This is a genomic window from Streptomyces sp. NTD91, assembly GCF_059510455.1.
The window spans coordinates 113770-170269 of sequence record NZ_JCAJZW010000012.1 but is presented as its reverse complement, the minus strand read 5'-3'; the positions used below and the strand labels follow the sequence as shown (position 1 = coordinate 170269).

The following is a 56500-nucleotide window of genomic DNA, read 5'->3' as shown; positions in this document are numbered from 1 at the left end:
GCGTCTTCTACCGCCCCGGCATAGTGTCGGAGCAGATCATCTACGGGGCGGTGCGGACCAACACCCCCGGGGTCACCATCATCTGCCGGGAGAGCAACGTCCGCGAGGGCGAGGAGGTGGAGCATCCGCTCGCCTCGATGGGTGACGAGCTGGACAGCATCATCGTGTTCGAGGACGTGCTCATCCCCTGGGACCGGGTCTTCCACATCGGCAACCCCCAGCACGCGTCGCTGTACCCGCAGCGCGTCTTCGACTGGCTGCACTACCACTCGCTGGTGCGTGCCATGGTCAAGGCCGAGCTGATGCTCGGTCTGGCCCTGCTGATCACCGAGCACATCGGCACCTACCAACTGCCGCCCGTCCAGGCGCGGGTCGCCCGGTTCGCCGGCTTCCTCCAGACGCTCAAGGCGCATGTGATCGCCTCGGAGGACGAAGGCTTCTTCACTCCCGGCGGCATCTACAAGCCGAACGTCCTGATGTTCGACTTCGGGCGGGCGTACTACATCGAGCACATCACCGAGCTGACCCACGAGCTCATCGACCTGTCCGGTCGTGCCGCGCTCATCTATCCCACCGAGGGGCAGTGGGAGCGGCCCGAACTGCGGCCGTGGCTGACGGCGCTGCAGACCGGACCGGTCGGCAGGCCGCACGACCGGCTGAAGATCAGCCGGGTGATCCGCGACATGTTCCTGTCCGACTGGGGCGACCGCATCAGCGTCTTCGAGAACTTCAACGGCACGCCCCTGCTGGCCATCCGCAGCCTCACCATGAAGCGCGCCGAGATGTCCCCGACCGGGAGCATGGCGGACCTCGCGCGCAAGGTCTGCGGCATCGAGAGCGTGAGCAACGACGGGGAGCAGGAGACCGCGTACCTGGCCCAGGCGGACTACGCCCGACGCCAGGACGCCTCTCGCCAGAACGCCTCGTAGCAGGATGCCGGGGCCCGGGTCAGAGCATGCCGTACTCCCGGGCCCTGGCGACCGCTGCGCTCCGGTCGTGCGCACCGAGTTTGCGGAAGACCGCCCGTACCTGTGTCTTGACGGTGTTGTGGGACACATAGAACTCGGCGGCGATCTCACGCAGTGTCAGGGGACCGCACAGGGCGCGGAGCACCCGGCGCTCGCCGAGCGACAGCTCCTGGGGGCCGGACACGACGAGCGGCACGACGGTGTCCTCCCCGACTCCCCCGAGCAGATCCGTGAGCACTCCTGGTGACTCGCACCGGGCCGCTGCCCGCTCGGCCGCCTCACGGGCTTCCCGCGCGGCGTCCGCGTTGCCTCGCGCAGTGGCAAGTCGTGCCCGTGTGCCGTGATACAAGGCGTGCATCTGGGGTTCGCTGCCTGTCCTGGACGAGTCCGCCAGCGCCGCTTCCGCATCGGCCAGGGTCCGTTCGGCCTCGTCGGCCCGTCCCTCATCGAGGAGCAGGCCGGCCCTGCCGATGTAGGCGGGCGCAGCGACGAAGTGCCGCTCCAGCCCGGCCGTTCCGGCCGCGTCCAGGGCTTCGTCGCTCAGCATGCGCGCCGGCTCACGGCGTCCGGCCAACAGGGCGCACAGCGCCCGCAGCCCCAGCGCGCGGACGAGCGTCAGGCCGTGCCCGGCGGCATGCGCGTCACGGGTCGCCTCGCCGAGCAGCGCCTCGGCCTCCGCGTACCGGGAGGTCCACAGCGAAGCGGTACCCCGGGCCGTACAGGCCAGGGCACGCCAGGAAGTCAACGGGACGGTGCCGGCGAAGACGGTTTCGGCGAGACGGTCGCCGGTCAGGACCTCCCCCTGCAGCCAGCAGGCCACGGCCCGGGCGACGGCCGCCGCATCGGACACCGAGCTGCCTTCGCCGACCTGCTCCGCTCCCGGCCCCCTGAGCCGGACGACGTCCAGCCAGCGCCGGGCCGTTTCCGGAGCACCCCCCGACAGGGCTGCCATCGCCGCCACGACGCACAGTCTTGCGTCGGCGGCGACCGTGCGGAGCGGCAAGAGCTCCAGCCATTGTCTGACCTCCCGACCACGGCCTGCCGAGATCGCCTGTTCCCAGTCGTGGAGTATCGACGCGACGGCGGCGGCCTCGTCACCGCCGCCCACCCAGTGCCGTACGGCCGCGGTCGTCTCGCCCTGCCGTGAGTACCACCGAGCCGCCGTCCTGTGCAACGACACGGCGGTCTCCCGCCCTTCGGATCCGAGAAGGTCGCAGAGCAGCGCGGACAGTGCGCGGTGACGCCGGTACGCCGAGGGATCGGCGGCTACGGGTACGAGCAGTTGGACGGTCTGTGCGAGCTCGCGCAGCAGTACGCCCGCCCGGTCCCCGGCGAGGGCTCGGCACGGCCCGGCACTCAACTCGTCGAGCACACTGGTACGGAGCAGGAACTCGCGCTGCTCGGTGGTGAGCCGGTGGAGCACCTCGGTGGCCAGGTACTCGGTGACCGCTCGCCTGCCACGGGCCAGGTCGGCCGCCGTGTCGGCGCCGTCCGACGAGCGCGCGAGCGTACGGCCCATGATGCACAGCGCCGCCGCCCACCCCTCGGTGGCCTCGTACACCGCGCTCAACGTGTCCGGATCCGGAGCGGACCCGAGCAGATCGGTGAGCACGGCCTGTGCCTCCTCGGGGGTGAACGCCAGGTCGTGCCGGTCGAGTTCCGCGACGACGCCCCGGGCCCGCAGGGTCGGTACGGGCCCACCCGGTACGTGACGGGTCGACAGAACGACGCGAAGGCCCTGCGGAAGCCTTGTCAGGAAATCCGAAAGGCAGCGGACCGCATCGACGTCCGTGATCGATTCCACTCCGTCGAGGATCAGCGCGAGCGGTCCCTGTCCGTCCAGTCCGCTCACGAGGCTCGGCAGGATCTCCTCGAGCCACGCGTCGAGTGTCCACTCGCCGCTGTGGGGGCGGACGGGCAGTTCCGGCCGTACGTGCTGCAACGCCCGCAGGATGCCGGCCCAGAGCCGGCTCGGGGCGTTGTCGTACGCGTCCAGGCTGAGCCAGGCGCACGCGCCACGAGTTGCGAGGCTTCGCGACCACTCGGTCAGGAGCACCGTCTTTCCGGCACCGGCGGGCGCGGAGACCACCACCACGGGCTCGGTCGACGCGTCCAGCCGGCGCAGCAGTCGGGGGCGGGTCAGCTGGTGCGGGGGCTGGTCCCCAGGACGCAGCTTGAAGGTCGGCACGGAACTGGTCATGGCACCTTCGGTGGAGTCGTCGGGACTAGTGGAGCCCCCGGCGTCCCGCGGCTCGCCTGCAGGAGCCGGACGCCGGGGGCCGTAGTAGACCGGGGCAGGGATACGGCAGCCTTCGTCGGACCGCTGAAACACGCCCTGGTGCCGCGGCAGGCAACGTTTGCCCGTCGAGGAGCGGCGTCCGGTGCGTGCTCTCGGCGTGCCGGGTGCGAGCCCTCGTACTGGCTGTACGTGGGTTTGTGCCCGGTGCGGCGAGTGGGGGCACCTCCCACGCCCTTGAGGCAGTGGGGGAGCGTGCCGGGCGTCGCGACGGGACGAACGTTGCCCGTTGCGGCACTAGCAGGGGGGCCTGAGCGTGCCGAAGTCTCCGCCGAAGTGGAGCAGCGGCCGACCTTCCATCCGGTGTTCGAAGTGGCGGACGTCGCCCACGAATATGGTGTGATCGCCGCCGGGCAGCGCCGCTGCGACGTCACACACGACCGCCGCGATGGCGTCCTTCAGTACCGGCACCCCATGGTCGTCGATGGTCTCCACACCCGCGAACTTGTCCGGCTTGGAAACGGCGAAGTTCCGCGCGAGGTGCTCGCTGTCCTCGCCGAGGACGTTGACGGCGAAGCGACCGTGCTCAGCGATCGCGGTCCGGGTGTAGAGCTGGTTGCCGATGCACACGATCAGTTGGAGCGGCTCGAGGGACAGCGCGGAGACGGCGCTCGCCGTCATGCCGATGGGCGTGCTGCCCGAGCATGTGGTGATCACGCTGACACCCGTGGCGAGCCGGCTCATCGTGGCTCGGAACCCGAAGACGACATCAAGGGTTTCACTCATTTGAGGACCTCCGTGAATTCGGGGCTGAGCCCCGCGGTGTGAGGAAGTGTTCGACGTCGGCCGTCCTCGTGGATGACCGGCTCCCGTCGTGGTGGCGCCGTGGGGATCAGTCCGTGACGCGGGGTTCGAGGACGAAGGTGTGGCGCAGCAGGGTGTACGGCACGTCGGTCGTGCCCCGGCAGGGCCCGGCGTCGGCCGGGTAGGTGTCGTAGCTGTCGACCAGCGACTCCTTGACGCCGAACACCGGATCGGTGTCCAGGTGCGGGTCGTCGGAGGGGAAGAGCATGGTGGTCACGCGTTGGAATCCCGGCGCTTCGATCAGCAGGTGCACATGGGCGGGGCGCATGAGCGACCTGCCGGTCGCGCTCATGAGTTCGCCGACCGGGCCGTCACCGGGTATCGGGTAGCTGGACGGGCGGATGGAACGGAAAGCGAAGTGCCCGGTCTCGTCGGTGCGGAACAGCCCGCGCATCGCCGGCTCGTCCAGTCCGGGCACCTCCATGTCGTAGTGGCCGTCCGCGTCGCTGTGCCAGACGTCCACCGCCGCGTCGCCCACCGGCGCTCCCTGATGGTCCACGACCCGTCCCTCGAAGAAGAGCGGGATACCGGGCAGACCGCCGGAGATGTCGGCGGCGTCTGCCTGCTGCAGCCTGTCCTTTCTGAAGTACGGGCCCAGCACGCTGTTCTGTGTGGCCTGGCTGGGGCGTCGGTTGGTCAGGGCGTCGACCAGCATGGTGACTCCGAGCACGTCGGACAGCAGGATGAACTCCTGACGCGTAGAAGTGCACGTCTGCCCGGTGCGCGTCAGGAAGTCCACGCCCCGGGCCCATTCGTCCTGCGTCAGTTCGACGTCGCGGACGAAGGCGTGCAGGTGCCGCACCAGTGATTCCAGGATCTCGGCGACGCGGGAGTCCTTGGTGTCCCGCATCGTCGAGATCACGGCCTCGGTGATGGTGTCGCTGGTCAGATCACGCATGACGCGCTCCCGTAGTGGTGGAGTGGTGGACCGCGGACCCGGTCCGGGGATGTCCGTCGCCGGATGATGTGCACGGCGGCTGTCCGGCCCAGGCGCGGGCCAGGAGGGCGCGTACCGCCGTCCGTTCGACTGGTCGCGGGTTCCAGTAGCCGTCCCGCACGATGAGTTCGGCCGCCTGCTCGATGCCCGATTCCGGCATACCGAGGTCCCGCAGCGCCCTGGGGGCACCGAGCCGTCCCGCGAAGTCGAAGAGTCCCTTCGCGGCGTCGGCCGCCGACAGCGCCCTTGCGATGCGTGCCATGGCCTCGGGCGCCGCCGGTGCGTTGTAGGCGACGACGTGCGGCAGCACGACCGTGTGGGTTTCGGCGTGCGGAAGCCCGAACGTGCCGCCCAGGACGTGGCACACCTTGTGGTGCAGGGCCATGCCCACCGTGCCGAGGCACGTGCCCGCCAGCCACGCCCCGTACAGGGCGTCGGCCCGCGCCTCGCGGTCGTCCGGACGTTGTGCGACGACCGGGAGGGAGCGGATGAGGGATTCGAGCGCTTCACCGGCCATCAGGAAGGCGAGCGGGTCCCGGTCCTGTGCGTAGAGGGCCTCCACCGCGTGCGCCATCGCGTTGACGCCGCTGACCACCGATGCCGCCGCGGGAAACGTGAACGTCAGGTCGACGTCGTACACCACGGTCTTCGGCAGCACTTCCGGCAGCCGGCGGGTCGTCTTCCGGCGCCCTTCGGTCTCTCCGAGGATCGGCGTCATCTCCGAGCCGGCGTAGGTGGTGGGCAACGCCAGCTGTGGCAGCCCGGTCCGCAGAGCGATCGCCTTGCCGAGGCCGATCGTCGAGCCACCGCCGATGGCGAGCACCGAGTCCGCTCCCACGGCTCTGGCATACGCGACGGCCTTCTCCGTGACCTCGACGGGGGTGTGCGGAGCCGCTTCCGTGAAGGTTCCCACCGCCGCCGTACCCAGTATGTCGTGTACCTCCACTGCCTGGCCCGCTTGACCAGGTGTGCACAGGATGAGCACCCGACGGCATCCGAGGGCATCAGCGTCTTCAGGAATACGGCTGCGCGTACCGCTACCGAAGACCACCTTGGTGATCTGTCCACGATGCACGAATGTCTTCATGAGAATTCCCCAGTCCCGCCGTCTGCTTGGAACCAAGACTCTCGATGCCTGAATGACGGGGGTCAACGTAATCCGCGAGGGATAACGGGCGCCGGCGTTGAAATACCTTGTTCGTGCGACAGGCTCCGCGCCCGGGGCCTCCGGCTCCCGACGGACATCACTCGTCTGCGCGATGCGGTGGGTGTCCATGGGCTGGATCCTGGATCCGGACCTCTGCCAGGCGGATATGCCGGTCGAGGTCACCGGAACGGCGTCCGGGGGGCCGCATTCACGAGGGGCGAGGGTTCAGGTCGGGGGTGCCGAACCCAGGAATACGGCCGCTGTCCGTGCGTCTCCCGGACTAGGGCGTGCTTCGAAAGTCCCGCCTGGTCTCCGGGGGACGACGCTACTTTCGAAACACGCCCTAGGTGCGGACCGGTCCGGCGCGCACCTGATCGACGGCTGAGATCCGGACGTCGTCACCACCCCAGGAGGCACCATGACCGGAACCGGACCCGACTGCGAGGCCGACCCCGACATCCCGCTGAGTCCGGCGGCGACGGGGACGACCGATGAGGACACGAAGGCCGCGGCGGACCACGACATGCAGGCCCGCTTCGAACCGGCACTGGTACACCGTGACCGGCTTTTCGCGGCCGCCGTGCGGATGACCGGCAGTCCGACCGACGCCGAGGACCTGCTCCAGGAGACGTACGCCCGGGCCTACGCCTCGTTCCACCAGTTCCGCGAGGGCACGAATCTCAGCGCCTGGCTGTACCGCATCCTCACCACCACGTTCCTCAACTACCGCCGCGGTCAACGCAGGCGGCCGCAACGCGACGACACGACGGCGATCGCGGACTGGCAGATCGCCCGCGCGGCCTCGCACACCTCGTCGGGACTGCGCTCCGCCGAGGCCGAGGCGCTCGACCACCTGCCCGACCCGGACGTCAAGGCGGCACTGCAAGCCGTCCCGGAATACTTCCGAACGGCGGTGTACCTCTTCGACGTCGAGGGCTTCACCACCCGTGAGATCGCCGACATCATGCAGACTCCCGTCGGCACCGTGCTGTCCCGACTGCACCGAGGTCACCGACGGCTGCGCTCGCTGCTGGAGGGCTATGCCCAGGAGCACCGTCTCGTCCCGGCGGGCCACGTTCGAGGCAGTGGGTCCGCACCACGGGCCGGTGAGCGAGGTCACCCGGGACGGCGGCGGAAGGCGGGATGCACGCAGGGGCCAGCGGTGTTCCAAGAGCGCATGGAACACCCGTTGACAGCCCTCCGGCCCGGTGTCCGGGACAGCCCCGGGCCGGAGGGCTCGGCTCCCGTACCGAGTGAGTGAGGAAGAGATGCCGAGACCCAGCACCGGTGCCGTCGATGCCGAGGCATGTGCACTCCTCGTCATGCCGGACGGCTCGGCGGTGCCCGTGTCCACGCGACTGGGCTATCGTCCCGACGATCCCCACGCGGTCCGTGCGATCTTCCGCCTCGGCGGTGACCGGGCGGTCGAGTGGTTCTTCGCCCGTGAGCTCCTGAGAGAGGGGCTGCTCCAGCCAGTCGGTATCGGCGACGTCCGCCTGCGCCCTGCTTGGCACCAGGGACAGCACATGGTGCAGGTCGTCCTCACGCCGCCCGCAGGACGGGCGGACCTCATGTTCCCCTGGCCGGTGGTGACGGAGTTCCTGCAACGCACCGATGCGGTGGTGTCACCCGGCACCGAGCACGTGCATGTCGACCTGGACGCCCAACTGATGCATCTTCTCGCGGAGCACTGACCCACACCCACGATCGATCGATCATCGATCACAGTGATCTCGGGACAGGAGACCACGATGTTGACCGTGCTGTCGCCGATCTTCGCTCTGCTCGCAGCGGCAACCAACGCACTGGGAACCGTGATGCAGCGCCGGGCCGCCACCGTCGTCCCGCAGTCCGGCGGTCTGCGCATCGGCCTGATGTGGGACCTGCTGCGCACTCCGGTCTGGCTGCTCGGCATAGGTGGGGTCGCCCTGTCGGCGATCTTCCAGGGCGCCGCGCTGGCCACCGGCGCCCTGGCGGTCGTACAGCCGCTCTTCATGCTGGAGTTGCCGTTCGTGCTGCTGCTCGCGAGCATCGTCTTCGGGCGCCCGTTGCCCCGGGCCGGCTGGGTGCCCGTCGGCAGTATCGGGGGCGGCCTGGGCCTGGCGTTGTTCGCGGCCGCGCCGACCGGTGGCACTCTCGGGATCCCCGCGGCCCGGTGGACAGCGGTACTGACCTGCTGCCTGCTCGCCGTGGTGGTGCTGTGCAGCGTCGCGGTCAGGCTGCCCAACGGCGCGGCGCGCGCCGCGTGCATGGGCCTGGCCGCCGCCGTCTCCTACTCCCTCACTGCCGCGCTCATGAAGTCCTCGACCGCCGCCCTCAGCCGCCGGGGTACGGGTGCCTTCTTCACCACATGGCAGACCTATGCGTTCGCAGCCCTCGGCGTGTGCGCCCTGTTCCTGCTGGAGAACGCCATGCAGTCCGGACCGCTGGTCGCCTCCCAGCCTGCCCTGACCCTCGGGGACACCCTGGTGAGCCTGGCCCTCGGCGTCACCCTCTACGGGGAAAGGCTGCGTGGTGGCTGGTGGCTGACCCTCCAGGTGCTCGGGCTCGCGCTGGTGGCGTACGGGGTCGCCCGCCTGTCACGTCAGCATCTCGTTCCCGCAGGAATGTGAAATACCCGATTCGTGCGAGAACGGCCGACGGCACAACCCTTGAATCGCAGCCAATATCGCCGATCTGCGGGATGGCCAAGCGCGCCGTGGCATCGGACCGTGGAACCAGGTCTCAGCGGACGGCCCCGGCAGGCTGAATGCACATCGGGCGGACATGTCGGCGGCGTAAAACACTCCGCGATGGACACAGAATTCACGCGAGCATCTGGAGATCCGAAAAATATGGGGAAATTGGTCAATACGGCCCTGGAGGCCGTGGCGGATGTGCCGGATGGAGCGTCGTTGGCCGTGGGCGGGTTCGGACTGAGTGGTGTGCCGAACGTGCTGATCCAGGCCCTGTTCGAGCGAGGCGTCGGCGGGCTGTCGGTCGTCTCGAACAACTGCGGGGCAATGGATTCGGGCCTGGCGGTACTGCTCTCGGCGGGCCGGATCGGACGGGTGACAGGATCGTATGTCGGGGCGAACAAGGAGTTCGCGCGGCAGTACCTGTCCGGTGAGCTGGAGGTGGAGCTGATCCCGCAGGGCACGCTCGCCGAACGGCTGCGCGCCGGCGGCGCGGGCATCCCCGCCTTTTACACCCCGGCGGGGGTGGGCACGCAGGTCGCCGAGGGCGGGCTGCCCTGGCGCTACGACGGCTCCGGCGGGGTCGCACTGGCCTCGCCGGCCAAGGAGGTGCGGGTCTTCGACGGCACCGAGTACGTGCTCGAACGCGGCATCCGCACCGACTTCGCGCTGGTGCGGGCGGCGCAGGGCGACCGGCACGGAAACCTGGTGTTCAACAAGTCCGCCCGCAACTTCAACCCCCTCGCGGCCATGGCCGGCAGGCTCACGATCGCGGAGGTGGAGGAGCTGGTCGAGCCCGGCGAGATCGATCCGGACGCGGTGCACCTGCCCGGCATCTTCGTCCAGCGGGTGTTGGCCCTCACCCCGCAGCAGGCGGCGGACAAGAAGATCGAGCGGCGGACGGTGACCAGCTGATGGCCTGGACTCGTGAGGAGATGGCCGCCCGCTCCGCCCGTGAGCTGCGCGACGGCCAGTACGTCAATCTCGGCATCGGCCTGCCCACGCTGATCCCCACCTACCTGCCGCCAGGGGTGGAGGTGATCCTCGAGTCGGAGAACGGCATCCTGGGCACCGGCCCCTACCCGGGTGCGGACGAGGTCGACCCGGACCTGATCAACGCCGGCAAGGAGACCGTCACGGTCCTGCCCGGCGCCTCCTTCTTCGACTCCGCACTGTCCTTCGCGATGATCCGCGGCGGGCACATCGACGTCGCGGTGCTGGGTGCCATGCAGGTCTCCGAGCAGGGGGACCTGGCGAACTGGGCGATCCCCGGAAAGATGATCACGGGGATCGGCGGTGCGATGGACCTGGTCCACGGCGCCCGCACGGTCATCGTCGTCATGACGCACACCGCCAAGGACGGCTCGCCGAAGATCCTCACCGAGTGCGCGCTGCCATTGACCGGGAGGCGCTGCGTGAACCGGATCATCACCGACCTCGGTGTCCTCGACGTCACCGACGAGGGGCTTGTGCTGGTCGAGTGCGCACCGGCCGTCGACGTCGAGGAGATCATCGCCAGGACCGACGCCAAGCTGACCGTCACGCAGGGCCTGCTATGAACCCCGTTTACATCGTCGACGCCGTGCGCACGCCGATCGGACGCTACAACGGCGGCCTGGCCTCCGTACGCCCCGACGACCTGGCCGCCCAGGTCATCGGCGAACTCCTCTCCCGCATACCCCAGTTGGACCCAGCGCGCATCGAGGACGTGTACCTCGGCAACGCGAACGGCGCCGGCGAGGAGAACCGCAACGTGGCCCGCATGGCCGCCCTGCTCGCCGGCCTGCCCACCAGCGTGCCCGGGGCGACGGTCAACCGGCTGTGCGCCTCCGGACTCGAAGCCGTCATCCAGGCCGCCCGCGCCATCGCAGTCGGCGACGCCTCCGTCGCCATCGCCGGCGGCGTGGAGTCCATGACCCGCGCCCCCTACGTCCTGCCCAAGAACGACAGACCGTTTCCGGCCGCCCACGCCGAGCTGTACTCCACCACGCTGGGCTGGCGCATGGTGAACCCGGCGATGAACCCGCAGTGGACCATCCCTCTCGGGGAGTCAGCCGAGCTGATCGCCGAGAAGCACAAGATCGGCCGTGAGCAGCAGGACGAGTTCGCCCTGCACAGCCACCAGAAGGCCGCAGCCGCCCAGGAACAGGGCCTGTTCGACGCCGAGTTGGTGCCCGTTCCGGTCCCGCAGCGCAACGGCGACCTCCAGCTGTTCGTGGCCGACGAGTGCGTACGCCCGAACGCCTCCCTCGCGGCGATGGCAAGGCTCAAGCCGTCCTTCCGTACCAAGCAGGGCACGGTCACCGCCGGCAACGCCTCCCCCCTCAACGACGGCGCCGCCGCCCTGCTGCTGGCCGACGAGGAGGGTGTGAAGGCCATCGGCCGCGAGCCGCTGGCACGCGTCTGCGCGACCGGAGTCTCCGCGATCGACCCCGACTACTTCGGCCTCGCCCCCGTCGAGGCCGTCGACCGGGCCCTGGCCAAGGCCGCCCGGACCTTCGCCGATCTCGACGTGCTGGAGCTGAACGAGGCCTTCGCCGCCCAGGTCCTCGGCTGCCTCGCCGAATGGCCAGAGTTCGACCCGGCGATCCTCAACCCGCAGGGCGGCGCCATCGCGCTCGGCCACCCCCTCGGCGCCTCCGGCGCCCGCCTCGCCGGCACCGTCGCCCACCAGCTCGCCCGCCGCGGCTCCGGCACGGGCGTCGCCACCCTCTGCATCGGCGTGGGCCAGGGCCTCGCCCTCGTCCTCGAACGCTGACACGAACGGGGCGAGCAGACCGTCGTGGGGAACAGCGTCCGGGACGGGAATCGGCAGCGGCCTCCGCGCGGGGTCGGCGGGTGCGGACGTACGGTACTGATATGTGCGCCATGCGGGGAGGCGGCGCGGCGCAGCCCCACGGGCCCCACGCCCCTTCACCCACCGCCGGGTCACTGCGCCGGGCCGAGCTGGACCGGCTGCTGGAGCTCGCCGTGCGCGACACCGGCGTGCACGCGGGAGCGGTCTTCCTGCTGGCGTCCGACGGCCAGACCCTGCGGCTGGAGGTGGCCGCAGGCATGCCGGCGGAGTATCTCGCGCCCTGGTTCGGGGTCCCGCTGTCGAGCCGCTTTCCCGTGACCGATGCGGTGCGCGAGCGGCGGCTCGTCTGGCTCGGCGACCCGGAGGACCTCGCCCGTCGCTATCCCCGCACGGCGATCGCCCTGCCCTACCACCATGCGGTGGTCGCGGCACCGCTCCGCACCGGAACCACGGTCTGGGGTGCGCTGCTGCTGTTCTGGCCCGGCGCCGGCGCCACCAGAACCGACGGCCCGAGCCCTGAACGGGTCCGTGCCGCCGGTCGGCGTCTGGCGCGGTTCCTGCGCGACGCCGCCGGCACCGGCCACGCCGTCGGCCCGGGCCCCACACCCCGCACCCTGGTGCAGCCGCCCGCCGGCAAGCGGGGGCCGGCCGAGGCGCTCGCCGCGGCCGACCTCGTCGAGCGGCTGCCCTGGGGCAGTTGCTCCCTCGACCTCCAGGGCAGGTTCACCTACGTCAGCGCCACCGCCGCCGCCCTACTGGGCGCGAGCAGCCCCGACGATCTGATCGGCACGCGTCCCTGGCAGTCCTTGCCCTGGTGCACCGACCCGGCCTTCGAGGACCACTTCCGCGCCACCGTGGTCAGCCGGAAGCCCGGCTACTACACCGCCATGCACCCGCCGGACCAGTGGCTCGCGTTCGAGCTCTATCCCGACGGCTCGGGGGTGAGCGTCCGCATATCGCCGACCGGTCCGGGCGGGGACTCGCAGCCGGGGCCCACCATGACGGAGACATTCCAGGGCGAGCCGATCCGCCTGGGCGAGATCTACCGGGTGCTGCACCTGGCCGCCGCCCTGTCGGAGACCGTGGGCGTCTCAGACGTGGTCGATCTGGTCACCGAGGAGATGCTGCCGGCGTTCGGAGCCCGGACCGTCGCCCTGCTCGCGGCCGAGGACGGCAGAATGCGGGTCATCGGCCGCCGCGGCTACAACCCCTCGCTGCTCGAACACTTCGACGGAGTGCCGCTGACCCACCCGGCACCCGCGGTCCGGGTCCTCGCCACCGGCGTGCCCAGCTTCTTCGCCTCCTTCGACGAGCTGTCCCGGGCCTACCCGCCCGCCCCGCATCAGAAGGGTCTGCATGCCTGGGCGTTTCTGCCGCTGATCGCCTCCGGGCGTCCGGTGGGCTCGTGCGTGTTCGCCTTCGACCGGCCCCACCCCTTTCCCGACCAGCAGCGGGTCGTCTTCATCGCGCTCGCGGGACTGATCGCGCAGGCGCTGGAACGGGCCCGCCTGTACGACACCAGCAACAAACTCGCCAAGACCCTGCAGGCGGCCCTGCTCCCCGACTCGCTGCCCAACCTTCCCGGACTGGATGTAGCGGCCCGCTATCTGCCCAGCGTCCGCGGCATGGACATCGGCGGCGACTTCTACGACCTGGTCCGGGTCGACGACACCACCGCAGCCGCGGTCATCGGTGACGTCCAGGGCCACAACGTCACCGCCGCCGCGCTCATGGGCCGGGTGCGCCCCGCCATCCGCTCCCACGCCGCCTCGGGGGCCACGCCGTCACAGGCCCTCGCGCAGGCCAACCGTCAGCTGGTCGCCATGGACCCGGGCCGCTTCGTCAGCTGCCTCTACGCCCACCTCGACCTCGCACACCACCGAGCCGTCCTCGCCACCGCCGGCCATCCCCCGCCCGTTGTGCGTCACCCGGACGGCCACGCCGAGGTCCTTCCACTCCGACCCGGCGTGCTGCTCGGCATCGACCCCGACGCGGACTACCCCCCCACCGAGATCCCGCTGACCCCCGGCACCCTCCTCGCCCTGTACACCGACGGCCTCGTCGAGACTCCCGGGGTCGACATGGACGACGCCATGTCCGGGCTCGCCACCCAGCTCGCCCGGGCCCCGGCCCAGCCCATGGACCGGCTCGCCACGACCCTGATCGACCACGCACGGCAGACCGCGCCCCGGACGGACGACATCGCCCTGCTGCTCATCGGGCTCGCCACCGCCGGGTAGCGCGCGCCCCGGCTGGGCTTGCACGGCAGGCACTTGGGACGTACGGCATGCCTTGACAGCGAAGAGACGGAGAGCAACGATGGGAACTATGGAAACTAATCCAGTTTCAGAAGTTTCCACCAGTGACGAGCGGCGTGCGGACGTGATCGTGGAGGCGGCCGGCCGGCTGTTCTTCGGGTCGGGTTTCGCGCGGGTGAGCATGGACGATCTCGCTCGTGAGCTCGGGATGAGCAAGAAGACGATCTACCGTCATTTCCCGGACAAGCGCAGCCTGCTGGCCGCGGTGCTGGACCGCCAGTTCGCCGCGGTGGAGCGCACGCTGGTGGCGGCGACCGAGGACGCAGCAGAGCAGCCGTTCGCTGGGCGGGTGCAGCGGTTCCTGATCGCGGCGGGCAGTGAGCTCGGGCGGATCGGCGCGCCTCAGCTCGCGACGGGGCGGGGCGACGCGATGCTGCGCCCGTACGTGGAGCAGCGCGTGGACGCGGTGGTCTACCGGCGGCTCGACGAGCTGTTCCGGGAGGGACACCGGCAGGGCTTGCTGGCGGCGCCGCCCGAGCTGATGAGTGAGATCACCCGCGGCGCGTTGGAGCGGCTGCTCATGTCGGAGTTGCCACGCGATCTGGACTGGACCGCGGCCGATCTGCTGCGGGCGACCGTCGACACCGTGCTGTACGGGGCAATCCGCCCGACAGGCCGGGGCATCGACGACGAACAACCCCGGGCGGTCATCCCGACGGCCCGCGACGACGATCAGGAGGTGGGCCCATGACCGGGACGACCGGCAGGGTGGCATTGGTGACGGGGGCCGGCAGCGGAATCGGCGCGGCCACGGCGCGACTTCTGGCCGCGCGAGGAATGCGCGTGGTGGTCAACTACCTCCGCAACACCAAGGCGGCCGAGGAGGTCGTGGCCGACATCGAGGCCGCGGGCGGCCAGGCCATGGCCATGCAGGCCGATGTGCGCGAGGAGGCGGCCGTCGAGAGCATGGTCGGACAGGTCCAGGCAGCTTGGGGCGGCATCGACGTGCTCGTGCACAACGCGCTCATCCCGTATGCGGTCAAGCCGTTCCAGGACATGACGTGGGAAGAACTGGGCGGCAAGATCGACGCCGAGATGCACGCGGCGTTCGCGGTCACCAAAGCCGTACTGCCCACGATGACCGAACGAGGGTGGGGACGCCTCATCTACCTCGGCACCGGACTCAGCCGCCTGCCTCGGGCGGGCATGATCGCGCTGGGCGTTTCCAAGGCCGCACTCGAGCAGTTCGCCCGGTATCTCGCCCAGGAACTCGGCCCGCAGGGCATCACGGTCAACGTCGTCTCGCCCGGCCCGGTGGAGTCCCGCACCGCCGATGCCGTGCTCGACGACGCGACGAGGCAGCGGCAGGTGGCCGCCACCCCCTTGGGCCGCCTGGCCTACCCGGCCGATGTCGCCCAGGCGGTCGCCTTCTACGCCGCCGAGGACAACTCCTTCATGACCGGTACCACGGCCGCGGTCAACGGCGGCATGGCCATGTACTGACGCCCCGCTGACCTCCGCGCACACGGCCGAACCCTTAAACGATCAAGGAAAGACGTTCATGCACACGATCGACCTGGCCTACGTCGGACGAGGCCTGCACGAGGAGCTGGCCGCCTACATCGCCGACCAGCAGGACTACTACGCCGAGGAGGGTGTACACGTCGCGCTGCGCGACGGCTGCACCTGGGACGTGGAACGGCTGCGCCGCTGCGCCACCATCGGGCTCGGCCGGGCACTGCTGTCACGACTGACCGACGGCACCCCGTGGGTCGCACTCAGTGTCAACACCCACCGCCCGCTGTTCTGGTTCCTCGCCCGCCCCGGCCTGACCTCCCTCGCCGACCTGGCCGGGCGACGGCTGGCGGTCCACGCCCCGCACACCCCGCCCGGCGCATTCGCCCGGATCGTGCTGCGAAAGGCCGGCCTCGACCCGGACCGTGACGTGAACACCGTCGTCCGCTCGCCCGGCGACTACGGCATGGATCTGCGCCGGCTCAACGACGGCAGCATCGACGCCGCCTACGTCGGCAGCACCATGGCACCGGAGGCGGTGGCCGCCGAGCACGGCTGGCAGGTGCTGGCCTGGGTCGGCGACCACTTCCAGATCCCCACCGTGGGCGTGGCCGTCGACCCCACCCACATCCCACCCGACGACCCCGCGGTCCAGGCCGTCGTACGAGCCCACCGGCGCGCCCTTCAGGTGATCCACGACGACCCCGACACCACGGTGCGCCACATGCAGACGTTCCTCGGCGGACAGACCGCGGAAGAGGCCCGGGCCCACTACGACACGTTCATCGCGCCGTACTTCACCACGGACGGCCAGGCCGATCTCGCTGTCGGCGACAAGGCGATCACCGCGGTCGCCGCCGAACTCGGCGTCCCTGCCACCGTCACCGCAGCCGAGTTCTACCGCGCCGCGGCCACAGCCTAGCCTCGCCGTTTCGCGTGGCTGAGCAGGTCGAATCGAAGTGAAGTGCTGGTTCCGGTTGCTCGTGGCCGGGTGGGCATGGCTGGGGCCCGACGCGCGGGTCGGGTTCTCCAGGGCTCCTCGGGTCGTGGGTGGGCAGGGACGGTGCTGCGGTTCAGGTGGCCGGCCGTGTCAGGGCTGTGAGGCGGGTGAACGCGCTGGTCAACTCGTTTCGCCGGGGCCAGGTCGCGGAGATCCGCAGGTGCGGGCGGCGACCGCCGCGGGTGATGCGGGCGGCTGCGTGCAGCAGCCGGTAGCGGAGCTTCTTCGGCTCGGCGGTGGCCAGCTCGCCTTCCAGCAGCAGAGTGCGCATCCGGGCGAGCAGGTCGAGGGCGGTCAGGGCCGGCTCCAGCCACGCTTGGTCGATCGCGAAATGGCGGGAGGGGAAGCGGCCGAAGCCGGTGGTCCTGCCGCAGCGGATGCGGTCCTCGACGCGGGCGTGCGCCCGGTGGCGTACTTCCAGACACCGGCCGGTCGGCTACCTTCAGCGAGCGAACCTCGGGCGGCCGTAGGACGCCGATGCAGGGAGAGGCTCTCGGCCCGGTCGGCGCGCGAACAGAAGCACAACGGTCTCGGTTCGTCCCCACGATCACCCTCCTCCCGTCCGTCGAACCGGGCACTGGTCGGTTCCGTACGAGGAACCGTTACCCGGATACGCCGTCTCCGCCGAGCGCGGCTACGGGCGGGTGACCGTCGCCGACATCGCCGCGGCGGCGGGCGTGGCCTCGAAGACCGTCTTCGCGAGCGTGGGGAGCAGGAGCGACATCCTGAATCGGATCGTCGACGAAGGCGTGAACGCATCGGGTTACGAACGTGCGATGGAGACGCTGCTTGAGGAACGGACACCAGAGTCGGTGCTTCGAGCGTTGGCTCACGGCACGCGGATGGGCAACGAGAGTCGGTTCACCGTGCACGAGGCGATCCGCACGGGCTGCCCGTCCACGAGGACGGCGAGGCCTTGTGGGAGCGCGCCACCGCGGACCACCGCGACGCGCTGCACACGACCGCCCGCCATATGCACACCCTGACTCCACCGCCCTCCTATCCGGCGGAGGAGACAGCCGACCTGCTCTGGCGCTGGTTCGGCCCCACCGGCTGGCGCACCCTGGTGGTGGAGAGCGGCTGGTCCTGGGACCGTGCCGAGGACGTCCTCCATCGCACGGCGGTCGCCGCACCGCGTTGACACCACGTGAGGGACGGCGGCAAGACGGGGGCGACACGTCGTCTGGCCGGCACCAGGTCGACATCGTCTGACGTTGGCCGGGTCTCGGCTCCGCGCCGCCCGCGCTTCAACGGCGGGACTCATCAGAGAGGTGCGGTCGAGGCTCATGCAGTCCTGGACGCCGGCCCTGCGCGGTTTCGGTGCTCGGCGAGCCGACGGCCGCCATGGGTATCGAGGATCTGCGTCCGGCGTGCGGTCCACCACGACTACGTGGCCGGTCGGACGGCTCCTCACCCGCTTTGTCTGCCGATCACAGATCGAGGACGACCTCGGTGGTCGGCTTGCTGCAGCAGACCAGGACGGTCCCGGGCTCGGGAAGTTCGAGGGGTGGGGTGGTGTAGGTGATGTCGCCTGCGACGAGGTGGGTGATGCAGGTGTGGCACACGCCGGTGCGGCAGGACCAGCGGGTGGGGATGCCGCAGGCTTCGGCAAGATCGAGGAGGGTCGCGTGAGCGGATGACCATGGGGTGGAGATGCCGCTACGGGCGAAGGTGATGAGGGGCCCGGTTGCGGTGGGACCGGGTGGCTGGTGCGGCCGGATCACGGCGGTGGCGGTCATGCCGGGGTTGATGGCGGGGAGAGCGGTGAACTGTTCCGTATGGATCTGCTGGGGGCGCAGACCCAGATCGCGCAGGAAGCCGGCGAGGTCATCCATGAAGGCGGGTGGGCCGCACAGGTAGGCGTTGGCCTCGGCGGGGATGCCCATGGCCATGAGGGATGCAGCGGTCGGGCGGCCGTGAGTGATGTGCTCGTCGGGACGTTGGGTTTCGCCGGTGTAGTAGATGTATTCGCGGGCGCCCGGAAGTTGGGCCAGAAGGGTATGAGTCTCGTCCGCGAAAGCGTGGTGGGCACGGTCGTGGGCGGTGTGGATCCACCAGACGGCGCGCGGATCTCGCGTGGCGGCGAGTTGGTGGAGCATGGCGAGCACGGGTGTGGCACCGATCCCCGCGGAGATCAGCACGACCGGGACGGGGTGTTCTTCCAGTACGAAGGTTCCGCGGGGGCTGGCGATGTCCACGAGGTCGCCGGGGTGGAGCCTCGCATGAATGTAGCCGCTGGCTTTCCCATGGGGTTCGCGCTTGACGCTGATGCGGTAGGTGTCGGCTGTGGGCGCGCAGGACAGGGAGTAGCTGCGCACTTCGGGGGCGGCATGGTCGATGGCCAGGCGGATGGAGAGGTACTGGCCGGGGCGGGCCTCGGGCAGGGGTGTGCCGTCGGCGGTGGTGAGGTAGAGGGACGAGACGGTGGGGGTCTCGGGGACGATGCGGGTGACGCGCATGGGCTTGAAGCCCTGCCATCCCGGTTCTTCGCCAGGCTGCTCGCCCGGCTGTCCCGGCTTCTGTGCAGGCTGCTCGGGCGCGGCGAGTTCGCGGAAGGACTGCTGCCATCCGGGACTGAGGGCGGGGATGTTCAGTGCTTTGCGCAGCTTCGCGGGGTCGCGGTCCGGGAGGTAGAGCAGCGCGTCGGCGTCGGCGACGCTGAGCTGTTCCGGTCCCTTGCGGGTGAGGGTGACGGCGTCACCGGCCTGGACGCGGCCTTCGGTGATCACCCGGAGGTAGAAACCCGGCCGGTGGTGGGCGACGAGCAAGGAAGCCATGGTGGGTTCGCCCAGGCGCATGCCGACCCGGTAGCAGGTGACGCGGGGCTGGGAGACTTCGAATTCCGCTTCGCCGATGCGGTACCGGTCACCGATGCATACTTCGTCGTCGGGCAGGCCGTCGACCGTGAAGTTCTCCCCGAAGATCCCGAAGGTCAGGTCGTCGCGACCGAGCTGTTTTTGCCAGTACTGGTAGGACTGCAGCTGGTAGACGAGGACGGCTCGCATTTCGCCGCCGTGCCCGGCCAGATCTCCTTGACCGTCTCCGTCGACGTTCAGCCGCCGGACCATGCGGCAGCCCTGGACAGGGGCCTTCCAGGCTCCGGTGTGCACGGTCCTTCCCTGCCAGGGCACATCCTTGGGCAGTCCTACGTTGACGGACAACAGCGTCGCCATGGTGGACCTCCTGCGCGATGGTAGCCGGGACAGCCGCCTCATGACGCTGCGCCTCGCAGAGAAGCGCGCTCAGCCGCACATCAGTCCCATCGTATGCGTGCCTTCTGACGGCAGGCCGTCAGAAGGCGGACCTGTCACTCCGTGTCAATGCATGCGGCTCGCCCTGCGAACGCTCAATCGCGCCTGACGCCCCCCCAAGTGGCGGACTGGGAGCCCTTGCCTCCCAGCAGGGAGTAAACATGTCGTAGTCTCGGTACGACTCGAAGGCGCACCATGAGCCCGGGCACATCCGACGGTTCGCGGCCCGACCCCTGCTACGACCGGCTCGCCGACCGCTTCGGAGCATTCATCGACCAGCGCTCGACGGAGTACTGGCGTCTGCGCCGCGCACGGCCCGGAGCCACCCGATGAACCCCAAACGCCCCGGACGGGGCCCGACCACCGTGACGGTATTCGTCTTCACCCGGGGTGCGGCTCTTCGATGTGACTGGCCGCAGCATCACGACCAGATTCCGTACGACGTCGATCCCGGGCCGGACGGACACGGAGCCCTCGGATCAGGACGGCGTCACCCGCCCGCACTCCGACTGTGCGACGACGGCAGGCAGCAGGCCGTCACCCGGCCGATGTCCTGATGTGAGGCCGTCGTGGCGCGCCCGACCATCCGTCTCCGCGCTCCCGGCGTCCTAGCGTCGTCAGTGCGACGCGGTCGAACGGGTCGGTCTCCGCAATGGTTGCGAAGCCCTCGAACACCTGACACGCAGGCGGACGACCACCGTAGCCGCGTCCGCCGTCCCAAGGCTTCGCAGAGGAAAGAAGGCGTTCGCGCCATGGCGTCGCAATCAGACACCGCTCGAGCAGCGTCTCACGGGCTGGACTTCGGGCTCAACGAATGGGTCGTGGACGAGCAGCGGCGGCGTTACCTCCAGGACCCCGGCTCGGTCGACCAGACGTGGAGGGACTTCTTCGCCACTCTGGTGTCCCCGGCCGCCGCGGCCTCCCTGACCGCCTCAGCCCAACACCACAAGGGCACCGACGAGGCGGCGCTCAAGGCGGTACGGGTCGCCGCGCTCATCCACGCGTATCGCGTGCGCGGGCACCTGATGGCAGGCACGGACCCGCTCATGGTCCGGCCCGCCTTCGCACATCCGGAACTCGACATCGCCGCGTTCGGACTCAACGACGCGGACCGGGCGGAGGACTTCGCCGTGGACGGGTTCGCCGGGCACACCACGATGACACTCGACGAAGTGCTCGGGGCGTTGCGGGAGTTCTACTGCCGCACCGCCGGGTTCGAGTACATGCACATCCAGGACGCCCGGGAACGCCGCTGGATCCAGCAACGCGTCGAGGGGCCGCAGCGCCGCCCGGACCGTGCCGGACAGCTGCGGATCCTCTACCGGTTGGGGGCCGCGGAGGCCTTCGAGACGTTCCTGCAGACCAAGTACGTGGGCCAGAAGCGGTACTCGCTCGAAGGCGGCGAGTCTGCCATCGTGCTGCTCGACGCCCTGTTGCTCCGCGCCATCGAAGACGGCGTCCAAGAAGCCGTCATCGGGATGGCGCACCGCGGCCGGCTCAACGTCCTGGCCAACATCATCGGTAAGTCCTACGGCCAGATCTTCGACGAGTTCGAGGACGCGGTGGACATCCGGTCGGTCCAGGGCTCGGGGGACGTGAAGTACCACCTCGGCGCGGAGGGCACCTACCGTGCCCTGGACGGCGGCACCATCGCCGTCTCGGTCGTGGCGAACCCCTCGCACCTGGAGATCGTGGGGCCGGTGACCCAGGGCGTGGTGCGCGCCAAGCAGGACCTGGCCCGGGACCAGGGCGAGCCCTTCCCCGTACTGCCGGTCGTCCTCCACGGCGACGCGGCCTTCGCCGGCCAGGGCGTGGTCGCCGAGACCCTGAACATGTCGCAACTGCCGGGCTACCGCACGGGCGGGACGGTCCACGTGGTCGTCAACAACCAGGTCGGCTTCACCACCCTGCCCGCCAACGGCCGTTCGAGCACGTACGCCACCCATGTGGCACGGATGGTGGAGGCCCCGATCTTCCACGTCAACGGCGACGACCCGGAAGCCGTCGACCGCGTCGCACGGATGGCCTTCGACTATCGCCGGACGTTCCACAAGGACGTCGTGGTCGATCTGGTCTGCTACCGGCGCCACGGGCACAGCGAGGTCGACGACCCGTCCGTCACGCAGCCGATGATGTACGAACGCATCGACGCCAAGGCTTCGGTGCGCACGCTGTACGCCGCGGCCCTCATACGCCGCGGGGACATCGGCGAGCGGCAGGTGGACAGTGCCCGCCGCAACTACCAGGATCACCTCGAACGGGCCTTCGCCGAGACCCGGGCGCTGCCCGCTCCCGCACCGGCCGAAGACCTTCCTTGCGCCGACGCCGGACAGGCGGCCACGCAGCGCACGGCGACCGCGATCGACGAGGCGAGGGCCCGTCAGGTCATCGCATCGCAGACCGACCTGCCGCAGGGCTTCACCGTGCACCCGCGTGTCCTGCCGCAGCTCCACCGGCGCACGGCGACGCTCGACACCGGCACCGTCGACTGGGCCACCGCGGAGACACTGGCGATCGGTTCGCTGCTGCTGGACGGCGTCCCGGTACGGCTGGCCGGACAGGACTCCCGGCGCGGCACCTTCGGCCAGCGCCACGCCGTACTGACCGACCGGCGCACCGGCGCGGAGCACACGCCGCTGAACTCCCTCAGCCCGCAGGCCGCGAGCTTCGCACCGTACGACTCGATGCTGTCCGAACTGGCAGCGCTGGCCTTCGAGTACGGCTATGCGCAGGGCCGTCCGGAGGCCCTGGTGCTGTGGGAGGCCCAGTTCGGCGACTTCGCCAACGGCGCGCAGACGGTCGTCGACGAGTACATCGCCTCGTCCGAGCAGAAGTGGGGCCAGCGCTCCGCAGTGACCATGCTGCTGCCCCACGGCCTGGAGGGCCAGGGCCCCGACCACTCCTCCGCCCGGATCGAACGCTTCCTGCAATTGTGCGCGCAGGACAACATGACCGTGGCCATGCCCTCGCTGCCGGGCAACTACTTCCATCTGCTCAGGCAGCAGGCGCTGGACGGCCGCAGGCCACTGGTGGTCTTCACCCCGAAGTCGATGCTGCGGTCGAAGGCGGCCGTCTCCGCCCTGGCCGAGTTCACCCGGGGCGGCTTCCGCCCGGTCCTGCCGGACGACACGACGGACCCGGCCCGTGTCTCGCGCGTGCTGCTGTGCTCGGGCAAGGTCTTCTACGACCTCGACGCCCACCGGCACGCCGCGGGCTCGACCGACACGGCGATCGTCCGCGTGGAGCGCCTCTACCCGTTCCCCGACGAGGAACTCGCGGCGGAACTCGCCCGCTTCCCCGCGGCCGCGGACGTGCGGTGGGTGCAGGAGGAGCCGGAGAACCAGGGTGCCTGGTCGTTCGTCGCGCCGCGCCTGCACCGGCTGACCCGGCGCGCCGTGGAGTGCGTGAGCCGGCCCGAGGCGCCTGCGCCCGCGGCTGGCTCGGCCCGCCGGCACGGCGTGGAGCAGAAGGCTCTCGTGACATCGGCCTTCCAGTGATCGGCGGCTCGCGCGGTGCGCATCGGCTGCCCACCGCGCGTATCCGTCGACACCACGGCAGCATCGAGGAGGAGCAGCGGCATGAGCCTGCTGGCGCGCATCAACCAGCCCGCGGACTTGAGAGGTCTGAGCCATCCAGAGCTGGTCCGGCTGGCCGGGGAGATCCGCGACTTCCTGGTCCGCCACGTCGCGGCCACGGGAGGCCAGCTGGGGCCCGAGCTCGGCGTCGTGGAACTGACCCTGGCGCTGCACCGGGTCTTCGACTCCCCGCGCGACCGGCTGCTGTGGGACGTCGGGCCCCAGGCGTAGGTCCACAAGATCGTGACGGCGCGTGATCGCCCTGTACGGCACGTTCCTGAACCGCGCCCTCGACGAGGTGCTGATGGACCTCGCGCTGCACCGGCTCGGTGCGACCCTGGTCCTCGACCGGTCCGGGGTCACCGGTGACGACGGCCCCAGCCACAACGGGCTGTGGGATCTTGCGATGCTCCAAGCTGTCCCCGGCCTGCGTATCGGGGCTCCCCGCGATGCGCGCACGCTGCGGCGGCAGTTGCGGGAGGCCGTGTCGATCACCGACGCGCCGACGGTCCTGCGCTGCCCGAGAGGCACGGTCGCACCCTCCATCGAGCTGCAGCGCTGGTACGGCCACCACCCCCAGCGGTTCGGTGAGTTCCGCCGCCGCTATCTCACCGAACTGGGCGATCAACGGCACAAGTACGCGGCTCCCCGGCTTCGGGACCTGGCCCGACACCGCAGCCTCACCCCGCTGACCTCCACCCAGGACATGGACCACGGCCATACCGCGGTCCTGGCCGAATGGCTCACCGAACCCGGCTCTCACGATGAGCGGCGCCCGGATGCCGCCCTTCCCGGGCACGGACGCACCGCTCCCGGTTCCCGGCCGCCCGGACACCGCGCGGCGGTCTCCGCCGCGGTGGCCGATCTCAACGCGGGCGCACTCGCGTTCGTGATGGGCACCGGCATCGTCTCCACGGCCCTGTACGTCACGGCGCCGACGCCGCCTCCGCCGTACTGCTGTGGGTGGCCCTGGCCGGTTGTGCCGTGCTGGTGCCCGCCCACGGCTGGCGGCTGCTGCGCCGGCGCGAGCGGTTCGTCGCGGATCTCCTCGGGCCGCGTGCCTTCGCGTTCCTCACCCTCGCGATCTCCTCGAACGTTCTGGGCTGTCGTGTTCGCCGCCATGGTGGCAGCGAGACTCCGGGCCCGCCCCACGACCGCGCACCGATCCGCCGGTGCGGGGCAGACGGCCCGCCCGCAGAGCACGGCCTCGACGGCACCCGGGGCGCTGCCATAGGCGCGTGTCGCGATGGGGCGCGAACCCGGCCGCCCGTCGGCAGACAGCCGGGTTCGCGCGACGCGTCCGTGTCATGCGGAGCGTTGCACGGGCCCTGTCAGCGGCGGGCGAGATCACGCTGCCGGACAGCATGGCGCAGGGAGTGACAGGCGACCACCGCCCAGGCGGCGACGAGCAGGGCGTACAGGACGACGGCGATCCAGACGAACAGCTGCGAGCCGGTACGAGCAGCGAGCGCGCTGGTGCCTGTGACGCACGCACCGAGGGGGAAGATGAAGGACCACCAGGTGGCTGCGAAGGGCAGCCCTCTGCGGATTTCCCGTACGGTCAGCGCCGTGGCCAGTACCAGCCACAGCAGGGCGAAGCCCCAGATCCCGAGCCCACCCAGGAGCGCTACGACACCACTCCCGCGCGCGTACGGGGCGGGCAGCGCGCTCGGCGACGCCGTGGCCAGCGTCCCCAGCGCTGTCACCGCCTGATCCAGCGCCCCCACGCCGATCCACATCGTGGGCACCACCGCACCGCCGGGCGCGTCATGATGCACCAGGCGGCTGTACACCATGGCCAGCACCAGCAGGACCGCGACCAACCCGAGCCCGAGCATCGAGTAGCAGCACAGCAGCAGGGCCAGCCGCACCTGCCCGGCCGGCGCCCGCGGGATGAGCAGCGCGCCCGTCGCGGCGGAGACCAGCGGCGGCACCACCGGTAGCAGCCAGCCGCCGAACGCCGCGTCCGGCGTGAAACGGTGCCGCGTGACCATGAGATACGGCACCGTGCAGGCGGTGGCAAGACCCAGCACCGTACCGGCCGACCACAGCACCCAGTCCGTATCCACCGCCGCACGCTCCCCGATCAGCCGCCGGCCGAGCAGCAGCGTCCCGGCCCCGACGGTGAGCAGAGCCATCGGCGGCGCCCCGAAGAACTGGGCCAGTACCGGATCACCGGCATGCACCCGCAGCGCCCGCTGCCCCGTATAGCTGACCCCGAGCACGATCAGCAGCAGCGCGGTCCCCGCCCAGACCACCGTGGCGGCCTCGCCGAGCCCGGGGAAACCGCGCGGCAGGGTGGCGGCCGCGACGGCCACGATCCCGCTGCCCATGACGGCGGCGAACCAGCCGGGACCGAGCCGGCCACGCTTCCTGCCGTTCGCCTCGTCCGGCTGGTCACGTACGAGCACGGATGATCCCGGGGCCGGGCCGACCTGGGACGGGACCGCTCGGCTGGTACTGGGGTGGGGTGTCACGGCGCGGAGTGCCTTCTCTTGGGGTGTCGGATTCGTCACCGTCCACGACCAGCCACGGTGACGTGCCGGCCGACTGGCCGGGCCGCACCCAGCAGCTCAGGGACGCGGCCGAGACCGTCGGCCCATTGGCGCCCTCGACGCTATGGCGAAGCGCGGCTCGCGCCACAGAACGGCACGCGCCACGACGCCCTCACACCAGGACATCGAGCACCGTGCAGGCCCGTTGCCGGGTGCCGGCCCGATGCCCCGATGTCCTTGTCCGAGCGTGTTGTGGCCACACCTGTGGCCATGACGAGACGGCAAGCGACCGCTGAACACGGGCGAGGCGCCGGAGCCCGATGCCTCGTTCCACACCACGGAGGGCAGCGGCATGCCGCAGGGACGCGGACGACAATCGGCAGGGGAGCGGCAGAGCATCGCCGGGCGGATGATGGTGTCCTCCGATGTGGGCCCCAGTCCGTCCGGGAGGCGCACGATGAAGGACAGGAAGCCGCTCCTGGTGACCGTGCTGGTCTTCCCCGGCGTACGGCTGCTCGACGTCACCGGACCGATCGAGGTGTTCACGACAGCCAACGAATTCGGCGGCCGCTACCGCGTACGCACGGTCTCCCCTGACGGCGCTGACGTGGTCACCGCAGCCGGCACCGGACTGCGCGTCGACCTCGCTGCCGCGCAGGTACAGGCGGCCAGCGATGTGGTCGTCATCCCCGGCGGCCCGGAGTGGCCCTCCCTCATCAAGGACGACGCGCTGCTGGACGCCATGAGAGGGCTCGACGCACGCGGCTGCCGCACGGCGTCCATCTGCACCGGCGCCTTTCTCCTCGCCGCGGCCGGACTGCTCGACGGACGGAAGGCGACAACGCACTGGCGCTTCGCCGACCAGCTCGCCCTGCGCTACCCGAAGGTGACCGTGCAAGCGGACGCCCTGTTCGTACGCGACGGCCACATCATGACCTCCGCAGGCGTCACCTCGGGCATCGATCTCTCGCTCGCCCTGGTCGAGGAGCACCTGGGCGCCGACGTCGCCCGCGCCGTGGCCAAGGACATGGTCGTGTTCATGCAGCGGCCGGGCGGCCAGTCCCAGTTCAGTGTCCGCACCCACACCCCGCGCGCGAGACAGGAGATGCTGCGCCGGGTCCTGGACGCGGTCGCCGAGGACCCGTCCGCCCCGCACACCCTTGCCGCGATGGCGCGCCGGGCAGGTGTGAGCACCCGCCACATGACACGCCTGTTCCACGACGAGATGCACACGACCCCGGCCCGCTACGTCGAGCAGGTCCGCATGGAGGCCGCCCAGGCGATGCTGGAAGACAGCGACGACCCCATGGCCACGGTGGCCCGGCACACCGGCTTCGGGTCACCGGAGTCCCTGCGCCGGGCCTTCACGCGCAACCTCGGCATCACGCCGGGAGCCTACCGGGCACGCTTCCGCACCACGCACACCGGAGTCGACGGCAAGGGCGCCTGAGCCCTGCCCCACGCGTCCGGCTGCGGCAGCAGTGCGGCAAGGCACCCATCTCCTCCTCGCTGTCGACGAAGACCGCGCTGCGCTGGCACAGCTCCGGGACGACGTGGTGGTTGTGCACGATCTCCTTGCGCACGTACACGCCGTCCAGGTCCAGCGCCCGCTCGGCGATGCCGAAGCCGCGCCCTGCGCCCGCTCAGAAGCCGCGCGGCCCGGCCAGGACGACGTTCCCTTCGGTCACGTCGCGTCGCCCCCGGCCGGTGCGGGGTGCGTGCGTCCAGCCTCAGGTGCAGCCGGCGCGGGTGGTAGACGGTGGCCAGCGGGACCGGGCGGACGTCCATGCCGGGCTGGCAGGTGACCCGCCAGCGGCCGAGGACGGTGGCGAGCCCCAGGGTCGCCTCGGTGCGTGCGTAGAGGTCGCCGATGCACGTGCGGGCGCCGGTGCCGAACGGGACGTAGGCGTGACGGGCGGCCGGCGCGACACGGTCCGGGAGCCAGCGGTCCGGGTCGAACTTCTCGGGGTTGTCGAAGGCGTCCTCGTACCGGGCGACCGCGGCGGGGCTGAAGACGACGGTGGTGCCGGTGGGCAGCCGGCGGCCGGCGAGTTCGGTCGGCGAGGTGGTGAGGCGGGTGAACAGCCAGGCGGGCGGGTGCAGTCGCAGCGTCTCGGAGATGATCCGGTCGGTCAGGGAGAGGTTCGGCAGGTCGTCCCACTGCGGGGCGCGGCCGTCCAGGACGGCGTCGATCTCGTCGTAGAGCGCGGCCTCGATCTCCGGGTGCTGGGACAGGAGGTAGAAGACCCAGGTGAGCGTGCCGGCGACGGTCTCGGTGCCGGCCGCCATGACGGTGATGACCTGGTCGTGGATCTCCTTGTCCCCGAGCCGGCCGCCGTCGTCGTCGCGGGAGGCGATCAGGGCGGCGAGCAGGTCGTCGCGCTCGGTGCCGGAGCCGCGGTAGTCGTCGATGAGCCGCTGGGTGGTCCGGTGCAGGAAGTCCAGGTTGCTCCGGTACCGGCGCTGGGACGGCAGGGGCAGCCGGCGGATCGAGGCCGGCAGGAACATCTGCCGGAACAGGCCGTTGAGCACGACGTCGAAGGAACGTTCCACCTTCGCCGCCGTCCCGGGGCTGACGGGTGTGGAGTACAGGGTGCGGCCGACCGTGCGCAGGGCCATGCCGTACATCTCCTGGAAGGCGTCGACGACCATGCCGTCCTGCCAGCGCGACGGACGCGCCACCCTCGTCCACCTCACCGAGGCCGGTCGGCAGGTCGGCAAGTCCCGCCTCGAGGACCGGACCCGCCGTCTGCTTCCGCTCGTCGCCCGGATGACGCCCGAGGAACAGCGGGCGATCACCGCGGCACTCCCCGCACTCTCACGTCTCGCGGAGCTGGGCAACCAAGCCCGGCCGTAGTGAGCTTGACAGTGGTTCGCGGCCTGACTGCACCCGTCGGACGGGGCGCCGCGTCCGACCGGCAGGAGGACCGGCGGCACCGGAACGGCGGACGTGTGCGGTCACGGCACCGGCTGATCCCGCGCTCGACGGCAGGCCGCTCGCGGCAGTCGGTGCTGTCGAACGTCGGCGGCCGACCGCCTCGTGAGCCGGGCTTCAGGGGCGCGCGAGACGGGGCCGGAAGGAGCGGACGAACGGGTCGCGGTCGCGTCCCGCAAAGTGGTGTAGCGATGCGGAGTTCACGACTCCGCAGGTCACAAGCACTGACAGGGCCGACGCTCGAGCAGAGGCCGCTGCGGCGGCCGGGAACAGCATCGACTCCATCCGAGGAATCTCGACGGTGCTTGCCGAAGAAGCGGTCGCCGGAGCGAGTTGGTCCGGATTCCTACACCACTTGGCGGGACACCATCCGGGTCGCGGTGCGGGGTCGTGCAGGGGTACGACGGACGATCCGCTGCCCGCGCCGGAACTGCCGCCGGTGCCGGCGCCACCGAAGGCGCGGGCCGGGTGCGCCGGGGGGCTCCACCGGCGCCGCGGCCGGCGGTCCCGGGGACGGGGCCCGGATGGCCCTGTGGGGCCGGCCGGAGGAGGACGGATGCTGGGACCATGATGCTCCTTGGGGCCCGACCGTGCCCGTGCTCCCGCCTCGTGGTCACCGCCCGGCGCTCCCCCGGCGCCGCGCCCGGGGGCCGTCGCCCGAGGACCGGCCGGTGATGGTGACGGCGACGCCGGTGCGACCGGTGCCCGTGGGACGCGCGGCCGCCGCGGCCGCCCGGACCACCGCGGACGTGCTCGCCGATCTCGCGGCGAGTGACGGCGGCCTGTCGTCGGACGAGGCGGCACGGCGGCTGAGGCGCTGGGGACCCAACGCGGTCCACTCGCACCGGGCCCGGGCGTGGCTCGTCCTGTGGCATCAGCTGCGGTCCCCGCTGCTGGGCCTGCTGCTGGCCGCGGCCGTCGTGTCGTACTTCGTCGGCGAGCGCACCGACGCCGTGATCATCGGCGTGATCGTCGCCCTGTCCACGGGGCTCGGTTTCCTCAACGAGTACCGGGCGGAGAAGACCGCCGAGTCGCTGCACACGAAGATCCGTCACCGTGCGGTCGTGCTGCGCGACGGGCGACCGCAGGAGGTGGAGGTCACCGGCCTCGTCCCCGGTGACGTGGTCGAGCTGCGGCTGGGTGACATCGTTCCCGCCGACCTGCGGCTGCTCGCGACGGCGGGGCTGGAGTGCGGCGAGTCGGTGCTGACCGGTGAGTCGTTGCCGGTCGCGAAGGACACCAGCGCCGTACCGGCCGGCACGGCGGTGGCGGACCTGTCCGGCTGCGCCCTGATGGGGACCGTGGTGCACTCGGGAAGCGGCCGCGGTGTCGTGGTCGCCACGGGTCCCGAGGCCGAGTTCGGTAAGATCGCCGCCGGGCTGAGCGGCTACCAGCTGGAGACCGAGTTCCAGGCGGGGCTGCGCCGGTTCTCCATGCTCCTGGTCCACGTCGCCGGGGCGCTGACCACATCGATCTTCGTCATCAACGTGATGCTGCACAAGCCGCTGATCGACGCGCTGCTGTTCTCCCTGGCCATCGCCGTCGGTATCACTCCTCAGCTGCTGCCCGCCGTTGTCTCGACCAGTCTGGCGGCGGGCTCCCGGCGGATGAGCCGGCGCAAGGTCCTGGTCAAGCGGCTGGTGTGCATCGAGGACCTCGGCGACGTCGATGTGTTGTTCACGGACAAGACCGGGACGCTGACCCAGGGACGCATCGACTTCATGCGGGCCGTGCCCGTCGCCGGTGCCCCGGCGGAAGAGGTGCTGCGCCTCGGTCTGCTGTGCACCGAGACGGACGTGGACGACCAGGGCCGGCCCGTGGGCGGGAACCCGCTCGACGACGCGCTGTGGGACTCCCCGGCGGCGGCCGCCCAGCGCCCGCTGCTCGACGGGTGGAGGCGGGACGGCGTCCTCCCCTTCGACCACGAGCGGCGGATGGTGTCGGTGACAGTCACTGGTTCCACCGGTGACACGTTGCAGATCACCAAGGGCGCCCCGGAGGCGGTGCTGGAACGCTGCCTTGAGGTGCCCGAGCCCGTCCGCCGGGCACTGGACGTCGAGTTCGGCGCCGGGAACCGCGTCGTCGCGGTGGCGACACGTCCCGCCGGGGCGGGTGCGGCGCCCACCGCCGCCGACGAGCACGGCCTGCGCCTGGCCGGGCTGCTGGTCTTCCTCGACCCCCCCAAGCCGGACGCCGCCCGGGCGCTGGGACGGCTCCACGCCCTCGGGGTCAGGGTCAAGGTCGTCACCGGGGACAATCCCGCGGTGGCCGCCAAGGTCTGCCACGACCTGGGGCTGACCGGCGCCGGAGTGCTGACCGGTTCGGACCTCGACGCCATGGACGACGAGCGGCTCACCGCCGCGATCCGCGACACCACCGTGTTCGCCCGGGTCAGCCCCGAGCACAAGGCCCGCATCGTGCGGCTCCAGCGGCGGACCGGCGGCGATGTCGCCTTCCTCGGCGACGGCGTCAACGACGCCCTCGCGCTCCACGCCGCCGACGTCGGCATCTCGGTGGACTCGGCCACCGACGTGGCCAAGGACGCCGCCGACGTGATCCTCCTGGAGAAGGACCTCGATGTCCTGGCCGACGGGGTGGCAGAGGGACGGCGCATCTTCGCCAACACCATCAAGTACGTGCTGATGGGCACGTCCAGCAACTTCGGCAACATGTTCAGCGCGGCCGGCGCCTCCCTGTTCCTGCCCTTCCTGCCGATGCTGCCGTCCCAGATCCTCCTGAACAACCTTCTCTACGACGCCAGTCAGCTCGCCATCCCCACCGACGAGGTCGACGAGGACCAGGTACGGCGGCCCGCGCACTGGGACATCGCCTTCATCCGGCGCTTCATGATCTGCTTCGGGCCGATCAGCTCCCTGTTCGACTTCGTGACCTTCGCGGTGATGCTGTGGGTCTTCCACGCCGGTCCGGCCGAGTTCCGTACCGGCTGGTTCGTGGAGTCGCTGGCGACGCAGACCTTGGTGATCTTCGCGATCCGCACCCGGCGCGTCCCCTTCTGGCGCAGCCGTCGCCCCAGCACGGCCATGACGCTGACCGCGCTGGGGGTCGTCGCCGTCGGTGCGACCTTGCCGGCCACTCCGCTGGCCCCGGTCCTCGGCTTCCGGTTGCTCCCGTCCGGATTCTTCGCCGCGGTGGCCGCCATGGTCGTCGTCTACCTGCTCCTCGTCGAGATCGGGAAGAAGATCTTCTACCGCACCGCGGGCGCACCGGCCCGGCCCCGTCCGGCCCCCGGCCGCCGCCATCTGCGCAGGCGCGCGGCCCGGTTCAGTACCGTCACCCGCGTACGACGCCCCGCAGCCACGCACCCCGCGCGGGCGCGCGCACCGCACCGGACGGACTCGAGGGCCCGCACCAGGTGACCGGTCACGCGGTCCGGACCGGCGCGCCACGCGTCACCGACGACGGCCCCGGGCGTAGCGGTGGTTGCCGGAGTGTCCGTCCATGGGCGACCGCGAGGGTGACGAACGGCGCGACCAGCGCGGAGGGTACGGCCGCGACCGTCCACCGGTTCGCGCCGTACTCGTGCTCTGCCACCGTCCGGGCGGTCGGCGTACCGGCGCGGCACCCCCTCCGCGCCCAGCCGGTGCTGCACCAGGAACAGGAAGGTGGTGTGGGAGCCGTCCGTGGGCGTCCGCCTCCTCGCCATGTCGACGGCGGGCCGGAACGTGCCGCGGTGCGGGTGTGGACCTGGGCCTTCCCGGCCGCCGCCCTCATGATCGTCCAGGGGGCGCCCGGGCCGGACAGAGCCGAACAGCCCCGGCGCGGCCCGTGGCATGGGGCCCGGCGGCTCCTCTTCACGTCGGGCGGCGGGAGCAGCGTGGATTCAGGGTGTCCGGGGGCCGACGAGCGTGTTGGCGCCACAGCGGCCGGCGAGGTGGTCCTCGACGTTGGCCGCGGTGGCCCGGGCGATCTCCCCGACGGCGTCCCTGGTGAAGTAGGCCTGGTGCGAGGTGACCAGGACGTTGCTGAAGGTCATCAGCCGCGCGAGGCGTTCGTCGGTCATCACCTCCAGCGACTTGTCCAGGAAGAACACGTCGGCCTCCTCCTCGTACACGTCGAGCCCGACCCCGGTGAGCCGGCCCGCGCGCAGCGTCTCCAGCAGGGCGTCGGTGTCCACCAGTCCGCCGCGGCTGGAGTTGATCAGGATCGCGTCGTCCTTCATCAGCGCCAGGGCGTCGGCGTCGACGAGGTGATGGGTCTCGGGCAGCAGCGGCACGTGCAGGCTGACCAGGTCCGCCTCGGCGAACAGGCGGTCACGCGGGACATATTCCATGCCCAGGGCGAGGCAGTCGGGGTTCTCGGCGACGTCCCAGCCCAGCAGGCGCATCCCGAAGCCGTGGGCGATCCTGGTGAAGGCGGTGCCGATCTTCCCGGTGCCCACCAGACCGGCGGTCCGGCCGCGCAGGTCACGGCCCATCAGTCCGTCGAGCCGGAAGTCGAACTCCCGGGTGCGGTGCGCGGCGCGGACGATCCGGCGATTGACCGCGAGGCCCAGGGTCCAGGCGAACTCGGCCACCGAGTACGGAGAGTAGGACGACACGCGGGAGACCGTGAGCCCCAGTTCCCCGGCGGCGGTCAGGTCGATGTTGTTGTACCCGGTGGACCGCTGGGCGATCAGCCGGGTGCCGCGCTCCGCCAGCGAGCGCAGCACCTCGGCGTCCAGGGTGTCGTTGACACTGCTGAGGACGACCTCGTGGCCCGCGGCGGTCGGAACGGTGTCCTTGTCCAGGAACAGCCCCAGGCACCGCAGTTCGTGCCGGCGGCCCGTGAACGCCGTGTCGAACGCTTCCCTCAGCAACGGCTCCTCGTCAGCGAGGACGCCGTACGCGACGATCTCCACCTGCACTCCTCCCGTCGATCGGGTGATCGGCTCCACCGTAGGGCGGGATCGCGGGGGGCAAGAGGGCCCATCGGCTCTTGGTGTCGGCCCCGTCGTCCCAGGACACCGCGCCGCCGTTGTCGACGGCTCCCTCCGTACTCCGTCACCGTTGCCCGGTGGCGCGCCGGTCTTCGCCGGAACGTACGGTGGGTGTCATGGCGCTCGAGTCCGGGCGTGCGTGATGTCGTGAGTCGTCGGGTGGTGGAGGCGGCATGGCCGGCAGGAAGGCGGCGAAGCTGCCGCGCGAGCCGTATGAGAGGGAACTCCTGCTCCTGCAGACCGAGTTGGTGAAGCTGCAGGAGTGGGTCAGGGCGGAGGGGGCGCGGCTGGTCGTCGTCTTCGAGGGGCGGGACGCGGCGGGCAAGGGCGGCACCATCAAGCGGGTCGCCGAACACCTGAACCCACGGGTGGCGCGGATCGCGGCGCTGCCGAAGCCGACCGAGCGCGAGCGCAGCCAGTGGTACTTCCAGCGGTATGTGGAGCACCTGCCGGCCGCCGGGGAGATCGTGCTGTTCGACCGTTCCTGGTACAACCGGGCCGGGGTCGAGCATGTGATGGGCTTCTGCACGAAGGAGGAGTACCAGCTCTTCCTGCGGCAGTGCCCGATCTTCGAACGGATGCTGGTGGAGGACGGGATCCTGCTGCGCAAGTACTGGTTCTCGGTGAGCGACAGCGAGCAGCAGGAGCGGTTCCGGCGCCGCCTCGAGGACCCGCTGCGGCGCTGGAAGCTGTCGCCGATGGACCTGGAGTCGATCACCCGCTGGGAAGCCTACTCGCGGGCCAAGGACGAGATGCTGGTTCACACGGACATCTCCGAGGCGCCCTGGTACGTGGTCGAGAGCGACGACAAGCGTCGCGCGCGGCTGAACACGATCGCCCACCTGCTCGGCTCGGTCCCCTACCACGACGTACCGCCACCGGTTCTGGAACTGCCGTCCCGGCCGCCGTCGACCGGCTACGAGCGCCCGCCGCGCGACCTGCAGACGTACGTCCCGGACCACGCGGCACGCCTGTGAGCAGGCCGGCGTCGAGCAGGATCCGACGGTGCGGCCCGCGACTTCGGGTCACCGCACCCGCCTCGCAGCCCGTGCCACAGGTGGTCCACCCGCATGCCTCAGGAGCCGGGAGGGCTTCCGCGCGAGCCTCGTGCCCGCGCTCCGCACCGGTGACGGAGGGCCCCGCCTCCCACCTCCCGGCCCGGGCCGCGGACCCGGGTGAAGGTCCTTCGGCCCCGCCGCCGGGGCCTGACAGCCCTGGGCCCGGACCCGTGCTCGCACAAGTCTGGAGCCGGTGCGAAACGATCAGCAGAAGGAGCGGAGCACATGACTGCGAAGGACACCGGCACGCAGGCAGGCGGCGGCGCCGTGGACATCCGCGTGGAGGGCGAAGTGGGCGAGGACGCCGTCGCATACCTGCGGGAGAAGGTCGATGCGGTCCTCGGTCGGCCCGGGGTTCCGGGCGTCAGCGGCGCGCTGCGGGTCACCAGGGCAGTGGCGCACCATGCCGGGCGTCCGTGGTCCGCCGGGGCCGAACTCGTCGTGGGGAACGCACTCGTGGTCGTGCATGCCCAGGAGGCCACGGCACACGAACTGGCGGACCGGCTGCAGGACCGCCTGCGCAGCCAGGTGAACCGCGTCCTGCACCGCGGGGAGGAGACCCGCAGGTCGGCCATGTCGCCCCCGTGGCGCGGCGGCCGCACCGACAGCGGCCGGGAGTAGAGGCCGCCCTCTCCTGCGAGGCGGTGTCGGGGCATGTTCCGGGCCGCCGCGCGGCGGCGGGGCGCTGGACCTGTGGATCGTCGACGTCGCGCTTCCGGCCGGGGGAGCCGCCTTCTCCGGCGGCGGCAGCGGCGAGGCTCTCGGTTCGCTGTCCTTGGTCCCCACGCGTTTCCCGGCACCACCGGCCGGCCCGCGGAGCCGACGCCTCGGCGACGACTCCGCGCACCACGCGAACGCGCCCACCCGGGGCGCCCGCCGCGGGCCTTCGACGCCATGCCGACTCACCCGCGTGGACGGCGCCGAGGGCGCGCTCGACGGTCTCCTGGTTCTCCCCCACGCCAGCGACCTGGCCCAGCGCGTCACGCGCCGCGTTCTCACCCGGCATGCGGGTGATGAGAGCCGGTCGGCGGCGGGTGGCGTGCCCCACCGCGGTGGTGTTCCGGCAGGTCGCAGGGGCGAGGGAGCGGCACCCGGGCGCCGGGGGCAGGCTGGAGGGTGGAGGTGGGTTGCCGTGGCGGACATCGAACCCCTCTCGCCCGTCGAGGACGCGGCCGTGGTGGACGCCCTGTTCCACCGGTCCCCTACCGGCCGGCTGATCCTGGACCCTGAGCTGCGCGTCCTGCGCGGCAGCCTCGTCGGCCCGGCCCGGTACGAAGCCGAGCGGATCACCGGCCGGCGCTTCACCGAGGTGTACGAGCTCTCCGCGCCCGCCGAGGTGGAGGGCATGCTGCGCGGCGTGCTGGAGACCGGTGCGCCCGCACGGGGGCGCCAGGTGGAGGTCTGTCGCACCGGCGCACCCCGCTCTGAGCACCTGTTCTCCGTTTCCGCCTCCCGTCTGACGAGCGCCGGGGGAAAGGTCCGGGGGGTGCTGGTGGAGATGCTCGACGTCACCGACTGCGCCCGGCTGGAAGCCCGCCTGCGCCTCCTCGGCGCGGTGTGCAAGGAGGTGGGACAGACCCTCGATCTGGTGGTCACCTGCGAGGAACTGGTACAGGAGGTGGTGCCCGAGCTGGCGGACGTCGCCGTGGTGGACGTGGTGGACGCGGTGGCACGCGGCGAGGATCCTCCGCCGAGCCCTCTGGCGCGGGAGGTGCCGCTGCGCCGTATCGCCTTCGGCCACAGCGGTGGGGAGGAGCAGCGGCAGGCACATCCGGTGGGTGACGTGCGCGCTCTGCCCTTCACGACGCCGTACGCCCAGACGCTGGCCGACCTCAGGCCCCGCCTGGTCTCCCTCGACCCCGACACGCCCTGGCTGGCGGCCGACCCGTCGCGCGGCGAGGCGATCCGCGCGTCGGGTGCCCACAGCCTCATCACCGCACCGCTGACGCTCCGCGGGACCGTACTGGGGCTGCTGAGCCTGTACCGCACCGGCGAGGCGGACGCCCATGGCGAGGGCGACGTCGCCCTCGCCATGGCGGTGGCCGCCCATACCGCGCTGTGCATCGACAACGCCCGCCGCTACACCCGCGAGCACACCATCGCCCTGGCCATTCAGCGCGATGTGCTGCTGCCCTGCCCGGCGACGGGTTCCACCGTCGAGACCGCGCACATGCACATGCCCTCCGAGACGGGCGGAGGCGGCGGTTTCGACATCCTCGCCCTGCCCGGCGCCCGTACCGCGCTGATGATCGGCGAGGTCGGCGGCCAGGGCATCCACGCGGCCACCACACTGGGCCAGATACGGACCGCCACCCACTCCCTCGCCGCGTTCGACCTGGAACCCGACGAACTGCTCGCGCGCCTCAACGACACCGCCCTCGGCCTCGCCCGGGAGCGTGCGGCTCTGCCGTACGGCAAGCACAAGCCGCTCTCGGGCACCTCCGCGTACGCGGTCTACGACCCCTTCAGCCAGACCTGCGCCATCGCCCTGGCGGGCCATCCGCCACCCGTCGTCGCCCACCCCGACGGCAGGACCGAGATCCCCGAGCTGCCCGCAGGCCCCCCGCTGGGCAGTGCCGAGGGACCCCCCTTCGCCGCCGCCACCTTCCCGGTCGCCGAGGGCAGCGTCCTCGCCTTCTACACCGCGTCCCTCCTGCAAGCCGTCCCGTCCCTCGACACCCTGCGCCGGGTGCTGGCCGAGCCCGGCCGGCCCCTTCAGGACCTGTGCGACGAGGTGCTCTACCGGCTGCGCGGCGACACCGGCCACGGGGACGTCTTCCTCCTCCTCGCCCGCGCCCACGCCTTCCCCGCCGACCAGGTCGCCACATGGCGGCTCGACCACCATCCCAAGACCGTCGCCACGGCGCGCGCCCACGCCCGGCAACAGCTCGGCCGGTGGGGCGTGGACGGGGAGACCGCCTCCACCACCGAGATGATCGTCAGCGAACTGGTCACCAACGCGGTCCGCTACGGCGCCCCGCCGCTGCGGTTGCGGCTCATCAAGGACCGCTCCCTCACCTGCGAGGTCCACGACGGCATCGCCCTCGCACCGCGGCTGCGTCACGCGAACAGCGTCGACGAAGGCGGGCGCGGGCTGTTCATCATCACCCAGCTCGCGCAGGACTGGGGTGTGCGCTACACCCCCGACGGCAAGACCGTCTGGGCCGAGCAGACTCTCCCGGCCCGGTGACCGCGCGGTACGTCCGTCACCGCCCGGTGTCCACGGAGGCGAGCACCTGATCGCCGTACAGATGCTGCAGCCAGTCGGCCTGGTGGACGGTGTCGAGGTACCGCTCGCCGAGGTCCGGCGCGACGGCAGCCGCGGTGACGGCGCTCCCGTCGTGCCGCAACAGCGGTCCGTCGCCGCACCGACCACCGTGCCGGTGGAGCCGCCGAACGGGAAGCCGCGTCCGGCCATGCGGTGGCACATGCGGATGGTGTCCGTCTCCTCCACCCGGATCACCTCGTCCACAGACTCGTCGAGCAGAGGCGGGCGCATGGTCATCCCGAGGCCAGGGATCATCCGGCGGCCCGGCTCGCCGCCGAAGGCCACCGACCCCACGCTGTCCACGGCGACGATCCGCACCGGCCGGCGCCACTGCCGCAAGTAGCGTGGCGCAGCCCATCAGGGTCCCGGTGGTGCCCGCCCCGACGAAGAGGACGTCCAGGTCCGGGAACCGGCGCGCGATCTCCGGGCCCGTCGTGCGGTGGTGCGCCGTCCAGTCTCGTCGGTGTACTGGCTGAGCCAGACACGTCGGAGGCGCACAGGGCGCGCACGGACTCGATCCGGGTGCCGAGGAACCCGCCGTTGGAGTCCTGGTCGGCGACGATGTGCACCTCGTTGCCGAGCGCCTCCGTCAGCAGTACGTCGTCATCGCTCGCTCGCCTCCGGGATCGACATGCGGTCGCCCGGCCGCTGCGGCTCGGCCATGCCCACCAGGACCTCCCGGTCTCCGGTGAAGGCCTCTCTGCTGTGGGCGGTGCGGATGTTGTCCACGAGCAGCAGGTCACCGGCCTGCCAGGACTCGCGCCGGGTGTACGCCTCGTAGGTGGAGTCGATCAGCCGGACGACGTCCTCGCCGATCGGACTGCCGTCGCCGTAACGGGTGTTGAAGGGAAGTCCGTCCTCGCCGTAGACGTCCACCAGGTACTCGCGCACTTCCGGCGCGAGTGTCCATTCGTTGAGGAAGGCGATCTGGTTGAACCAGCAGCGCCGGCCCGTGTGCGGGTGCCGGACGACGGCGCTGCGGCGCTGTTCGGTGCGCAGTGTCCCGTCGGGCTGCCAGGCGAAGTCGATGGCGTGGGCGCGGCAGTAGCGTTCGATCTCGGCGCGGTCGGCGGTGCCGAACGACTCCGCGAGGCTCGCCCCGATCTCGTCGTTGTAGGTGCGGGTCAGGATCCAGCCCTCCCGCTCGAACCGTTCGGTGAGGCCGCTGGGCAGCGCCCGCAGTACCTCTTCCGCGTCGGCCACCGCCGTGGCCCCGCCCCGCTCGGGCGCGGTGAGGCAGGCGAAGAGCATCAGGCCGGGGACGTCGAGCAGGTAGCTCAGCTCGTGGTGCATGGACATCGGCTGGTTGGCGGGCCAGGTCGTGGACGCGTACACGCCGGGCAGATGCATCCGGCGGTGGGCGAAGGCCTCCCGCTCCGTCATCAGACCGCCGGCCAGCCGCGCGAAGACGGCTCCGGCCTGGTCGATGCCCCGCAGACCGAGTCCACGGACGACCAGCGCCCCGTGCTCGGTGACCTGTGCGCGCAGCACGTCGCGGTACTCGGCCGCCCAGCTCGCGGCGTCGTCGAGGGGGTCGACGTGCAGCAGTGCCGGCCTGTCCGGCCGCGACTCCGCGTCGAGCGCGGCTGCCGGCGAGGAGAACGGCATCTCGGATTCCTTTCGGTGGACCGCCGGGGGTGCGGCGGGCTCAGGAGGAGGCGAGGGGCAGAACGGTGTCGAGCACGGCCTGTGCCGCCTCGGCCGGACGGGTGCGCAGGAAGTAGTGGCCGCCGTCGCCGAGTTCGTGCAGATCGACGTGGTCGGCCAGGAGCAGCCAGTCCCGGTGCTGGTCGATGTGGCCGGCGGTGTGCGGGTCGTCGGCGGCGACGACCACCGTGACCGGCGCGGACAGCCTCTCCGGCGGCGATTGGAGGGCCTGCCGGAAGTAGTGGTGGGCGCTGACGCAGTCGTGCCGGTAGGCCGCGCCGAGGTGCTGGGCGTGCTGCTCGTTCAGCTCCGCCAGTTCGCTGTGACCGGCGTCCCGGGTCAGCCGCGCCGCGATCTCGGCGTCGCTGAGGTTCGTCAGTTCGTCGGCGGCGGCGCGCCGGCCCTCGGCCGTGCCGAGCAGGTGCGCCGCGAGGAACAACCGGGTCACGCGCACGCCCCGCCGTCCGAGCCTCCTGGCCGTCTCCATCGCGGGCGCGGCGCCCGAGGAGTGGCCCCACAGCATGACCTGGTTCAGGCCACGGGCGGTGATCTCGGCAGCGGCCTGCTCGGCCACCTGCTCGACCGACGCGAACGGCTCGGGATGTGCGGCCAGGTTGTGTCCGGGGAGGTCGACGGCGAGGACCGCCACGCCGCCGGCCGCCAGCGCGGTCGCCATGGGCTGGTAGTTGACCGCGTTGCCGCCCGCGTAGGGGAAGCACACGAGCGCGGACTCCGGCACGCCGCTCGCGCCGGACAGGGGCAGCAGCAGTTCCGGGCGCTGCCGGGCCGTGCCGTCGATGAGGGCGGCCAGGTCGGCGAGCACCGGATGCCGGGTGATGTCCTTCAGGGACAGCACCCGGTCGAGGGCGAGGATGAGCCCGACCGCGGTCAGGGAGGTGCCCCCGGCGTCGAAGAAGTGGGCCGTGCGGCCGATCTGCTGCTCGGGCACCCCCAGCAGTTCGGCCCAGGTCGCGGCCAGCCTGCGCTCGGTCGGGCTGAGCGGGCCGGTGCCGTCTTCCGCTTCCGCCCGCGGTGCGGATGCTTCGGCCCGCGCGGTCAGGGCCCTGCGGTCGGTCTTGCCGTTGGCGGTCAGCGGAAGGCTCTCCTGCCAGTGGAAGGCAGACGGGACCATGTAGTCGGGCAGCGTCGCGCCGAGCGCCTCACGCAGGGTCTCCGGCCGCTGTCGCCGGCCGGTGCAGAAGGCGATCAGCTGTGTGCCGCCGCCGGGCCGCTCGGCGACGACCACCGCGCCGTCGCGCACCCCGTCCACGCGCAGCAGGGAGTTCTCGATCTCGCCGATCTCGATCCTGAAGCCGCGGATCTTGACCTGGCTGTCCCGGCGGCCCAGGAACTCCAGCTTGCCGCCGGGGTGCCAGCGTCCCCGGTCCCCGCCCAGGTGGAGCCGTTCGCCGGGCCGGTAGGGATCCGTGCGGTACGCCTCCCGGGTCCGCTCGGGATCGTCGACGTATCCCCGGCCCACACAGACACCGGAGAACGCGATCAGTCCCGGAGCGCCGAGCGGGACGAGGGACAGGTGCTCGTCCACGACGTAGACGCGCACGTTGTTGACGGGCCGCCCGAGCAGCACCCGCTCGGGCACCCCGTCGAGGAGTTCGTGGTTGGTGTCGCCCGACGTCTCGGTCAGACCGTAGGCGTTGAGCAGTCCGATGCCCGGGCGGACGGCGAACCAGCGCTGGACCAGCTCCCGTTTCAGCGCCTCTCCGGTCACCGACACGCACCGCAGGTCCGGCAGCGGGCGCGGGTGCCGCTCCAGACACGAGACCACGGCCTCCAGGTAGGAGGGCACGAGCTGCGCCACGGTGACCCGGCCGCGCTCCAGCGTGTCGACGAACCGCTCCACGTCCGTGATCGCGTCCTGCTCGACCAGCAGGGTCCGGCCGCCGGCCAGCAGCGGGGCCAGGAGCTGCCACAACGAAATGTCGAAGCACTGCGGGACCGTCTGCGCCACCACGCATCCCTCGCCGAGCGCCAGGTCGTCGATCTTGGCGTGGAGGTGGTTGAGCATGCCCGCGTGCTCGCACATCGCTCCTTTGGGCTCGCCGGTGGAGCCGGACGTGAAGCAGATGTAGGCGAGTTGGCCGGGGTCGACCTGGACGCCGAGATCGTGGTCGGCGTGCCCTTCGGCGTACGCGGTGTCGACCCGCAGCGTCTCGGCGTCCGGCAGCGTGGCCAGCGCCTGGTCGAGGGTGCCGGTGCTGCCGGACTCGGTCAGGACCAGTCGGCAGCCCGCCCGTGACAGCCTCGCCGCGATACGGCCGGCCGGGAAGTGCGGCTCGATGGGCAGGTACGCGCCGCCCGCCTTGAACACCGCGAGCACCGCGGCCGGCCAGTCGAGGGTGCGCTCGGTGACGACGGCGACCACGTCCTCGCGGCCGAGTCCCCGCGCCAGCAGCGCGCGCGCCAGCCTGTTCGCACGCCGGTTCAGCTCGTCGTACGTCCACTCCCGCTCGCCGTGCACGGCCGCGACGGCCTGCGGATGTGCGCGTACGCGCTGCTCGAACAGTTCGTGTGCCCGCGCGTCCGGCAGCGGCCGGCGGGGCCCGGCCAGGCCGTCCAGCTGCTCCCGCACCTCCTCGGCCGACAGCAGGCTCTGCCGGGTGTGGTCGGCGGCCGGATCGGCCGTCATCAGCCGCAGCGCCGCGAGGTGGTAGCCGCCGATGCGCGCCGCGGCCGTGGCGTCGAGCACGTCCGTGCGGTACCGCAGGCGCAGCGTCAGCCGTCCGCCCCGGTCGGACCAGCGCACCTGCAGGGCGCCCTCGTCGGCGTGGGATTCGTCGGCTCCGAGGGGACCGAAGACGACCTCGTACGGCTGCCGGGTCGACCCGGGTTCCCGCCGCAGCTTGTCCACCGGGAACTCCCGGTGCGCCAGTACGTCCGCCTCGGCGTGCGCGGCGGCGGTCAGCAGGGCGTGCCAGGAGCCCGGGGGTACGGCCGCCCGGCACGGCAGCGGCTCGCCGCGTACACCGATGGTGCAGCCCGTGACCACGTCCGGCTCGCCGGACAGCACGGCCAGCACCTTCAGGTGGGCGGCCAGCATCAGCGCGCTGACCGGTGTGCCCCGGTGCCGGACGAGTTCCCGCACGGCCCGCGTCACGTCGACCGGCACGGGCGTCTCGTGCTCGGCGGCTCCCGGGGCCGGCGCCGGCACCCAGCGGGGCACCGTGGTGACACCACCGGCGTTCAGTACCCGGCACCAGAACTCACGGTCCGCTTCCACGCGCGTCTCCATCGATCGGCCTTCCTCAGCTCACGGTCGCCGTGGCGGCGTCGGCGGCCTGCGTCGCCCGGCCGGTGCCGCAGGGCCGGTTGCCGCCCTCCGGCATGTCCACCGCGGGATTGCCGCCCCACCGGGCGTTCGGGGGGACTTCCTCGCCCTCCATGTGGAAGGAGTCGGGTGCCGGCACGGAGACGTCGCCCATGGTCACGCCGTAGTGGACACGGGCGCCGACGCCCAGCGTGCAGCCGGCGCCGAGCGTGGTGCCGTCGGACTTGAAGGTGCCGTCCTCCGGGAGTGGCACTACGTCGGCCAGGCCCGAACCGGTGGCGATCCACTCGTACCCGGTGGCGGTGCCGAACCCGGAGACGAGGGAGTAGCCCGGAAAGGCCGGCAACTGGAAGGTTCCGCAGGGAAGGTGGTTCCACCGGCTGCCGGCCGGCATCGGCTCCGGCGCCGACGACGGCAGGCGCGCCGGCGCCGGAGGGGCGGGTGCCGGGGCGGCGGCAGCGGTCTCTTCGAGAGCCGCCGCCAGGCTCTGGATCGTGGGGTGCCGGTAGATGTCCCGCATGGACGGGGACGGAAGATCCGCGCACTTCCGTATCCGGGCGCAGAACTGGGCCTTCACGGGGGAGTTGGCGCCGAGGTCGGTGAAGACGTGGCCGTCCACCGGGACGGTTTCGGCGCCCAGCAGGCCGGCCGGCGTCCTCTCTGTCCTTGCCCGGCGCACGGCGACGGCAGGTTCGTCCGGCTCCGACAGGACCTCGGAGGACTGCTCCGCCATGCGCTCTCCTCCAGAACGGGAATGTTCCTGATCAGAACCGGCGAGATCAAGTTTGTCCCGATGCATGACGATATGCCAATTATTCGCTATGAAACCGCGTGTACGGAGTGGCCGGTAGAGTCACGTTTCCCCTGGGCCGGCACAGTGGCGGGGAAGGGCACGAGTCACCCGAACGGCTGCCCCCGGACGCCCGCGAGGACGGGGTTCGCCACGGGTGGCTGACTGTTCCGGGTTGACCTTGCCCCCAAGGACAAGGGCTACGCTGCCGGGAAGCCGCCCAGCCGATCATGGAGCCAGTGTGACCGAGCCCGACACCGTGACCCTGCGGGGCACCACCCTCCACTTCGACGATCTCGGACCGTCGACGGGACTGCCGGTCCTCCTCGTCCACGGACACCCCTTCGACCGCACACTGTGGGCGCCCCAGGCCAGGGCGCTGGCCGATGCCGGGCACCGGGCCATCACCCCCGATCTGCGCGGATACGGCCGAAGCGGCGTCACCCCCGGCAAGGTCCTCCTCGCCGACTTCGCCGACGACCTCGCCGGTCTCCTCGACCATCTCGGCATCGAGCGGGCGGTGGTCGGCGGTGTCTCCATGGGCGGTCAGATCACCATGGAGTTCCAGCGCCGGCACCCGCAGCGGGTGCGCGCCCTCGTCCTGTGCGACACCTCCTTCCCCGCCGAGACGGAGGAGGGCAGGCAGTTCCGCAACCGGCTGGCCGACCGGCTCCTCGCCGAGGGGATGGACGGTTACGCGGGCGAGGTGCTCGACAAGATGCTGGCCGCGTACAACGTCGCCGCGATGCCCGATGTCGCCGCGCGCGTGCTGGGCATGATGCGCGCCACCGACCCCCGCGGGGCGGCGGCGGCACTGCGGGGACGGGTCGAACGCCCCGACTACCGCGATACGTTGGCCGCCGTCACCGCACCGGTCCTCATCGTCGTCGGCGCGGACGACGTCTTCACACCCGTCGCGGACGCCGAGGCGATCCACCGTCTCGTCCCGCACGCCACCCTGACCGTCGTCGAGAAGGCGGGCCACCTGCCCGGCGCCGAGCAGCCCGAGTCCTTCAACGCCGCCCTGCTGGACTTCCTCGCAGCACAGGTGGGCACCGGCGACTGAGCACCGGCCGGCCCGTTCGGCCGACCGGTCCCTCGCCCACAGCCGGAAAGTGCCCGCGAGCCGTCCCACCACGCGCCCACCGTGGTGTGCGTCCGCGCAGGTCATCGGCGTGGGATCCCGCACGTGCCTCGTTCGGCCGCGGAGTGTTGGGCGGGCCGGTGCGGGCGGGCACGGTGGTGGCGTGCCGACGGGCCGCAGGGACCCGACCGCGGGACCGTCCGCCGGCCGACGGCAAGGACCACCATGCTGCTCGCCCTGGCGGGCGGCCTCGCCGCCGCCCCGGCCGCGACCGCCGCCCCGGTCGCCCACCAGGTGGAAGCCGCGGCCAACAAGTGCTCCGGCTGGAAGGAGATCCACATCAACGGCGGCTCCGCCAAGTACACGACGGCGGCTCCGCCAAGCACAAGGAGTGCACGAAGAAGGTCAACGGCACGTCGTACGCCTCCGGCGCGTTCTACCTGTGGGACACCAAGCACGACGGCAAGGCCGTGCAGGCGTACGCGGAGACGGACTACAACCACTGGTACGGCGACAACGTGACCTGGCAGCACTTCTACGGCTGGGCCGACGACACCCACCACAGCCCGGAGATCATCACCGGCTGGCACCGGGGCAACGACTTCGGCCTGGTGATCGAACTCAAGTAGCGGTGCCGGGGCGCCGCCCGAGCGGCCGGGTGGACCGGGTGGCACCCCAAACAGTAGCCATGTACATAGTAGCCATGTATTGTTTCTCCCATGAGCGAGGAGCGCGAAGGAGCCACCCCGGGTTTCCTGGTGTGGCGGTTGTCCATGAAGTGGCGGGTCGCGGTGGACCGCGCGGTGGCCCCGCTGGGGCTGACCCACGCGCAGTACGCACTGGTGGCGTCGCTGTACGGCATGCACCGCTGCGGTCTGCGCCCCAGCCAGCGGCGGCTCGCCGACCACACCGGCCTTGAGGCGCTCTACGTCTCCAAGCTGGCCCGCGGCCTGGAGTCGGCCGGCCTGCTGACGCGCACCCGTGATCCCGGCGACCCGCGCGCCGTACAGCTGGAGCTCACCGAGCGGGGCCACGAGGTCACCCGGAAGGCGATCGACGTCGTCCAGGGGCTGCTGCGACAACTGCTGGCGCCGCTCGGTGGCCCCGGAAGCCCCCGGGCACAGGAGTTCACCCGGGAACTGACGATCCTGCTCGACGCACCGCTTGACCCGTTCGGCACCACCGATCACGAGACGGAGCAGTCATGACCACCACCACACCCCTGCTCGGCCCCCGCACCATCGCCCTGGCCCACTACGCCTCGCGCGCCGTCCTGGAGCGCATGCTGGCCGCCCACGGCACCACCTTCCTGCAGAACGTCACCCTGCGGCTCGTCGCTGTCGCGGACGGCCCGGTCGAGCGTGCGACGCTGGCCGACGACGTGATCGACGCGGTGAAGGTGGACCCGGCGGACGTCCACACCACCATCGGGGAACTGATCGCCGCCGGACTGCTGGTGCCGGCGGCGGCGTCCCGGGTGGCCCTCACCGACGCGGGCCGCGAACTGTACGCCGCGGCCTCGGCCGAGACGGCACCGGTGACCGCCCGGATCTACGCCGGCATCTCGGAGGAGGACCGCGCCGTGACCGGCCGGGTGCTGACCCTGATCACCGAACGCGCCAACGCGGAGCTGGCCGCCCTGCAGGACCGACGCGCCGGAACCGGTGAGAGTTGAAGGAATACTGAACGAACGTGTTCCGTTGTGGCCGGCGAAGGAGGTCACGGGTGGAGACGCAACGGGAGACCACGTACTACGACCACGGCACGCCGGCCGAGCGCTGGGAACGCGCGCGGCAGTTCTTCGACGCCAAGGACTACGCGGACGCGGCGCGAGTGCTGACCGGGCTGGTCGAGGAGGCACCGGAGCAGACCGGACCCCGGCTGCTGCTGGCCCGCGCCTACTATCACTCGGCCCAACTGCGCCGCGCGGAAGCCGAGTTGCGGGTCATCGTGGAGCGTGACCCGGTGGAGCACTACGCCCGGCTGATGCTGGGACGCACGCTCCAGCGGCAGGCCCGGCACGAGGAGGCTGAGCAGCATCTGCGCATCGCCTCGGCGCTCGCGGGCGACTTCCCGGAGCGGTGAGACACACAGGGCCCGGTTCCCGGCAGGCCGGCAGGCGGCCGGGCCCTCGGCCGGGGCCGAGCGGCGTACCGGCGGGCCGGACTACGTCGCTTCTGTCGGGGCACGCCCTCGCCGGTACGGCGGCGGCGCCGGGGACGGCGCATGGCATGCTGAGGCGATGGCATCCGACCGTGATCACGCACCGCTCGCCGAGCGGGTCGAGGAACTCCTCGCCGCCGGCGGCCCCTTGCCCATCGTCGCCGCCGGGCAGCCGGTGCTGCGGCGTGGCGCCGAGCCGTACGAGGGCCAGCTGGGCCCCGTCCTGCTCGCCCGCTTCGTCGAGGCCCTGCGCGGCACCATGCACGCCGCACCCGGCGTGGGCCTCGCCGCGCCGCAGGTCGGCGTGCCGCTGAGGATCGCGGTCATCGAGGATCCGGCGCCGGTGCCCGAGGAGGTCGCGCGCGCCCGGGGCCGGGGCCCGCAACCGTTCCGTGTCCTGGTCAACCCGGTGTACGAGCCGGTCGGCACCGCTCGTGCGGCGTTCTTCGAGGGCTGTCTGAGCGTGCCGGGCTGGCAGGCGGTGGTGGCCCGGCACGCCGAGGTCCGGCTGCGCGCCGAGGACGAGAACGGCCGCGCACTGGACGAGGTGTTCAGCGGGTGGCCCGCCCGGATCGTCCAGCACGAGACGGACCATCTGGACGGCATCCTCTACCTGGACCGTGCCGAGCTGCGCTCCCTGTCCACGAACGAGGCGGTCGCCGCCCTGTGGAACCGGCCGACGCCGGACGCGGCGGCCGAGGCGCTCGGCTTCGCGCTGCCCCAGGGTCCGGCCCGTGCACTCGGGGCGTGGCATTCATGAGCACCCCGCGCTGCTGCTTCCTGTGACCGGAAGGCGTTGAGGGCGATACCGGGCGGCATCGCCCTCCTCCGTGTGCCTGCTGCGTGAACTCCCTTTCCATCACTGCCCGTTGCTTCCTGAGGCAGTGACCCTCCGGGCGCCTGCAGGCACGGCCCCTTCGCTTCCGCCGCGCCAGGAGTTGCCTCGTGCCCGTGTCGCTTCCCCCTGCCCTGGAACGCTCCCTCGACCTGCTGCGCTGCCCGACGTGCCGCACGCGCCGCCTGCACCCCGACCGCGGCGCACTGCGCTGCCCGGCGGGCCACACCTTCGGCATCGCCCGCCACGGCTACGCCGGACTCCTGACGGGCACCCGCGCCACCAGCGGCGACGACGCGGCCATGGTGACACGTGCGGGTGACCGCGCCTGCCGACCGGCGCGGTCACCCACACGAACACTCGGTCTGTTCCCGCGGTCAGCTGTCGCGGTACGCCTCCAGCAGGCGCAGCCACACCTCGCTCAGGGTCGGGTACGACGGGACCGCGTGCCACAGCCGGCTGACGGGGACGCGGCCGGCGACGGCGACGGTGGCCGAGTGGATGAGTTCACCCACGCCGGGGCCGACGAAGGTGACGCCGCGCAGGATCTCGTCCTCCAGGTCGACCACCATGCGGGCGCGGCCCTTGTAGCCGTCGCCGTACAGTCCGGCACCCGCGACGGCGGAGAACTCGACGTCGACGGCGCGGACCCGGTGGCCGGCCTGCTCGGCCTCCGCGAGGGAGAGGCCGACCGCGGCGGCCTCGGGGTCGCTGAACACGACCTGCGGTACGGCGTGGTGGTCGGCGGTGGCCATGTGCGCGCCCCACGGCTCGTCCGGCACGGGGTCGCCCGCCGCGCGGGCGGCGATGGCGGCGCCGGCGACACGGGCCTGGTACTTGCCCTGGTGGGTGAGGAGGGCCCGGTGGTTGACATCGCCGACCCCGTACAGCCAGTCGGTGCCGTTGACGCGGAGGGTGTCGTCGACGTCCAGCCAGGAGCCGGGTTCCAGACCGACGGTGTCGAGACCGATGTCGTCGGTGTGCGGGACGCGGCCGGTGGCGAAGAGGATCTCGTCGGCCTCCAGACGGTCACCCGCGGAGGTGACGACGACGACGGTGCCGTTCTCCCGGGTCACGGACTCCACGGAGGTGCCGGTGCGGATGTCGGCGCCCGCCTCGGTGAGCGCTTCGGCGACCAGTTCCCCGGCGAACGGCTCCATGCGGTTCAGCAGACCCTTGCCGCGCACGAGCAGGGTCACCCGGGAGCCGAGGGCCTGCCAGGCCGTTGCCATCTCGGTGGCGACGACCCCGCCGCCGACGACGATCAGCCGGTCCGGGGCGGCCTCGGCGCTGGTCGCCTCCCTGCTGGTCCACGGCTTGACCTCGGCGAGGCCGGAGATGTCGGGCAGCTGGGCGCGGGTGCCGGTGGCGACGGCGACGGCGAGCCGCGCGGTGAGGGTGGTGACCGTGCCGTCGGGCGCGGTCACGGTGACCGTGCGGGGGCCGGCCAGGCGGCCGTGGCCGCGGTACAGCTCGGCGCCGATGCCGTTCACCCAGGCGACCTGGCCGTCGTCCTTCCAGTGGGAGGTGTACTCGTCCCGGCGGGCGAGGACGGCCGGGGTGTCGAGCGGTCCCCGCACCGAGGGGGCGAGACCGGGCAGGCGGCGGGCGTCCGCCTGGGCGATCACCGGCCGGAGCAGGGCCTTGCTGGGCATGCACGCCCAGTACGAGCACTCGCCGCCGACGAGTTCGCTCTCCACGATCGCGGTGGTGAGGCCTGCCGCGCGGGTGCGGTCGGCGACGTTCTCCCCCACGGGCCCGGCCCCGAGCACCACGACGTCGTACGCGATGGATTCCGTTTCCGTCATGGGGTCAGTCTGGTGGGTGGTGTGCGCGACGGCCACACGGGTACGCGCGCCGAACGACAGACGTGCACGTGTGGAATAGGCGGCCCCGGCGGCCGTGTTCCCCCGTCGGCACACCCCACACCAGGAAGAGGGACCCAGCCATGAGCAGCACCGTGGAGCTGACCAAGGACAACTTCGACCAGACGGTCACCGACAACGACTTCGTGCTGATCGACTTCTGGGCCGCCTGGTGCGGGCCGTGCCGCCAGTTCGCACCCGTGTACGAGAAGGCCGCGGAGGACAATCCGGACCTCGTCTTCGGCAAGGTGGACACCGAGGCCCAGCCGGAGCTGGCGCAGGCCTTCGGCATCCAGTCCATCCCGACGCTGATGATCGTCCGCGACAAGGTCGCCGTCTACGCCCAGCCGGGCGCATTGCCCGAGGCCGCGCTGACGGACCTCATCGGGCAGGCCCGGGGCCTGGACATGGACGAGGTCCGCAAGAGCATCGCGGCCCAGCAGGACCAGGCGGGTCAGGCCGGCACGGCCCAGTAGAGTCCCCCCAGTCCTCGGTTCTCAGAACGGGTACGGGGCCACGTCGCCGCGTACGGTCGTCCAGCGCAGCTCGGTGAAGGCGTCCAGGTTGGCCTCGCCGCCGAAGCGGGCGCCGGTGCCGGACGCGGCGACGCCGCCGAACGGGGCGACCGCCTCGTCGTTCACGGTCTGGTCGTTGACGTGGACGATGCCGGTCGGGATCCGTTCGGCGAGATCGAGGGCGCGCGCGGTGTCCCGGGTGACGATGCCGAGGGAGAGGCCGTAGGGGCTGTCCGCGGCGAGCGCCACCGCTTCCTCGGCCGTGCCGAAGGAGCGGACCGGCGCGACCGGGCCGAAGACCTCCTCGGTGTAGGCCGGGGTGTGGTCGCCGGTGTCGGCCAGCACGGTCGGCCGGTAGAAGAGCTGTTCGTGGGTGCCGCCCGCGGCGAGTTTCGCGCCGTGGGCGGTGCTCTCCCGGACCAGGCCGTCGATCTTGGCGAGCTGCCCGGCGTCGATGACCGGGCCGAGGTGGACCTGCTCGCGGTGCGGGTCGCCGACGGCCAGCGAGTCGGCCTTGGCGGCGAGCCGTTCGACGTACTCGTCGTACAGCGAGGCATGGACGAGATGGCGCCCGGTCGTCATGCAGATCTGGCCCTGGTGGAAGAAGGATCCCCAGGCCGCCGTGGAGATGACGGCGTCGAGGTCGGCGTCCTCCAGCACGATCAGGGCCGAGTTCCCGCCGAGTTCGAGGTGGGCGCGCTTGAGGTGACGGCCGGCCGTCTCGCCGACGGCGCGGCCCGCCGCAGTGGACCCGGTGAAGGAGATGACGGGGACGAGCGGATCCTCGACCAGCGCGGCACCCACGTCGGCGCCGCCGGGCAGCACGTGCAGCAGGTCCTCCGGCAGACCGGCCGCCTCGAAGACGGCGGCCAGGGCGAGGCCGCCGCAGACGGCGGTGCGCGGATCGGGCTTGAGAACGACCGCGTTGCCGAGTGCGAGGGCCGGCGCGACGGACCGGATGGACAGGATCAGCGGCGCGTTGAACGGGGAGATCACGCCCACCACCCCCACCGGGACCCGGCGGGTGTACGACAGCCGGGGCGCCTCGCTCGGCAGCACCTGGCCGGCCGGGCGGGAGGCGAGCGCGGCGGCCTCGTAGCACTCCTGGGCGGCCACGTGCAGCTCGAAGTCCGCCTTGCCCGGGATGGATCCGGACTCGCGCACGATCCACTCGCGCAGTTCTCCGGCGCGCTCGGTGAACAGGTCCCCCGCCCGGCGCAGTACCTGCGCGCGGTGGAAGTGGGGGGTGCGGGCCCAGTCCGCCTGGGCGGCGCGGGCGGCTCGCGCGGCGCCGGCGATGTCCTCGGGAGCGGCGAGCGTGACGGTCCCGAGCGCCTCTCCGGTGGCGGGCTCGGTGACGGTGTGGGCGGGTCCGGCCAGGCTGCGGGCCTGCCAGGTCTTCGGGTCGAGCAGCGGCATACGGCTCTCCGATCGGTCGCCGGCGGTGCGGAACGGTTCCCCCGACCCCATTTGGTTGAGCGAAAAACTAATAGCCGTGGCGTCGCTCCGGAAACCCCCCACCGTCGGGAGGTGTACCCCGCTCACGCCGAACACGCATCCCCCGGCGCACTCCGGTCAGGTGGACTCGCGCCGCACCACCGTGGCACCCAGGACCGTGCGCGTCTCCGGCTCGCCGCCCGGGTCGCGGACCGCCCGGTCGACCAGTTCGGCGAGGTCCTGACCCGAGGGCAGTTCGATGTGCACCGTGCTCAGGCGGGGCCGCAGCAGCCGGCCGAGCATCAGGTCGTCGGCGCCGATCACGGCCACGTCCTCGGGGATGCGCAGCCCCTCGTCCTGCAGGGCGCGCATCAGCAGCATGGCGTACTCGTCGTTGTAGGCGAACACCGCATCCAGGCCCGACCGTCGCCACCGCCGGGCGAGTTGCGCGGCGGATTCCTCCGCGTAGGCGAGCGGCAGCTCGGTCACGGCGGCGTCCGTGCCGCGCAGCGCCTGGCGCACTCCGGCGAGCCGAGGCCGTGAGAAGGCTTCCAGACCCGGCTCCTCGGGCACCACCACCCCGATACGGCGCCGGCCCCGCGCGTACAGATGGGCGCCCGCGCACCGGCCGACGGCGTCGTGGTCCATCAGCAGGGCGTGCGCGCCGTCGACCCGGCCGGTACCGAGGGTGACCACGGCCCGGGCGCCGGAGCGCTTGAGGACGCCGACGCCCTGCACTCCGAGGTCCGCGCCGGGCACGAGGACGGCGACCGGCCGCAACTCCGCCCAGGCGCGGGCGGCCTCGTCGCCCCGGAGGCCGACGCTGCCGTGCTGCACGACGGTGTACTCCAGCCGGCCGAGCGCCCACTGCAGTTCGTTGAGGAACGCGCTGTAGAGCGGGCCCACCGGAATCGCCGGGGCGGGCATGAGGACCATCCGGCTGTGCCCGGCGCGCAGACTGCGGGCGGCGGCGTGGGGGACGTACCCCAGCTCCCGCGCGGCCTCGCGCACACGCCGGCGCGTCGGCTCGCTGATCCGCACGGCGCCGGTGTTGTTCAGAACGTAGGACACGGTCGCGCGCGAGACGCCCGCCAGGCGGGCCACATCGGCACTCGTGGGCGGGTTCGGTATCTGCACCATGACAGACCGCATCTTGGCAGAGCGGCGGAAGACGGGCGGCGGCGGGGCGAGGTGGTTCACCGTTCGACGAAACTTCGGCGAGACGGGAATCCGGGACGGCTCGCCGGACACGTTTGCCGCACATGTTCCTCACGAACGTGTTCGCAACGAACATGTTCGGCCTGCGGGTCCTGGTCGCCGACGCCGACGGGGCGCTCGCGCCCCGGCGGATCCACGCCCTGCCGGTCGGCCTCCGCCGGGACCGGGTGCCCGGGGTCACGCTGCTCGGGGACGCGGCCCATCCGATGTCGCCGTTCGCGGGCGAGGGCGCCCACCTGGCCCTGCTCGACGGCGCCGAACCGGGCCTCGCCCCGGCCGCCCGCCCCGGGGACACCGAGGCCGCGCCGCCGCCCACGAGGAGCGGATGTTCCGGCGCGCGCAGGCCCTGGCGGCGGAGTCGGCCCACAGCGCCGCGCCGCTGTTCCGTGCGGACGCACCGCAGGGACTGCTCGACATGTTCGCGGGCCGGGACGGCTGACGAGTCCGGCGCGCTGCGGCGCGATCGCCGGCCTGCGGCGTTCAGCGGGGCGGGTCGGTACGGGTCACCCGGGCGACCAGGTCGATCCAGCCGGCCTCCAGGCGCCGCATGGGCATGCCGCACTGCCTGGTCTGGTGATGGATCAGGGCCGGGTCGAGGGAGTTGAGGAGGGTCTGGGCGAGCAGTTCGCAGTCGGCGTCCGGCACGATCTGCCGCAGCAGCATGGCCACATGCGTCCGCAGCGCGGCGAGCGCGGGATGGGAGAACCGGCGGGTCGGTTCCGGCTGCGCGGCCAGCTGCAGGTCGAGCCGCTCGACCGACCGGTACAGCACCGCCACGCCGAACGCCCTGAGCCGGTCCAGGGGCGGTGCTCCGGGCCCCAGCGGCGGCGGCCCGGACAGGAAGTCGGCCTGGAGCTTGCGGTCCGAGTGGTCCAGCAGGGCCATCAGCAGTCCCGTGCGGTCGCCGAACCGGCGGAACACCGTGCCCTTGCCCACCTGGGCCGCCGCCGCCACCGCCTCCATCGTGACCCCGGCCACGCCGTGTTCGGCGATCAGCCGGGCGGCGGCCTCCAGCAGCCGGGCCCGGTTGCGCGCCGCGTCGGCACGCAGGCACGGCTCCTCGGGCCCCTCGCTCACCTGAAGCAATCGAGGGGCGTCGAGCGGCTCTTGAGAAGGTGGAAAGGGCGGCAGGGCGCTGGACATGAAGACAGCGTAAAGCATCGGGAACAAAACTGGACCGTGGTCCGGTTAGACTGATACACAGTTAACCGGACCCCGGTCCGGATCGTAACGGCGATGTATCAGCACTCTGGAGACCCCCATGTCTGTTCGCATCCTCGCGCTCGTCGGCAGCCTCCGCGCCGGCTCGCACAACCGCCAGCTCGCCGAGGCGGCCGTCAAGCTCGCTCCCGAGGGCGCCGACGTCGTGCTGTTCGAGGGCCTGGCCGACATCCCCTTCTACAACGAGGACATCGACGTCGAGGGCAGCGTCCCGGCCGCCGCGACCAAGCTGCGCGAGGCCGCCCGGGCCGCCGACGCCTTCCTGCTGTTCTCCCCCGAGTACAACGGCACCATCCCGGCCGTCCTGAAGAACGCCATCGACTGGCTGTCCCGCCCGTACGGCGCCGGCGCCTTCGGCGGCAAGCCCGTCGCCGTGGTCGGCACCGCGTTCGGCCAGTACGGCGGTGTGTGGGCGCAGGACGAGGCCCGCAAGGCCGTGGGCATCGCCGGCGGCAAGGTGCTCGAGGACGTCAAGCTGTCCATCCCCGGCTCGGTGACCCGCTTCGCCGCGACCCACCCGGCCGACGACGCCGAGGTCGCCGCCCAGCTGACCGAGGTCGTCGCCCGTCTGCACGGCAACGTGGACGAGGCCGCGGCCGCCTGAGCCGTACACGCCGTGAAGGGGCCGGATCCGTCCGGCCCCTTTTCGCGTGCCCCGGCGCCACCGGGGCCGGCGTCACCGGCACCCCGGCGGCCCGCCCGAGACCAGCGTCTCGGCCAGCGCGCTGCGCCGGTACAGAACCCTGCGTCCGTCCCGGGCGCGGGTCACCAGCCCCGTGTCGTACAGGACCCGCAGGTGCTGGGAGACGGCGCTCGGGGTCACGCCCAGCCGGCGGGCCAGTTCCACCGTGGGCAGGGGTTCCGCGAGCAGCCGCAGCAGGGTGGTCCTGGGCGCGCCGAGCAGGGCGGTGAGCGCGGAGGCGTCCGGGGCGGGTTCCGGTTCCCACAGAGTCGCGGTGCCCCGGCCCGGGTAGACGAGCATCGGCGGCACGTCGGCGCCGACCGGGGGCGCCGGCTTGTGCGCGAAGACCGAGGGGACCAGCCGCAGTCCCCGCCCGGCGCCGTCGACCGCGTGCCGGCCGAGCATCTGGTCGATGGTCAGGACGCCGTCCCGCCAGCCGAGATTGGGGTGCAGCGCGCGGAACAGCGATCGCGCGCCACCGGTGGCCAGCTGTCCCGCGCGGTGGGTGACGTCGGCCTCCAGCACGAGCCGCATCCGGGGCCAGTACGGCAGCAGGGCCGTCTGCCAGTACCGGTGCAGCAACGCGCAGAGAAGGTCGAGGAGTTCGAGGACGGGGCCGTCACCGGGCGCACCAGCCTGCCGCAGTGCGCCGGGGAGCGGGCGCGGGGCGTGCGCGGCACGCAGGTCGAGCCGTACGATCTGCGGCGGGGTGGCCCGTACGACGGCCAGCTCCTCCTCCAGCGTGGCGGTGTACGCGGTGGGCCGGGGCGTCAGGAAGTCGGGCAGCGCGAGCGTGGGTCCGACCAGGGCCGACAGGAGGGGCAGGTCGGCGGGGGCGAGAGCGGTGAGCACCGTACGGCGCCAGCCGCGGTGCAGGGGGTGCAGGGCCGGGGCGCGCAGGACGCGCAGGCTCTCCATCAGCTGGCTCAGCGGGGAGATCGCGAACCGGGTGTCGGCGAGGTCGTCGGCCCCGAGCCGGAAGCTGATCATTCAGCGGCCGCCTACATCCTTCGCCAACCGCCCGCGCGGGGCGTGGACTTCGGCACATGACGGATCGGCACACGGATCGACACACCCGGCAGCGTACCCCGCGGCTCGTCGCACTGCTGGCCCTGGCCTGCGGGGTCGCGGTCGGCAACGTCTACTTCCCGCAGGCCGTGGTCCCGCTCGTGGCCACGGGCCTCGGCGTCTCCTCCGGCACGGCGGCCGGAGTGGTGACGGCGACCCAGTTCGGTTACGCGGCGGGCATCTTCCTGCTCGTCCCGCTCGGCGACCGGCTGCCGCCGCGCCGCCTGCTGGTCACGCTGCTCACCGTGGCCGGTGCCGCCCTGGGCGCCGCTGCCGCCGCGCCCGCGCTGCCGCCGCTGCTCGCGGCGAGCGTGCTGGCCGGGGCGAGCACGGTGATCGCCCCGCTGGCCGGCCCACTGGCGGCCGGACTGGTCCCGGTGGAACGGCGGGGCCTGGTCGGCGGCACGCTGCTGAGCGGGGCGCTGGCGGGCATGCTGCTGTCCCGCACGGCCGGCGGGGCCCTCGGCGACCGGCTGGGCTGGCGTGCGCCCTACCTCCTGGCGGCCCTGCTCACCCTGGCGGTGGCGCTGCTCCTGGCCCGGGCGCTGCCGACGGCCGCTCCGCCGTCCCGGCAGCGCTACCCGCGACTGCTGGCGGAGCCCGTCCGCCTGCTGTGCGCCGAACCGGCCCTGCGCCGCTCCTCGTGGTACCAGGCGACGGTCTTCGCCGGGTTCTCCGCCGTGTGGACGGGGGTGGCGCTGCTGCTGACGGGCCCGGCGTACGGGTTCGGCGCGGACGCGGTGGGGCTGCTGGCGCTGGTCAACGCGGTGACGA

Annotated in this window: 45 protein-coding genes and 7 pseudogenes (2 of these 52 running past the window's edge); 34 read left to right on the top strand and 18 right to left on the bottom strand. The window is 71.9% G+C overall.

Annotated features, from left to right (window positions below; translation table 11 throughout):
- Positions 1 to 929, top strand: the 3' portion of a protein-coding gene (locus tag AC5WRT_RS15840) for a 4-hydroxyphenylacetate 3-hydroxylase family protein (RefSeq protein WP_496100331.1). The gene continues 607 nt to the left of window position 1, outside the view; only the last 929 of its 1536 coding nucleotides appear in the window; the start codon falls outside the window, past its left edge; its stop codon occupies positions 927 to 929.
- A 19-nt stretch (positions 930 to 948) separates the two neighbouring features.
- Here the strand turns inward: AC5WRT_RS15840 and AC5WRT_RS15835 are convergent, their stop codons facing one another.
- From AC5WRT_RS15835 to AC5WRT_RS15820, 4 genes are all read right to left on the bottom strand, one after another.
- Positions 949 to 3168, bottom strand: a complete 2220-nt coding sequence (locus tag AC5WRT_RS15835) for a winged helix-turn-helix domain-containing protein (RefSeq protein ID WP_496093917.1) — start codon at positions 3166 to 3168, stop codon at positions 949 to 951.
- A 333-nt stretch (positions 3169 to 3501) separates the two neighbouring features.
- On the bottom strand, positions 3502 to 3990 hold the full coding sequence (locus tag AC5WRT_RS15830) for a flavin reductase family protein (RefSeq protein ID WP_496093916.1): 489 nt from the start codon (positions 3988 to 3990) through the stop codon (positions 3502 to 3504).
- 106 nt (positions 3991 to 4096) lie between these two features.
- Positions 4097 to 4966: a dioxygenase family protein gene (locus AC5WRT_RS15825; protein ID WP_496093915.1), complete on the bottom strand. Its 870-nt coding sequence runs from the start codon at positions 4964 to 4966 to the stop codon at positions 4097 to 4099.
- Positions 4959 to 6281 carry a maleylacetate reductase gene (locus AC5WRT_RS15820; RefSeq protein ID WP_496100330.1) on the bottom strand — a complete coding sequence of 441 codons (1323 nt, stop codon included), beginning with the start codon at positions 6279 to 6281 and terminating at the stop codon, positions 4959 to 4961. The genes AC5WRT_RS15825 and AC5WRT_RS15820 overlap by 8 nt, the downstream gene beginning before the upstream one ends.
- A 289-nt stretch (positions 6282 to 6570) precedes the next feature.
- On the opposite strand from AC5WRT_RS15820, the pseudogene AC5WRT_RS15815 reads away from it, so the two are divergent.
- The 10 genes and pseudogenes from AC5WRT_RS15815 to AC5WRT_RS15770 form a co-directional block, all read left to right on the top strand.
- Positions 6571 to 7245, top strand: a pseudogene (locus AC5WRT_RS15815) (sigma-70 family RNA polymerase sigma factor); the annotation flags it as partial.
- Between the two features lie 175 nt (positions 7246 to 7420).
- Positions 7421 to 7846 (top strand): SsgA family sporulation/cell division regulator, encoded by a 426-nt coding sequence (locus tag AC5WRT_RS15810; protein WP_496093913.1) that lies wholly within the window; start codon positions 7421 to 7423, stop codon positions 7844 to 7846.
- 57 nt (positions 7847 to 7903) lie between these two features.
- Positions 7904 to 8764, top strand: coding sequence for a DMT family transporter (locus AC5WRT_RS15805; RefSeq protein ID WP_496100329.1), 861 nt, complete (start codon positions 7904 to 7906; stop codon positions 8762 to 8764).
- Positions 8765 to 8986: 222 nt separating this feature from the next.
- Positions 8987 to 9742: a CoA transferase subunit A gene (locus AC5WRT_RS15800; protein WP_496100335.1), complete on the top strand. Its 756-nt coding sequence runs from the start codon at positions 8987 to 8989 to the stop codon at positions 9740 to 9742.
- On the top strand, positions 9742 to 10386 hold the full coding sequence (locus AC5WRT_RS15795) for a CoA transferase subunit B (protein WP_496093911.1): 645 nt from the start codon (positions 9742 to 9744) through the stop codon (positions 10384 to 10386). Before AC5WRT_RS15800 ends, AC5WRT_RS15795 begins: the two co-directional genes overlap by 1 nt.
- Positions 10383 to 11585 carry a thiolase family protein gene (locus tag AC5WRT_RS15790; protein ID WP_496093910.1) on the top strand — a complete coding sequence of 401 codons (1203 nt, stop codon included), beginning with the start codon at positions 10383 to 10385 and terminating at the stop codon, positions 11583 to 11585. The genes AC5WRT_RS15795 and AC5WRT_RS15790 overlap by 4 nt, the downstream gene beginning before the upstream one ends.
- Before the next feature lie 101 nt (positions 11586 to 11686).
- Positions 11687 to 13864: a SpoIIE family protein phosphatase gene (locus AC5WRT_RS15785; protein WP_496093909.1), complete on the top strand. Its 2178-nt coding sequence runs from the start codon at positions 11687 to 11689 to the stop codon at positions 13862 to 13864.
- Between the two features lie 79 nt (positions 13865 to 13943).
- Complete coding sequence (locus tag AC5WRT_RS15780) at positions 13944 to 14633, top strand: TetR/AcrR family transcriptional regulator (RefSeq protein ID WP_496100328.1); 690 nt, start codon at positions 13944 to 13946, stop codon at positions 14631 to 14633.
- A complete protein-coding gene (locus AC5WRT_RS15775; protein WP_496093907.1) occupies positions 14630 to 15385 on the top strand; it encodes an SDR family NAD(P)-dependent oxidoreductase in 756 nt (251 codons plus the stop codon). Before AC5WRT_RS15780 ends, AC5WRT_RS15775 begins: the two co-directional genes overlap by 4 nt.
- A gap of 58 nt (positions 15386 to 15443) precedes the next feature.
- Positions 15444 to 16319: an ABC transporter substrate-binding protein gene (locus tag AC5WRT_RS15770; protein ID WP_496093906.1), complete on the top strand. Its 876-nt coding sequence runs from the start codon at positions 15444 to 15446 to the stop codon at positions 16317 to 16319.
- Positions 16320 to 16470: 151 nt separating this feature from the next.
- Here the strand turns inward: AC5WRT_RS15770 and AC5WRT_RS15765 are convergent.
- A pseudogene (locus tag AC5WRT_RS15765) lies at positions 16471 to 16818 on the bottom strand (transposase); the annotation flags it as partial.
- Positions 16819 to 17041: 223 nt separating this feature from the next.
- On the opposite strand from AC5WRT_RS15765, the gene AC5WRT_RS15760 reads away from it, so the two are divergent.
- Positions 17042 to 17383: a hypothetical protein gene (locus tag AC5WRT_RS15760; protein ID WP_496093905.1), complete on the top strand. Its 342-nt coding sequence runs from the start codon at positions 17042 to 17044 to the stop codon at positions 17381 to 17383.
- The gene (locus tag AC5WRT_RS15755) at positions 17314 to 17538 is read left to right on the top strand and encodes a hypothetical protein (RefSeq protein ID WP_496093940.1); all 225 of its coding nucleotides are present in this window, start codon (positions 17314 to 17316) and stop codon (positions 17536 to 17538) included. The genes AC5WRT_RS15760 and AC5WRT_RS15755 overlap by 70 nt, the downstream gene beginning before the upstream one ends.
- A gap of 289 nt (positions 17539 to 17827) precedes the next feature.
- Here the strand turns inward: AC5WRT_RS15755 and AC5WRT_RS15750 are convergent, their stop codons facing one another.
- Positions 17828 to 19570, bottom strand: coding sequence for an MOSC domain-containing protein (locus AC5WRT_RS15750; protein ID WP_496100327.1), 1743 nt, complete (start codon positions 19568 to 19570; stop codon positions 17828 to 17830).
- Positions 19571 to 19843: 273 nt separating this feature from the next.
- Between AC5WRT_RS15750 and AC5WRT_RS15745 the strand changes: the two genes are divergently transcribed.
- The 4 genes and pseudogenes from AC5WRT_RS15745 to AC5WRT_RS15730 all read left to right on the top strand — a co-directional run.
- Entirely contained in the window at positions 19844 to 19981 is a 138-nt protein-coding gene (locus tag AC5WRT_RS15745; protein WP_496093903.1) for a hypothetical protein, read from the top strand.
- Between the two features lie 419 nt (positions 19982 to 20400).
- Positions 20401 to 23145, top strand: a complete 2745-nt coding sequence (locus tag AC5WRT_RS15740; protein ID WP_496100326.1) for a multifunctional oxoglutarate decarboxylase/oxoglutarate dehydrogenase thiamine pyrophosphate-binding subunit/dihydrolipoyllysine-residue succinyltransferase subunit — start codon at positions 20401 to 20403, stop codon at positions 23143 to 23145.
- Between the two features lie 81 nt (positions 23146 to 23226).
- A complete protein-coding gene (locus tag AC5WRT_RS15735; RefSeq protein WP_496100325.1) occupies positions 23227 to 23454 on the top strand; it encodes a 1-deoxy-D-xylulose-5-phosphate synthase N-terminal domain-containing protein in 228 nt (75 codons plus the stop codon).
- A 22-nt stretch (positions 23455 to 23476) separates the two neighbouring features.
- A pseudogene (locus tag AC5WRT_RS15730) lies at positions 23477 to 24457 on the top strand (DUF488 domain-containing protein); the annotation flags it as partial.
- 97 nt (positions 24458 to 24554) lie between these two features.
- On the opposite strand, the gene AC5WRT_RS15725 reads toward AC5WRT_RS15730, so the two are convergent.
- A complete protein-coding gene (locus AC5WRT_RS15725; RefSeq protein ID WP_496093901.1) occupies positions 24555 to 25634 on the bottom strand; it encodes a TDT family transporter in 1080 nt (359 codons plus the stop codon).
- Between the two features lie 541 nt (positions 25635 to 26175).
- On the opposite strand from AC5WRT_RS15725, the gene AC5WRT_RS15720 reads away from it, so the two are divergent.
- A complete protein-coding gene (locus tag AC5WRT_RS15720) occupies positions 26176 to 27168 on the top strand; it encodes a GlxA family transcriptional regulator (RefSeq protein WP_496093900.1) in 993 nt (330 codons plus the stop codon).
- On the opposite strand, the gene AC5WRT_RS15715 is transcribed toward AC5WRT_RS15720, so the two are convergent.
- Positions 27114 to 28400, bottom strand: coding sequence for a cytochrome P450 (locus AC5WRT_RS15715; RefSeq protein WP_496100324.1), 1287 nt, complete (start codon positions 28398 to 28400; stop codon positions 27114 to 27116). The two genes, AC5WRT_RS15720 and AC5WRT_RS15715, sit on opposite strands and share 55 nt — an antisense overlap.
- On the opposite strand from AC5WRT_RS15715, the gene AC5WRT_RS15710 reads away from it, so the two are divergent.
- Positions 28369 to 28575 carry a hypothetical protein gene (locus tag AC5WRT_RS15710; protein WP_496093899.1) on the top strand — a complete coding sequence of 69 codons (207 nt, stop codon included), beginning with the start codon at positions 28369 to 28371 and terminating at the stop codon, positions 28573 to 28575. The genes AC5WRT_RS15715 and AC5WRT_RS15710 overlap by 32 nt on opposite strands.
- A 752-nt stretch (positions 28576 to 29327) precedes the next feature.
- Entirely contained in the window at positions 29328 to 32030 is a 2703-nt protein-coding gene (gene mgtA, locus AC5WRT_RS15705; RefSeq protein ID WP_496100323.1) for a magnesium-translocating P-type ATPase, read from the top strand.
- Between the two features lie 464 nt (positions 32031 to 32494).
- On the opposite strand, the gene AC5WRT_RS15700 is transcribed toward mgtA, so the two are convergent.
- On the bottom strand, positions 32495 to 33511 hold the full coding sequence (locus tag AC5WRT_RS15700) for a 2-hydroxyacid dehydrogenase (protein WP_496100322.1): 1017 nt from the start codon (positions 33509 to 33511) through the stop codon (positions 32495 to 32497).
- 251 nt (positions 33512 to 33762) lie between these two features.
- On the opposite strand from AC5WRT_RS15700, the gene ppk2 reads away from it, so the two are divergent.
- From ppk2 to AC5WRT_RS15685, 3 genes are all read left to right on the top strand, one after another.
- A complete protein-coding gene (gene ppk2 / locus AC5WRT_RS15695; RefSeq protein WP_496093896.1) occupies positions 33763 to 34566 on the top strand; it encodes a polyphosphate kinase 2 in 804 nt (267 codons plus the stop codon).
- Positions 34567 to 34872: 306 nt separating this feature from the next.
- On the top strand, positions 34873 to 35268 hold the full coding sequence (locus AC5WRT_RS15690; RefSeq protein ID WP_496093895.1) for a hypothetical protein: 396 nt from the start codon (positions 34873 to 34875) through the stop codon (positions 35266 to 35268).
- 511 nt (positions 35269 to 35779) lie between these two features.
- A complete protein-coding gene (locus AC5WRT_RS15685) occupies positions 35780 to 37837 on the top strand; it encodes a SpoIIE family protein phosphatase (RefSeq protein WP_496093894.1) in 2058 nt (685 codons plus the stop codon).
- A gap of 16 nt (positions 37838 to 37853) precedes the next feature.
- Here AC5WRT_RS15685 and AC5WRT_RS15680 read toward each other — a convergent pair.
- From AC5WRT_RS15680 to AC5WRT_RS15665, 4 genes and pseudogenes are all read right to left on the bottom strand, one after another.
- A pseudogene (locus AC5WRT_RS15680) lies at positions 37854 to 38547 on the bottom strand (pyridoxal-phosphate dependent enzyme); the annotation flags it as partial.
- Positions 38519 to 39523: a TauD/TfdA family dioxygenase gene (locus AC5WRT_RS15675; RefSeq protein ID WP_496093893.1), complete on the bottom strand. Its 1005-nt coding sequence runs from the start codon at positions 39521 to 39523 to the stop codon at positions 38519 to 38521. The gene AC5WRT_RS15675 and the pseudogene AC5WRT_RS15680, both read right to left, overlap by 29 nt.
- A 40-nt stretch (positions 39524 to 39563) precedes the next feature.
- The gene (locus tag AC5WRT_RS15670) at positions 39564 to 42812 is read right to left on the bottom strand and encodes a non-ribosomal peptide synthetase (RefSeq protein ID WP_496100321.1); all 3249 of its coding nucleotides are present in this window, start codon (positions 42810 to 42812) and stop codon (positions 39564 to 39566) included.
- Positions 42813 to 42825: 13 nt separating this feature from the next.
- Positions 42826 to 43089, bottom strand: a pseudogene (locus AC5WRT_RS15665) (Pls/PosA family non-ribosomal peptide synthetase); the annotation flags it as partial.
- A 790-nt stretch (positions 43090 to 43879) separates the two neighbouring features.
- On the opposite strand from AC5WRT_RS15665, the gene AC5WRT_RS15660 reads away from it, so the two are divergent.
- The 7 genes and pseudogenes from AC5WRT_RS15660 to AC5WRT_RS15630 form a co-directional block, all read left to right on the top strand.
- Positions 43880 to 44704 carry an alpha/beta fold hydrolase gene (locus AC5WRT_RS15660; RefSeq protein ID WP_496093891.1) on the top strand — a complete coding sequence of 275 codons (825 nt, stop codon included), beginning with the start codon at positions 43880 to 43882 and terminating at the stop codon, positions 44702 to 44704.
- 332 nt (positions 44705 to 45036) lie between these two features.
- On the top strand, positions 45037 to 45351 hold the full coding sequence (locus tag AC5WRT_RS15655; RefSeq protein ID WP_496093890.1) for a hypothetical protein: 315 nt from the start codon (positions 45037 to 45039) through the stop codon (positions 45349 to 45351).
- 90 nt (positions 45352 to 45441) lie between these two features.
- Positions 45442 to 45930: a MarR family winged helix-turn-helix transcriptional regulator gene (locus AC5WRT_RS15650; protein ID WP_496093889.1), complete on the top strand. Its 489-nt coding sequence runs from the start codon at positions 45442 to 45444 to the stop codon at positions 45928 to 45930.
- Complete coding sequence (locus AC5WRT_RS15645; RefSeq protein WP_496093888.1) at positions 45927 to 46397, top strand: MarR family winged helix-turn-helix transcriptional regulator; 471 nt, start codon at positions 45927 to 45929, stop codon at positions 46395 to 46397. The genes AC5WRT_RS15650 and AC5WRT_RS15645 overlap by 4 nt, the downstream gene beginning before the upstream one ends.
- A 50-nt stretch (positions 46398 to 46447) precedes the next feature.
- Positions 46448 to 46807, top strand: a complete 360-nt coding sequence (locus AC5WRT_RS15640) for a tetratricopeptide repeat protein (protein WP_496093887.1) — start codon at positions 46448 to 46450, stop codon at positions 46805 to 46807.
- 157 nt (positions 46808 to 46964) lie between these two features.
- Positions 46965 to 47645, top strand: a complete 681-nt coding sequence (locus AC5WRT_RS15635; protein WP_496093886.1) for a peptide deformylase — start codon at positions 46965 to 46967, stop codon at positions 47643 to 47645.
- Positions 47646 to 47830: 185 nt separating this feature from the next.
- Positions 47831 to 48076: pseudogene (locus AC5WRT_RS15630) on the top strand (putative RNA methyltransferase); the annotation flags it as partial.
- A gap of 21 nt (positions 48077 to 48097) precedes the next feature.
- On the opposite strand, the gene AC5WRT_RS15625 reads toward AC5WRT_RS15630, so the two are convergent.
- The gene (locus AC5WRT_RS15625) at positions 48098 to 49528 is read right to left on the bottom strand and encodes a dihydrolipoyl dehydrogenase family protein (protein ID WP_496100320.1); all 1431 of its coding nucleotides are present in this window, start codon (positions 49526 to 49528) and stop codon (positions 48098 to 48100) included.
- Between the two features lie 140 nt (positions 49529 to 49668).
- Between AC5WRT_RS15625 and trxA the strand changes: the two genes are divergently transcribed.
- A complete protein-coding gene (gene trxA / locus AC5WRT_RS15620; protein WP_496093884.1) occupies positions 49669 to 50061 on the top strand; it encodes a thioredoxin in 393 nt (130 codons plus the stop codon).
- Positions 50062 to 50082: 21 nt separating this feature from the next.
- On the opposite strand, the gene AC5WRT_RS15615 is transcribed toward trxA, so the two are convergent.
- Positions 50083 to 51519, bottom strand: a complete 1437-nt coding sequence (locus tag AC5WRT_RS15615) for a benzaldehyde dehydrogenase (protein ID WP_496093883.1) — start codon at positions 51517 to 51519, stop codon at positions 50083 to 50085.
- 156 nt (positions 51520 to 51675) lie between these two features.
- Entirely contained in the window at positions 51676 to 52677 is a 1002-nt protein-coding gene (locus AC5WRT_RS15610) for a LacI family DNA-binding transcriptional regulator (RefSeq protein ID WP_496093882.1), read from the bottom strand.
- 161 nt (positions 52678 to 52838) lie between these two features.
- Between AC5WRT_RS15610 and AC5WRT_RS15605 the strand changes: the two are divergent.
- A pseudogene (locus tag AC5WRT_RS15605) lies at positions 52839 to 53194 on the top strand (FAD-dependent monooxygenase); the annotation flags it as partial.
- 41 nt (positions 53195 to 53235) lie between these two features.
- Here AC5WRT_RS15605 and AC5WRT_RS15600 read toward each other — a convergent pair.
- Positions 53236 to 53916, bottom strand: coding sequence for a TetR/AcrR family transcriptional regulator (locus AC5WRT_RS15600; protein WP_496093881.1), 681 nt, complete (start codon positions 53914 to 53916; stop codon positions 53236 to 53238).
- 100 nt (positions 53917 to 54016) lie between these two features.
- Between AC5WRT_RS15600 and AC5WRT_RS15595 the strand changes: the two genes are divergently transcribed.
- Entirely contained in the window at positions 54017 to 54580 is a 564-nt protein-coding gene (locus AC5WRT_RS15595) for an NAD(P)H-dependent oxidoreductase (RefSeq protein ID WP_496093880.1), read from the top strand.
- Positions 54581 to 54652: 72 nt separating this feature from the next.
- On the opposite strand, the gene AC5WRT_RS15590 is transcribed toward AC5WRT_RS15595, so the two are convergent.
- Positions 54653 to 55648, bottom strand: a complete 996-nt coding sequence (locus tag AC5WRT_RS15590) for an ArsR/SmtB family transcription factor (RefSeq protein ID WP_496093879.1) — start codon at positions 55646 to 55648, stop codon at positions 54653 to 54655.
- A 56-nt stretch (positions 55649 to 55704) separates the two neighbouring features.
- Here AC5WRT_RS15590 and AC5WRT_RS15585 point away from each other — a divergent pair, with 56 nt between their 5' ends.
- On the top strand, positions 55705 to 56500 hold the 5' portion of the coding sequence (locus AC5WRT_RS15585; RefSeq protein WP_496093878.1) for an MFS transporter. It continues 518 nt past the right edge of the window; only the first 796 of its 1314 coding nucleotides appear in the window; its start codon is at positions 55705 to 55707; the stop codon falls past the right edge of the window.

What these genes read in the sequence shown, in the direction of transcription:
- AC5WRT_RS15835 (WP_496093917.1), bottom strand. Translation starts at nt 3,168, where the DNA reads ATGACCAGTTCCGTGCCGACCTTCAAGCTGCGTCCTGGGGACCAGCCC.
- AC5WRT_RS15830 (WP_496093916.1), bottom strand. Translation starts at nt 3,990, where the DNA reads ATGAGTGAAACCCTTGATGTCGTCTTCGGGTTCCGAGCCACGATGAGC.
- AC5WRT_RS15825 (WP_496093915.1), bottom strand. Translation starts at nt 4,966, where the DNA reads ATGCGTGATCTGACCAGCGACACCATCACCGAGGCCGTGATCTCGACG.
- AC5WRT_RS15820 (WP_496100330.1), bottom strand. Translation starts at nt 6,281, where the DNA reads ATGGACACCCACCGCATCGCGCAGACGAGTGATGTCCGTCGGGAGCCG.
- AC5WRT_RS15810 (WP_496093913.1), top strand. Translation starts at nt 7,421, where the DNA reads ATGCCGAGACCCAGCACCGGTGCCGTCGATGCCGAGGCATGTGCACTC.
- AC5WRT_RS15805 (WP_496100329.1), top strand. Translation starts at nt 7,904, where the DNA reads ATGTTGACCGTGCTGTCGCCGATCTTCGCTCTGCTCGCAGCGGCAACC.
- AC5WRT_RS15800 (WP_496100335.1), top strand. Translation starts at nt 8,987, where the DNA reads ATGGGGAAATTGGTCAATACGGCCCTGGAGGCCGTGGCGGATGTGCCG.
- AC5WRT_RS15795 (WP_496093911.1), top strand. Translation starts at nt 9,742, where the DNA reads ATGGCCTGGACTCGTGAGGAGATGGCCGCCCGCTCCGCCCGTGAGCTG.
- AC5WRT_RS15790 (WP_496093910.1), top strand. Translation starts at nt 10,383, where the DNA reads ATGAACCCCGTTTACATCGTCGACGCCGTGCGCACGCCGATCGGACGC.
- AC5WRT_RS15785 (WP_496093909.1), top strand. Translation starts at nt 11,687, where the DNA reads ATGTGCGCCATGCGGGGAGGCGGCGCGGCGCAGCCCCACGGGCCCCAC.
- AC5WRT_RS15780 (WP_496100328.1), top strand. Translation starts at nt 13,944, where the DNA reads ATGGGAACTATGGAAACTAATCCAGTTTCAGAAGTTTCCACCAGTGAC.
- AC5WRT_RS15775 (WP_496093907.1), top strand. Translation starts at nt 14,630, where the DNA reads ATGACCGGGACGACCGGCAGGGTGGCATTGGTGACGGGGGCCGGCAGC.
- AC5WRT_RS15770 (WP_496093906.1), top strand. Translation starts at nt 15,444, where the DNA reads ATGCACACGATCGACCTGGCCTACGTCGGACGAGGCCTGCACGAGGAG.
- AC5WRT_RS15750 (WP_496100327.1), bottom strand. Translation starts at nt 19,570, where the DNA reads ATGGCGACGCTGTTGTCCGTCAACGTAGGACTGCCCAAGGATGTGCCC.
- AC5WRT_RS15745 (WP_496093903.1), top strand. Translation starts at nt 19,844, where the DNA reads ATGAGCCCGGGCACATCCGACGGTTCGCGGCCCGACCCCTGCTACGAC.
- AC5WRT_RS15740 (WP_496100326.1), top strand. Translation starts at nt 20,401, where the DNA reads ATGGCGTCGCAATCAGACACCGCTCGAGCAGCGTCTCACGGGCTGGAC.
- AC5WRT_RS15735 (WP_496100325.1), top strand. Translation starts at nt 23,227, where the DNA reads ATGAGCCTGCTGGCGCGCATCAACCAGCCCGCGGACTTGAGAGGTCTG.
- AC5WRT_RS15720 (WP_496093900.1), top strand. Translation starts at nt 26,176, where the DNA reads ATGAAGGACAGGAAGCCGCTCCTGGTGACCGTGCTGGTCTTCCCCGGC.
- AC5WRT_RS15710 (WP_496093899.1), top strand. Translation starts at nt 28,369, where the DNA reads ATGCCGTCCTGCCAGCGCGACGGACGCGCCACCCTCGTCCACCTCACC.
- mgtA (WP_496100323.1), top strand. Translation starts at nt 29,328, where the DNA reads ATGGTGACGGCGACGCCGGTGCGACCGGTGCCCGTGGGACGCGCGGCC.
- ppk2 (WP_496093896.1), top strand. Translation starts at nt 33,763, where the DNA reads ATGGCCGGCAGGAAGGCGGCGAAGCTGCCGCGCGAGCCGTATGAGAGG.
- AC5WRT_RS15690 (WP_496093895.1), top strand. Translation starts at nt 34,873, where the DNA reads ATGACTGCGAAGGACACCGGCACGCAGGCAGGCGGCGGCGCCGTGGAC.
- AC5WRT_RS15675 (WP_496093893.1), bottom strand. Translation starts at nt 39,523, where the DNA reads ATGCCGTTCTCCTCGCCGGCAGCCGCGCTCGACGCGGAGTCGCGGCCG.
- AC5WRT_RS15670 (WP_496100321.1), bottom strand. Translation starts at nt 42,812, where the DNA reads ATGGAGACGCGCGTGGAAGCGGACCGTGAGTTCTGGTGCCGGGTACTG.
- AC5WRT_RS15650 (WP_496093889.1), top strand. Translation starts at nt 45,442, where the DNA reads ATGAGCGAGGAGCGCGAAGGAGCCACCCCGGGTTTCCTGGTGTGGCGG.
- AC5WRT_RS15645 (WP_496093888.1), top strand. Translation starts at nt 45,927, where the DNA reads ATGACCACCACCACACCCCTGCTCGGCCCCCGCACCATCGCCCTGGCC.
- AC5WRT_RS15635 (WP_496093886.1), top strand. Translation starts at nt 46,965, where the DNA reads ATGGCATCCGACCGTGATCACGCACCGCTCGCCGAGCGGGTCGAGGAA.
- AC5WRT_RS15625 (WP_496100320.1), bottom strand. Translation starts at nt 49,528, where the DNA reads ATGACGGAAACGGAATCCATCGCGTACGACGTCGTGGTGCTCGGGGCC.
- trxA (WP_496093884.1), top strand. Translation starts at nt 49,669, where the DNA reads ATGAGCAGCACCGTGGAGCTGACCAAGGACAACTTCGACCAGACGGTC.
- AC5WRT_RS15615 (WP_496093883.1), bottom strand. Translation starts at nt 51,519, where the DNA reads ATGCCGCTGCTCGACCCGAAGACCTGGCAGGCCCGCAGCCTGGCCGGA.
- AC5WRT_RS15610 (WP_496093882.1), bottom strand. Translation starts at nt 52,677, where the DNA reads ATGGTGCAGATACCGAACCCGCCCACGAGTGCCGATGTGGCCCGCCTG.
- AC5WRT_RS15600 (WP_496093881.1), bottom strand. Translation starts at nt 53,916, where the DNA reads ATGCTTTACGCTGTCTTCATGTCCAGCGCCCTGCCGCCCTTTCCACCT.
- AC5WRT_RS15595 (WP_496093880.1), top strand. Translation starts at nt 54,017, where the DNA reads ATGTCTGTTCGCATCCTCGCGCTCGTCGGCAGCCTCCGCGCCGGCTCG.
- AC5WRT_RS15590 (WP_496093879.1), bottom strand. Translation starts at nt 55,648, where the DNA reads ATGATCAGCTTCCGGCTCGGGGCCGACGACCTCGCCGACACCCGGTTC.